General features: G+C 70.3%; 49 protein-coding genes, 2 tRNA genes and 1 riboswitch (2 of these 52 running past the window's edge). Of the genes, 27 read left to right on the forward strand and 24 right to left on the reverse strand.

What is annotated here, in order from left to right; translation table 11 throughout:
* The 4 genes from ACIBI5_RS41195 to ACIBI5_RS41210 all read right to left on the reverse strand — a co-directional run.
* Positions 1-689 carry the 5' portion of a hypothetical protein gene (locus ACIBI5_RS41195; RefSeq protein WP_397255202.1) on the reverse strand. It extends 364 nt beyond the left edge of the window, so 689 of the gene's 1,053 nt are visible here — the first part of the coding sequence; the start codon lies at positions 687-689; its stop codon lies beyond the left edge, outside the window.
* Positions 690-744: 55 nt separating this feature from the next.
* Positions 745-1,698 carry a coiled-coil domain-containing protein gene (locus ACIBI5_RS41200; protein WP_397255204.1) on the reverse strand — a complete coding sequence of 318 codons (954 nt, stop codon included), beginning with the start codon at positions 1,696-1,698 and terminating at the stop codon, positions 745-747.
* Positions 1,699-1,704: 6 nt separating this feature from the next.
* A riboswitch (cyclic di-AMP (ydaO/yuaA leader) is annotated at positions 1,705-1,842 on the reverse strand.
* A gap of 66 nt (positions 1,843-1,908) precedes the next feature.
* Entirely contained in the window at positions 1,909-2,970 is a 1,062-nt protein-coding gene (gene galT / locus ACIBI5_RS41205) for a galactose-1-phosphate uridylyltransferase (RefSeq protein WP_397255206.1), read from the reverse strand.
* The gene (locus ACIBI5_RS41210; protein ID WP_397255208.1) at positions 2,967-3,746 is read right to left on the reverse strand and encodes a DeoR/GlpR family DNA-binding transcription regulator; all 780 of its coding nucleotides are present in this window, start codon (positions 3,744-3,746) and stop codon (positions 2,967-2,969) included. The genes galT and ACIBI5_RS41210 overlap by 4 nt, the downstream gene beginning before the upstream one ends.
* 132 nt (positions 3,747-3,878) lie before the next feature.
* On the opposite strand from ACIBI5_RS41210, the gene ACIBI5_RS41215 reads away from it, so the two are divergent.
* On the forward strand, positions 3,879-3,956 hold the full coding sequence (locus tag ACIBI5_RS41215; protein WP_376773618.1) for a 50S ribosomal protein bL37: 78 nt from the start codon (positions 3,879-3,881) through the stop codon (positions 3,954-3,956).
* A gap of 3 nt (positions 3,957-3,959) precedes the next feature.
* Here the strand turns inward: ACIBI5_RS41215 and ACIBI5_RS41220 are convergent, their stop codons facing one another.
* The gene (locus tag ACIBI5_RS41220) at positions 3,960-5,237 is read right to left on the reverse strand and encodes a dihydrolipoyl dehydrogenase family protein (RefSeq protein ID WP_397255210.1); all 1,278 of its coding nucleotides are present in this window, start codon (positions 5,235-5,237) and stop codon (positions 3,960-3,962) included.
* 31 nt (positions 5,238-5,268) lie between these two features.
* The gene (locus ACIBI5_RS41225) at positions 5,269-6,573 is read right to left on the reverse strand and encodes a TrpB-like pyridoxal phosphate-dependent enzyme (RefSeq protein WP_397255212.1); all 1,305 of its coding nucleotides are present in this window, start codon (positions 6,571-6,573) and stop codon (positions 5,269-5,271) included.
* Positions 6,574-6,997: 424 nt separating this feature from the next.
* Here ACIBI5_RS41225 and ACIBI5_RS41230 point away from each other — a divergent pair, with 424 nt between their 5' ends.
* The 3 genes from ACIBI5_RS41230 (at position 6,998) to ACIBI5_RS41240 (ending at position 11,661) form a co-directional block, all read left to right on the forward strand.
* On the forward strand, positions 6,998-7,471 hold the full coding sequence (locus tag ACIBI5_RS41230; RefSeq protein ID WP_397255299.1) for a hypothetical protein: 474 nt from the start codon (positions 6,998-7,000) through the stop codon (positions 7,469-7,471).
* Positions 7,472-7,531: 60 nt separating this feature from the next.
* A complete protein-coding gene (locus tag ACIBI5_RS41235) occupies positions 7,532-7,939 on the forward strand; it encodes a hypothetical protein (RefSeq protein WP_397255214.1) in 408 nt (135 codons plus the stop codon).
* Between the two features lie 335 nt (positions 7,940-8,274).
* Positions 8,275-11,661, forward strand: a complete 3,387-nt coding sequence (locus ACIBI5_RS41240; RefSeq protein ID WP_397255216.1) for a protein kinase — start codon at positions 8,275-8,277, stop codon at positions 11,659-11,661.
* 4 nt (positions 11,662-11,665) lie between these two features.
* Here ACIBI5_RS41240 and ACIBI5_RS41245 read toward each other — a convergent pair whose 3' ends face one another.
* Together ACIBI5_RS41245 and ACIBI5_RS41250 are read right to left on the reverse strand one after the other, a co-directional pair.
* Entirely contained in the window at positions 11,666-12,733 is a 1,068-nt protein-coding gene (locus tag ACIBI5_RS41245; protein ID WP_397255218.1) for a tetratricopeptide repeat protein, read from the reverse strand.
* A gap of 175 nt (positions 12,734-12,908) precedes the next feature.
* Positions 12,909-13,523, reverse strand: coding sequence for a TetR/AcrR family transcriptional regulator (locus tag ACIBI5_RS41250; RefSeq protein WP_397255220.1), 615 nt, complete (start codon positions 13,521-13,523; stop codon positions 12,909-12,911).
* Positions 13,524-13,670: 147 nt separating this feature from the next.
* Here ACIBI5_RS41250 and ACIBI5_RS41255 point away from each other — a divergent pair, with 147 nt between their 5' ends.
* Positions 13,671-15,155: an MFS transporter gene (locus ACIBI5_RS41255; RefSeq protein ID WP_397255222.1), complete on the forward strand. Its 1,485-nt coding sequence runs from the start codon at positions 13,671-13,673 to the stop codon at positions 15,153-15,155.
* A 115-nt stretch (positions 15,156-15,270) separates the two neighbouring features.
* On the opposite strand, the gene ACIBI5_RS41260 is transcribed toward ACIBI5_RS41255, so the two are convergent.
* A complete protein-coding gene (locus tag ACIBI5_RS41260; RefSeq protein WP_397255224.1) occupies positions 15,271-15,870 on the reverse strand; it encodes a TetR/AcrR family transcriptional regulator in 600 nt (199 codons plus the stop codon).
* 96 nt (positions 15,871-15,966) lie between these two features.
* Here ACIBI5_RS41260 and ACIBI5_RS41265 point away from each other — a divergent pair, with 96 nt between their 5' ends.
* Complete coding sequence (locus ACIBI5_RS41265) at positions 15,967-17,457, forward strand: carboxylesterase/lipase family protein (RefSeq protein WP_397255226.1); 1,491 nt, start codon at positions 15,967-15,969, stop codon at positions 17,455-17,457.
* A gap of 122 nt (positions 17,458-17,579) precedes the next feature.
* On the forward strand, positions 17,580-17,942 hold the full coding sequence (locus tag ACIBI5_RS41270; RefSeq protein ID WP_397255228.1) for a nuclear transport factor 2 family protein: 363 nt from the start codon (positions 17,580-17,582) through the stop codon (positions 17,940-17,942).
* Between the two features lie 183 nt (positions 17,943-18,125).
* Here ACIBI5_RS41270 and ACIBI5_RS41275 read toward each other — a convergent pair whose 3' ends face one another.
* Positions 18,126-18,431 (reverse strand): DUF1330 domain-containing protein, encoded by a 306-nt coding sequence (locus ACIBI5_RS41275; RefSeq protein WP_397255230.1) that lies wholly within the window; start codon positions 18,429-18,431, stop codon positions 18,126-18,128.
* 176 nt (positions 18,432-18,607) lie between these two features.
* Between ACIBI5_RS41275 and ACIBI5_RS41280 the strand changes: the two genes are divergently transcribed.
* From ACIBI5_RS41280 to ACIBI5_RS41290, 3 genes are all read left to right on the forward strand, one after another.
* Positions 18,608-19,555 carry a LysR substrate-binding domain-containing protein gene (locus tag ACIBI5_RS41280; RefSeq protein ID WP_397255232.1) on the forward strand — a complete coding sequence of 316 codons (948 nt, stop codon included), beginning with the start codon at positions 18,608-18,610 and terminating at the stop codon, positions 19,553-19,555.
* Between the two features lie 15 nt (positions 19,556-19,570).
* Positions 19,571-23,005, forward strand: coding sequence for a hypothetical protein (locus ACIBI5_RS41285; protein ID WP_397255234.1), 3,435 nt, complete (start codon positions 19,571-19,573; stop codon positions 23,003-23,005).
* 196 nt (positions 23,006-23,201) lie between these two features.
* Positions 23,202-23,609 (forward strand): RICIN domain-containing protein, encoded by a 408-nt coding sequence (locus ACIBI5_RS41290; protein WP_397255236.1) that lies wholly within the window; start codon positions 23,202-23,204, stop codon positions 23,607-23,609.
* Between the two features lie 81 nt (positions 23,610-23,690).
* Here ACIBI5_RS41290 and ACIBI5_RS41295 read toward each other — a convergent pair whose 3' ends face one another.
* From ACIBI5_RS41295 to ACIBI5_RS41305, 3 genes are all read right to left on the reverse strand, one after another.
* Positions 23,691-25,619, reverse strand: coding sequence for a serine hydrolase (locus tag ACIBI5_RS41295; RefSeq protein ID WP_397255238.1), 1,929 nt, complete (start codon positions 25,617-25,619; stop codon positions 23,691-23,693).
* A 122-nt stretch (positions 25,620-25,741) separates the two neighbouring features.
* Positions 25,742-25,990 carry a hypothetical protein gene (locus ACIBI5_RS41300; protein ID WP_397255240.1) on the reverse strand — a complete coding sequence of 83 codons (249 nt, stop codon included), beginning with the start codon at positions 25,988-25,990 and terminating at the stop codon, positions 25,742-25,744.
* The gene (locus tag ACIBI5_RS41305; RefSeq protein WP_397255242.1) at positions 25,987-26,319 is read right to left on the reverse strand and encodes an ArsR/SmtB family transcription factor; all 333 of its coding nucleotides are present in this window, start codon (positions 26,317-26,319) and stop codon (positions 25,987-25,989) included. The genes ACIBI5_RS41300 and ACIBI5_RS41305 overlap by 4 nt, the downstream gene beginning before the upstream one ends.
* Before the next feature lie 225 nt (positions 26,320-26,544).
* Here ACIBI5_RS41305 and ACIBI5_RS41310 point away from each other — a divergent pair, with 225 nt between their 5' ends.
* From ACIBI5_RS41310 to ACIBI5_RS41320, 3 genes are all read left to right on the forward strand, one after another.
* Complete coding sequence (locus ACIBI5_RS41310; protein WP_397255244.1) at positions 26,545-27,855, forward strand: S41 family peptidase; 1,311 nt, start codon at positions 26,545-26,547, stop codon at positions 27,853-27,855.
* Positions 27,856-28,021: 166 nt separating this feature from the next.
* A complete protein-coding gene (locus tag ACIBI5_RS41315; protein ID WP_397255246.1) occupies positions 28,022-30,751 on the forward strand; it encodes an AAA family ATPase in 2,730 nt (909 codons plus the stop codon).
* Between the two features lie 120 nt (positions 30,752-30,871).
* Positions 30,872-31,240: a YciI family protein gene (locus tag ACIBI5_RS41320; RefSeq protein WP_397255248.1), complete on the forward strand. Its 369-nt coding sequence runs from the start codon at positions 30,872-30,874 to the stop codon at positions 31,238-31,240.
* Positions 31,241-31,401: 161 nt separating this feature from the next.
* Here the strand turns inward: ACIBI5_RS41320 and ACIBI5_RS41325 are convergent, their stop codons facing one another.
* The 4 genes from ACIBI5_RS41325 to ACIBI5_RS41340 form a co-directional block, all read right to left on the reverse strand.
* Positions 31,402-31,890 (reverse strand): nuclear transport factor 2 family protein, encoded by a 489-nt coding sequence (locus ACIBI5_RS41325; RefSeq protein ID WP_397255250.1) that lies wholly within the window; start codon positions 31,888-31,890, stop codon positions 31,402-31,404.
* A 144-nt stretch (positions 31,891-32,034) separates the two neighbouring features.
* On the reverse strand, positions 32,035-32,859 hold the full coding sequence (locus ACIBI5_RS41330; protein WP_397255252.1) for a DUF899 family protein: 825 nt from the start codon (positions 32,857-32,859) through the stop codon (positions 32,035-32,037).
* Positions 32,860-33,060: 201 nt separating this feature from the next.
* On the reverse strand, positions 33,061-34,326 hold the full coding sequence (locus ACIBI5_RS41335) for an MFS transporter (protein WP_397255254.1): 1,266 nt from the start codon (positions 34,324-34,326) through the stop codon (positions 33,061-33,063).
* 36 nt (positions 34,327-34,362) lie between these two features.
* A complete protein-coding gene (locus ACIBI5_RS41340) occupies positions 34,363-35,217 on the reverse strand; it encodes an alpha/beta fold hydrolase (protein WP_397255256.1) in 855 nt (284 codons plus the stop codon).
* Positions 35,218-35,269: 52 nt separating this feature from the next.
* Here ACIBI5_RS41340 and ACIBI5_RS41345 point away from each other — a divergent pair, with 52 nt between their 5' ends.
* Complete coding sequence (locus tag ACIBI5_RS41345; protein ID WP_397255258.1) at positions 35,270-35,893, forward strand: TetR/AcrR family transcriptional regulator; 624 nt, start codon at positions 35,270-35,272, stop codon at positions 35,891-35,893.
* 38 nt (positions 35,894-35,931) lie between these two features.
* Here the strand turns inward: ACIBI5_RS41345 and ACIBI5_RS41350 are convergent, their stop codons facing one another.
* Both ACIBI5_RS41350 and ACIBI5_RS41355 read right to left on the reverse strand, forming a co-directional pair.
* Entirely contained in the window at positions 35,932-36,786 is an 855-nt protein-coding gene (locus ACIBI5_RS41350; protein WP_397255260.1) for an alpha/beta hydrolase, read from the reverse strand.
* Positions 36,783-38,009 carry an amidohydrolase family protein gene (locus ACIBI5_RS41355; RefSeq protein WP_397255262.1) on the reverse strand — a complete coding sequence of 409 codons (1,227 nt, stop codon included), beginning with the start codon at positions 38,007-38,009 and terminating at the stop codon, positions 36,783-36,785. The genes ACIBI5_RS41350 and ACIBI5_RS41355 overlap by 4 nt, the downstream gene beginning before the upstream one ends.
* Before the next feature lie 95 nt (positions 38,010-38,104).
* Here ACIBI5_RS41355 and ACIBI5_RS41360 point away from each other — a divergent pair, with 95 nt between their 5' ends.
* The 4 genes from ACIBI5_RS41360 (at position 38,105) to ACIBI5_RS41375 (ending at position 44,935) form a co-directional block, all read left to right on the forward strand.
* Positions 38,105-38,713 carry a TetR/AcrR family transcriptional regulator gene (locus ACIBI5_RS41360; RefSeq protein WP_397255264.1) on the forward strand — a complete coding sequence of 203 codons (609 nt, stop codon included), beginning with the start codon at positions 38,105-38,107 and terminating at the stop codon, positions 38,711-38,713.
* A gap of 82 nt (positions 38,714-38,795) precedes the next feature.
* Positions 38,796-41,930 carry a hypothetical protein gene (locus ACIBI5_RS41365; RefSeq protein WP_397255266.1) on the forward strand — a complete coding sequence of 1,045 codons (3,135 nt, stop codon included), beginning with the start codon at positions 38,796-38,798 and terminating at the stop codon, positions 41,928-41,930.
* Between the two features lie 50 nt (positions 41,931-41,980).
* A complete protein-coding gene (locus ACIBI5_RS41370; RefSeq protein ID WP_397255268.1) occupies positions 41,981-44,299 on the forward strand; it encodes a hypothetical protein in 2,319 nt (772 codons plus the stop codon).
* A 72-nt stretch (positions 44,300-44,371) separates the two neighbouring features.
* Positions 44,372-44,935, forward strand: coding sequence for a hypothetical protein (locus ACIBI5_RS41375; protein WP_397255270.1), 564 nt, complete (start codon positions 44,372-44,374; stop codon positions 44,933-44,935).
* A gap of 14 nt (positions 44,936-44,949) precedes the next feature.
* Here ACIBI5_RS41375 and ACIBI5_RS41380 read toward each other — a convergent pair whose 3' ends face one another.
* Entirely contained in the window at positions 44,950-45,741 is a 792-nt protein-coding gene (locus tag ACIBI5_RS41380; RefSeq protein WP_397255272.1) for a helix-turn-helix domain-containing protein, read from the reverse strand.
* An 86-nt stretch (positions 45,742-45,827) separates the two neighbouring features.
* Between ACIBI5_RS41380 and ACIBI5_RS41385 the strand changes: the two genes are divergently transcribed.
* Positions 45,828-46,373 (forward strand): carboxymuconolactone decarboxylase family protein, encoded by a 546-nt coding sequence (locus ACIBI5_RS41385; protein WP_397255274.1) that lies wholly within the window; start codon positions 45,828-45,830, stop codon positions 46,371-46,373.
* 38 nt (positions 46,374-46,411) lie between these two features.
* Here the strand turns inward: ACIBI5_RS41385 and ACIBI5_RS41390 are convergent, their stop codons facing one another.
* The gene (locus tag ACIBI5_RS41390) at positions 46,412-47,284 is read right to left on the reverse strand and encodes an LLM class flavin-dependent oxidoreductase (protein ID WP_397255276.1); all 873 of its coding nucleotides are present in this window, start codon (positions 47,282-47,284) and stop codon (positions 46,412-46,414) included.
* Between the two features lie 57 nt (positions 47,285-47,341).
* On the opposite strand from ACIBI5_RS41390, the gene ACIBI5_RS41395 reads away from it, so the two are divergent.
* Positions 47,342-49,117 (forward strand): trypsin-like peptidase domain-containing protein, encoded by a 1,776-nt coding sequence (locus tag ACIBI5_RS41395; protein ID WP_397255278.1) that lies wholly within the window; start codon positions 47,342-47,344, stop codon positions 49,115-49,117.
* Here the strand turns inward: ACIBI5_RS41395 and ACIBI5_RS41400 are convergent.
* A complete protein-coding gene (locus tag ACIBI5_RS41400; protein WP_397255280.1) occupies positions 49,110-49,730 on the reverse strand; it encodes a uridine kinase in 621 nt (206 codons plus the stop codon). The genes ACIBI5_RS41395 and ACIBI5_RS41400 overlap by 8 nt on opposite strands.
* 100 nt (positions 49,731-49,830) lie before the next feature.
* A tRNA-Gly gene (locus tag ACIBI5_RS41405) sits at positions 49,831-49,904 on the reverse strand.
* 88 nt (positions 49,905-49,992) lie between these two features.
* On the opposite strand from ACIBI5_RS41405, the gene ACIBI5_RS41410 reads away from it, so the two are divergent.
* A tRNA-Pro gene (locus tag ACIBI5_RS41410) sits at positions 49,993-50,066 on the forward strand.
* Between the two features lie 70 nt (positions 50,067-50,136).
* Here ACIBI5_RS41410 and ACIBI5_RS41415 read toward each other — a convergent pair.
* The gene (locus ACIBI5_RS41415) at positions 50,137-50,604 is read right to left on the reverse strand and encodes an ATP-binding protein (RefSeq protein WP_397108005.1); all 468 of its coding nucleotides are present in this window, start codon (positions 50,602-50,604) and stop codon (positions 50,137-50,139) included.
* A gap of 228 nt (positions 50,605-50,832) precedes the next feature.
* Here ACIBI5_RS41415 and ACIBI5_RS41420 point away from each other — a divergent pair, with 228 nt between their 5' ends.
* The 6 genes from ACIBI5_RS41420 to ACIBI5_RS41445 form a co-directional block, all read left to right on the forward strand.
* Complete coding sequence (locus ACIBI5_RS41420) at positions 50,833-51,699, forward strand: helix-turn-helix domain-containing protein (protein WP_379627737.1); 867 nt, start codon at positions 50,833-50,835, stop codon at positions 51,697-51,699.
* A 167-nt stretch (positions 51,700-51,866) separates the two neighbouring features.
* Positions 51,867-53,249 carry a trigger factor gene (gene tig, locus ACIBI5_RS41425; protein ID WP_397255282.1) on the forward strand — a complete coding sequence of 461 codons (1,383 nt, stop codon included), beginning with the start codon at positions 51,867-51,869 and terminating at the stop codon, positions 53,247-53,249.
* A gap of 391 nt (positions 53,250-53,640) precedes the next feature.
* The gene (locus ACIBI5_RS41430) at positions 53,641-54,273 is read left to right on the forward strand and encodes a ClpP family protease (RefSeq protein WP_184976093.1); all 633 of its coding nucleotides are present in this window, start codon (positions 53,641-53,643) and stop codon (positions 54,271-54,273) included.
* Positions 54,274-54,284: 11 nt separating this feature from the next.
* Positions 54,285-54,908 carry an ATP-dependent Clp protease proteolytic subunit gene (locus ACIBI5_RS41435; protein WP_184976096.1) on the forward strand — a complete coding sequence of 208 codons (624 nt, stop codon included), beginning with the start codon at positions 54,285-54,287 and terminating at the stop codon, positions 54,906-54,908.
* A 183-nt stretch (positions 54,909-55,091) separates the two neighbouring features.
* Complete coding sequence (clpX, locus tag ACIBI5_RS41440) at positions 55,092-56,372, forward strand: ATP-dependent Clp protease ATP-binding subunit ClpX (protein ID WP_184976099.1); 1,281 nt, start codon at positions 55,092-55,094, stop codon at positions 56,370-56,372.
* A 92-nt stretch (positions 56,373-56,464) separates the two neighbouring features.
* On the forward strand, positions 56,465-56,643 hold the beginning of the coding sequence (locus ACIBI5_RS41445) for a valine--tRNA ligase (protein ID WP_397255285.1). It continues 2,386 nt past the right edge of the window; 179 of the gene's 2,565 nt are visible here — the first part of the coding sequence; it begins with the start codon at positions 56,465-56,467; its stop codon lies off the right edge, out of view.

The following is a 56,643-nucleotide window of genomic DNA, read 5'->3' on the forward strand; positions in this document are numbered from 1 at the left end:
GCGCGGTAGACCGGCGGGCGGTCGCGCCGCCAGATCGGGTACGGCGTGATGCTCGAGACGTCGACGTTCTTGTCGGCCGCCGACTCAAGGTGGTTGCCGGGGCCGCGCAGGGGTGTCGGCGGCCGCTTGCCGGGCGGGATCGCGCCGGACCCCGCTTTGGAGGCCGGCTTGCGCAGCAGCGCGGACGCGCGTCCGAACAGGCGCAGCGCGCTGCGTTCCAGCAGCTCGACCATCCGGCGGATGATCTCCCGCGCGGTCGTCCTGGCGCCGCCCACGACCGGACCCACGGCGGCGAGCGAGGCGCCGGCGGTGGGGCCAGAGGCCGCGACCAGCCGCGACAGGTGCAGGGCGAGCCGCATGAGCAGGACGATCAGCGCCACCTTCATGGCCAGCACGATCGTCGCGGAGATCTGTAACGCGCCGCCGATGAGCAGCGCGGCGGTGACCGCGTCGCCGGATCGTGCGGAGGTGTCGCGCCACTCGCCGTCGAACGCCCGGACGCCTTCGCCCTCGTTGCGCGCGGTGGTCTGGGCGGCGTGCGTGGCCGCGGTCGAGGAGACGCGCACCGCCGTCATCGCGAAGGAGATCCACTGGGTACCGGCCGCGTACAGCCGGTCCTCGTCGACGAGCGGCCACGAGACGACGATGTTGAGCAGCATGGCCAGTCCCGGCGGTGGCTGCAGCGCCACGGTGCCCCTCCTTGCCCGGTGATCACATCCGAGGGGTCACACTACTGGGGCGCACTCACTGCATGGAGATGTGCGGGTGGTCGAAGTGGTTCTCGGTGATGCTGCCGCGGTCGCTCATCGCCCGCCATCCCGATCCCATGTTGATGCGCTGCTTCCAGATGACGTACTTCACGCCGAAGCGGTTCTTGTTCTTGATTGCCCAGGCCGCGATCTGGTCGCCGAGCGCCTGGTTGGCGGCGGTGGGCATGGAGCCGCCGGTGCTCATCATGAAGTCGCAGGCCCGGCCGAGCGGGTGCTCGCCGCCGCCGCCCGAGCGGTAGCAGCCGACCTCGAAGGGCAGGTTGAAGGTCTTCTTGATCTCGTCGCGGATGATCCGCATCCGTGAGGTGATGTTGTCGGAGCCGGAGGGCAGCTCGGGGGCCCAGGAACCGTCGTTGCGCTTGCCGGTGCCGTACGGCATGAGGTCCTGGAGCTTGTCCTTGATGTCCTTGATGACGCCTTCGGCCTCGTCGCGCTCCTTGTCCACCTCATCCGCCTGCCCGGCGATCTGGGTGGTGAGCGCGGCGGCCGCGTCGGCGGCCTTCTTCTTCTCGTCGCGGGCGGCGGCGACGCCCGCGATGACCGCCTGCTCCTCGTCGGTGAGCTGCTCCAGTACGGCCGCGCCCGGCGCGTCAGGCGTGTACAGGAAGCCGGGCAGCGTGCCGCCGCTGCCCTGGTAGCGCAGCTGGGCGATCTCGGCCACCCGCCGCTCGGCCTCGACCAGGGCCGTCTCGGCGGTGGCCAGGCGCGCTTGGGCGGACTTCTCCGCCTCCTTCGCCTTGGCGAGGGCCACGCGCTTGCCGTTGTAACTCTCGATGAGCTTGTCCACCTGGGTGTTGAGCTTCTTCAGCTCGGCCCGCAGCTGCTTCTCGCTCGGCTTGGGCGCGGCGAGCGCGCTCGCCGGGGTGAGCGCCACAGCTGCGGCGGTGATGAGACCGATGGCCAGAGTCGCGGGGGACGCAACCGCCACGTGGGGGATTCCTCTCCATCTGCCGGCCGGGTTAGCTGACGGGTTCGGGCATGGAGATGCCCTACCACCGAAGTGGATTCACCCCAGGTGAGGCTGGGTCCCCGGCTCCCGGGCAACACGCCCGGGATTAGGCGGCAACGGCTGTGACAACCGGTGCGTGAGGGATATTAGTAGTAAATGGCGGGTAACGCGACTTCAAGTGGAAATCAATTAGTGATCTACCTGTGATCGAAGCAGGCGTGCGGCCTCCTCGGGCAGCACGTCGTTGACGAAGGCCCCCATCGCCGACTCCGACCCCGCCAGGTACTTGAGCTTGCCGGGCGCGCGCCTGATCGAGAACAGCTCCAGGTGCAGATGTCCCAGCTCACGCAGGTACCGCACCGGCGCCTGGTGCCAGGCCGAGATGTACGGCATGGCCACCCCGAAGATCCCGTCCAGCGCCCGCAGCACCGAGGTGTAGAGCGGCGCGAAGGCCGCCCGCTCCGCCTCGGTCAGCGCCGCGAGGTCCGGCACCTGCCGATGCGGGTAGACATGCACCTCGTACGGCCAGCGCGCCGCGGCCGGCACGAAGGCGGTCCACAACTCGTTGGCCGCCACGACCCGCTCCCCGGCCCGTTCGGCGGCCAGCACGTCCGCGAACAGCCCCGGCCGCCGCTGCGCCGCCGCGAGCTGCAGCTTGGTCCGCGGCGTCACGTAGGGGTAGGCGTAGATCTGCCCGTGCGGGTGGGGCAGCGTGATCCCGATCTCCTCGCCCCGGTTCTCGAAGACGAAGACCTGCTCCACGCCCTCGATCGCGGACAGCTCGGCGGTGCGGTCCGCCCACGCCTCCATGACCAGTTCGACCTGCGCGTCGGTCAGCCGTGAGAACGACGAGGAGTGCTCGGAGGTGAAGCACACCACCTCACACCGCCCCGCCCCCGGCCGCACCTCACTCAGGCCGCCCACATCGTGATAAGTCCCAAAATTTCCGCTGAAAGATGGGAAGCGGTTCTCGAACACCACCACGTCATAGTCGTGCGCCGGGATCTCCGAGGCCCGCGTGTCGGACGACGGGCACAACGGGCACTCGTCGGCGGGCGGCAGGAACGTCCGCGTCTGCCGGTGCCCCGCGATCGCGATCCACTCCTCGGTCAGCGGGTCGTAGCGCAGCTCCGAGGCGAGCGGCCGGGGGTCGAGCGGGCGCCGGTCCACCGCGCCGCGGTCGGCGTCGTCGCGCCGGTCGAAGTAGATCAGCTCTCGCCCGTCGGCCAGGTGGGTGATGGTGCGCTTCACTGCGTGCCCTCCGCGATGATCAGTTCCCCGACGCGCTCGGCCAGCTCGGCGCGCGCCTCGGCGGGCAGACCCTGGTCGCTGATGACGACGTCGGCCTCTGCCAGGTCGGCGATCGTGCTGATGCCGACGGTGTTCCACTTGGTGTGGTCGGCCGGCACGACCAGGCGGTGGGCGGCGGCCACCAGTTCCCGGTCGGTCTCCGACTCCAGCAGGTTCGGCGTGGTGAACCCGGCGCGCGCGCTCATCCCGTGCACGCCCAGGAACAGCGTGTCCACGTGCAGGCGGCGGATCGCGGCGACGGCGACGGGACCGACCAGCGCGTCGGAGGGCGTGCGGACGCCGCCGGTGAGCACCACCGTGCGGTCGGCGCGCGGGGCGCGGTGGAAGACGTCGGCGACCGGGACCGAGTTCGTGATGACGGTGAGGTCGGGCACCGAGACCAGGTGGTGGGCCAGCGCCCACGTGGTGGTGCCCGCCGACAAGGCGACCGCGGTGCCGGGCCCGACCAGCTCGGCGGCGCGGCGCGCGATCGACTCCTTCTCCTGCTGCTGGCGGGCGGACTTGGCGGTGAAGCCCGGCTCCTCCGTGGAGCCGGGGCCGAGCGTGGTCGCGCCGCCGTGCACCTTCTCCAGCAGGCCGCGCTCGGCCAGGGACTCCAGATCGCGCCGGACGGTCATGTCGGAGACGCCGAGCTCGCGCACGAGGTCGGCCACGCGGACGCCGCCGCTGGCCCGGACCCGTTCGAGGATCGTCTGTTGCCGCTGCTGTGCGAGCACGCGCTCTCCTTCCAACAAGTTCAAACAGATTATGACATGAACATGTTGAAGAATGTGAGGTCGCTTGCCGGGGGGCCTGGTGTGGGATACGCATGCCGTACCGGAAAAGGCCCGCTCAAAGGAGGACGACGGATGGCAAGGCGCGCCCGCAAGTCCCGAGCACGCAAGAAGAAGAAGGCCAACCACGGCAAGCGTCCCGCGTCGCGCTGACGGTCACCCGGCCGCGGTGAGCTCCTTCACGGCGGCCGAAACCGCCCGGTGGAACGTCGGGTAGGCGTAGATCATCTCGTCGAGCCTGGGGAGCGGGACACGGGCGTGCACCGCCAGCGTCAGCAGTCCCAGGACCTCGCCCCCGGGCGGCGCCGCCACGGTCGCGCCGACCAGGACACCGTCGGCGGCCACCAGCTTGACCAGCCCCTCGGCCTGGGCGATGTACCCGCGCGTGCCCAGATCGCCCATGGCGACGCGCACATCCAGGCCCCGCTCGCGGGCCTGCGCCTCGGTCAGGCCCACCGCGCCCACCTCGGGATCGGTGAAGGTCACCCGGGGCACGGCGTGGTACTCGGCCTCGTGCACGGGCTCGCCGAGGATCTCCTTGACCACGATGTTCGCCTGGTACATCGACATGTGCGTGAAAGCGCCCTTGCCTACCGCGTCGCCGATCGCCCAGACGCCCTCGGCCGCGCGCATCCGCGCGTCCACGGGAATCGCCCGCGCGCTCTCGTCGAGACCGATCGCGCCGACGCCCAGCGCCTTCAGATCCACCCGGCGGCCCGTCGCCACCAGCAGCCGCTCAGCCTCGGCGCCGCCGACCGTGAAACGGCCGTCCCCGTAGTCCACGCGCGCGACCTTGGCCGAGGTCCGCACGTCTATGCCGCGCCCGGCGAAGACCTTCTCCAGCAGCGCGCCGGCCTCCGGCTCTTCAAGGGCGATCAGCCGCTCGGCGGCCTCGACCACCGTCACCGCCACGCCGAACGTCCGGAACATCTGCGCCAGCTCGACCCCGATCGCGCCGCCGCCCAGCACGATGATCGACTCGGGCAGCTCGGCGTTCTCGATCGCCTGATGGTTGGTCCAGTACGGCGTGCCCGCCAGCCCCTCGATCGGCGGCACCGCCGCCTGCGAACCGGTCGCGATCACGATGCCGCGCGCCGCGCGCAGCACCTGGTCGCCGACGGTCACCTCGCCCGGCCCGGTGACGCGCCCGTGGCCCCTGAACAGGTGGCCGCCCTTGCCGGTGAAGCGGTCGGCGGCCACCTTGTCGTCCCAGGAGTCGGTGGCCTCGCGCACCCGGCGTACCAGCGCCGCCCACTCGCGCGAGGTCTCCGCCTCGTGGATCATGATCTTCGAGGGGATGCAGCCCCAGTAGGGGCACTCGCCGCCCACCAGGTTCGACTCGACGGCGGCCACGCGCAGCCCCGCCTCCGCCAGCCGGCCGGCCACGTCCTCGCCGCCCGGACCCATCCCCAGCACGATCACATCGACGTCCATGCTCAGTACATAACCAGCCCTGAGCCGGAGTTCACCCGGAATGTGGCAAATTCGCCAGCGCCTGGTCGACCCGCTCCTGCGGCAGCGCGTAGTCCTCCAGTTCGCCCGCCAGGTAGCGGTCGTAGGCGCCGAGGTCGAAGTGGCCGTGGCCGCACAGCGCGGTCAGCAGCACCTTCTCCTCGCCGCTCTCCTTACACCGCAGCGCCTCGGCGATCGTCTCGGCCAGCGCGTGCGTCGGCTCCGGCGCCGGCACGATCCCCTCCGTACGCGCGAAGCGCACACCGGCCTCGAAACACTCGCTCTGCGACCGGGTGACCGCCTCGAACAAGCCCAGCTCGTACATGTGCGACAGCAGCGGCGACATGCCGTGATAGCGCAGCCCGCCCGCGTGGATCGGATCCGGCACGAAGTCGTGGCCGAGCGTGTGCATCTTCAGCAGCGGCGTGAACCCGGCCGTGTCGCCGAAGTCGTAGGCGTAGCGGCCGCGGGTGAACGACGGGCACGCCTCCGGTTCCACCGCGCGGAAGGACGTCCGCGGGCTCTCGCGCATGAACGGGAAGGCCAGCCCGGCGAAGTTGGAGCCGCCGCCGGTGCAGCCGATGACCAGGTCCGGCATCTCCGGCATCTGCTTGAGAGCCTCCTCGCCGATGACCGTCTGGTGCAGCAGCACGTGGTTGAGCACCGAGCCCAGCGCGTACCGGGTGTCGGCCGCGGCCCCCGCCACCTCGACGGCCTCGCTGATCGCGATGCCCAGGCTGCCGGTGGAGCCGGGGTGCTCGGCCAGGATCTTGCTGCCCGCGCTCGTCAGCGGTGACGGGCTGGCGTGGACGGCGCCGCCGTACACGCGCATGAGAGAGCGGCGGTAGGGCTTCTGGTCATAGGAGGCGCGCACCATCCAGATCTCGCACTCCAGCCCGAACTGCGCGCACGCGAACGCCAGCGCCGACCCCCACTGCCCCGCCCCCGTCTCGGTCGTGAGCCTGCGCACACCCTCGCGCTTGTTGTAGTACGCCTGCGGCACGGCGGTGTTCGGCTTGTGCGAGCCGGCGGGGGAGACGCCCTCGTACTTGTAGTAGATGTGCGCCGGGGTGCCCAGCGCCTTCTCCAGCCGGTGCGCCCGGATCAGCGGCGTCGGCCGCCACAGCCGGTAGACGTCCAGCACCTCCTGCGGAATCTCGATGAACCGCTCCCCGCTCACCTCCTGGCCGATCAGCTCCATCGGGAACAACGGGGCCAGATCGTCGGGACCGACCGGCTGCCCGGTGGCGGGGTGGAGCGGCGGGGGAGGGGGCGTGGTGAGGTCGGGAACGATGTTGTACCAGTGGCTAGGGGTCATCACCCCAGTCTGCGACGGTCGGCCCCGTCGTTCCAGGGCCACCTGCTCCCGCTGACCGCCCTGGGGCCAGAAGACGAACGCGTCGATGCCGTGACCGACCGCCAGATCCGTCGCCCCCCCGTGAGGTCGGCCACCGTGTGCGGGCCGGCTGTCCGCCGTGGGGCGAACCGCGTCATCATGTCGAAGTGCAGCAGGTGGAAGTCTTCGAAAGCCCGCGTCCGTGTTGACGGGTCCGCCGGTTCCTCCTGGTCGGGCCGCACGAGATGGGCTCCCTTCGGTCAACGGTGAATACACCTTGTACTTGGCCGAACCTGGCGACGCATGACGGGATGCCGTTGACGCGGCCCGCCCGGCCGCCGGGGCCGGGACCCGCCGGTGGAGGATGGCTTTCGTGCTATCCCCTCGTTCGTCCGTACGCCGCCGGGTGAAGACCTTGGCGATCCTGGAGTTCGTCAACATTCCGCTGATCGCCGGGGTGCTGACGGGGGTCCTGGGCATGCCACTGACCACGGCCAACACGGCAGGGCTCGTGCTGGTTCTGATCGTTTTGGCTGAGGGCGGCGCGTACTGGTGGTTGAAGCTCGCCCAGCTCTCGTCGCGATCACCCGTTCCGGCGGGGATGGCGGTGTATCGCAGGTTGTCCCGGGTCAACGTCGGCTTGCTGGTGGCCGCGGCCGTCGTGGTGAGTGCCTGCTTGGCCGAAGGCGGTTCCGGCGCGCGGGTCTGGCCGGGGGCGGCGCTGTGGGTGTTCGCACTGCTGGAACACGTCAACTACTTCCACCTGCAACTGATGCACGACACTCGCGCCGACCTGGCCCACTTGATGAACACTCGTCGCCTTCGCCGCTCACATCTCGCTCTCGATCTGGCCCGCGCTTCCAGGAGGTCGGGGTGGTGAGCCCTCGATGATGTGGCGGGTTCGGGCGGCAGCGTTCCGAAAGCCGGCATCGTCACCGGCATGCGGTTCGACCTGGTCCCGGTGACCCGGCTGTACGGGGGCGGGCTGTTCTTCGACTCCGAACACGGTCCGGGGCTCGTGGAGGCGTACGTGGAGTGGACGGCCACCGTGCCCAAGGCGATGAACAGCTCCGTGGCACTGATCCCGTTTCCCGACCACCCGTCGGTGCCCGAGCCGATGCCCGGCCGCTACGTCTACCACGTACGCATCGCCTTCACCGGTCCCCTCGAGGACGGCGAACGCCTGGTTCGGCCACTGCGCCTAATCGGCCCGCGGATCATGGAGACGCTGTCGGAACCGCCGTACAGCCAGAGCTCCTCGATTCACGACGACCCGCCCGTGGCGATGTCGTGGGCCGCCGGTCATGACGTCACGGCTCACGCCTCACTTGCTGTGCAGTTCAGCTAGGGGCTCTGGCCGGTCCCGGAAGCGAAGGGACGCAGTCTTCGGCGGGTTGGACCGGCCCGAAACAGGTGGCCGGTTGTGGTCAGTGCGGCAGGCTGCCGGGGGCCGGACCGCGTGTGGCACCATCTGGCCGACCGGGCGGCTGAGCTGGGGTGACGGCGTGGTGGTGTGTCGCGTGGGTGGCTTCAGGGAAGCCGGAGCCCGGCGGCCGGGCCCGGGTCGGAAGGTGGCGGCCGGGCCTCTGGGCGGACCGGCTGTTGCCGGGGTCGCGGTGTTCATCCCAAGCGGCGTTTGTGTGCGTTCAGCGGGCTGCAAGGGTCCGGAGTTAGCGTGTGATCATGGACGATCCTGGGCGTCCCTACCAAGTCGGCGGATACTGGCTCGGGGCCAGGGTGGGCGCGGGCGGGCAGGCCGTGGTCTATGAAGGCTACGACGAGGACGGCAACAGGGTCGCGGTCAAGGTGCTGCGGCCTGACAGCGAGTTCGGGCGGGACCGGGAGGTCGCGGCGCTGGGGCGGGTGGCTTCCTTCTGTACGGCCCGCGTGCTGGCCCACGATCTCGACGCGGCCACGCCGTACCTGATCAGCGAGTTCGTGGATGGGCCGAGCCTGCGTCAGGCGGTGGGCGAGGGCGGGCCGTATGGCGGGGATGACCTGCACCGGCTCGCGACGGGGATCGCGACGGCGATGGCGGCGATCCACGCGGCCGGGGTGGTGCACCGCGATCTCAAGCCGGACAACGTGTTACTGGGGCCGGATGGGCCGCGGGTGATCGATTTCGGGATCGCGCGGGTGCTCGGCAAGTCGGCGACCAGCACGATGGGGGTGGCGGGTACGCCGCCGTACATGGCGCCCGAGGTGTTTCGGGGAGACAAGGCGGGGCCGGAGGCGGACGTCTACGCCTGGGGTGCGGTGATGGTGTTCGCGGCGACCGGCGGGCCGCCGTTCGCCGGACCGGCCGAGGCGGTCATTTACGCGCATCTGCATACCGAGCCCGACCTGTCGGGCGTCCCGGAGCGGCTGCGGGGCCTGGTGACGCGGGCGCTGGACAAGGATCCCGGGCGCCGGCCGAGCGCGGGCGGGCTGCTGATGGAGCTGATCGGCGGCAGCGGCCTGGAGCAGGGCAGCCAGGTGGCCACGGGAGTCAGGCCGCCCGACGGGCTGGCGGGTGGCCGGCCGCCGCTCGGGGAGTTGGCCGAGCGGGTGTATGCCGGGCTCGACGCGGAACGGCAGGCGCTCCTGGCGCAGATCCTGCTGCGGGGGGTGATGCCGGGAAGCACGGTGCGGGAAGTGGGGCCGGCCGAGCTGGAGGCGTTGGGGCCGGGCGTGGGAGAAGTGGTGGCGGCCCTGGTGGAGGCGGGAGTCGTCACCCGAGACGGTGGGCGGCTGGCGATGAGCCCGGCGTTGCTGCGGGCCTGGCCGCGACTGCGCGGCTGGGCGGCCGCGGAGGACATTTCGGGCTACCGGCTGGTCGGTGACGGTGCGGGGCGCTGGCAGGCGGACGGCCGGAGGCCCGGCGACCTGCTCCACGGCCACGACCTCGACCAGGCCTTACGCTGGGCCGCCACCCGCACCGGCAGGCTGGCTCCCACCGCCGTCGAACGGGAGTTCCTGGCCGCCGCGCAAGCGGCCGAAACCAGGCGCCAACGGCTCAGGCGTGCGCTCACCGCCGCGCTGGCCGTCCTGCTCATCGTGGCGGTGAGCGCCACCGCCGTGGCCGATCATCAGCGGCGGGAGGCCGACACCCAGCGGGCGACGGTCGCCCGCCAGCTCACCGAGGTGACCGCGCGGCACCTGGTCGCCGAGGCCGCCGAACTGCGGACGGTGGATCCGGCCCTAGGAATGGCCCTGTCGGCCGCGGCCTGGCAACTGGCGCCGCTGCCGGAAACCCGCGCCGGGCTCTACTCGGCGCACGCCCAGCTCGAACTCGCCCGGTTCGTGCCGCCGCCGGGTCAGATCGCCATCAGCCCCGACGGCGGCACGCTCGCCGTGCTCAACGGCCTGCGCGCCGAGCTGTGGGACCTGACCTCCGGCCGGCGGACGGCCGACATCGGCGACATGCCCGTCGCGGTCACCGCCATCGCGGTCGCCTCCGGAGGCCGGCTGCTGGCGGTGGCCGGGCTCGACGGGATCCGGTTGTGGCGCGACGGCCGGCCCGACGGCGGCGTGTTCGGCCCGCTCGGGATCTCCGACCCCCTGGGGCGAATGAAGTCGTGGCCGGGGATGATCGCTCCGCTGGAGTTCAGCCCGTCGGGCGGGGTGCTGATGGCCAAGGGCCTGGACTGGTTGCAGCTGTGGTCGGTGACCTCGCGTACGCGGATCGCCGTGCCCGGCGTGGCGCCGAACGCGGCCGTCGCCCCGGGAGATCGCCACGCGGCGCTGGCCGGCGTCGGAATCTTCGACCTCGAGAACGGCGCGAAGCTCGCCGGCCTGCCCCGGACCGGGTTCGACGGGCTGGCCTTCAGCCCCGACGGCGCCACCCTGGCGATCTCCGGCGGCCACGGCGTGCGCCTGCTGGACCGGGCGACGGGCCGGACGGAGCGGGGGACCTACCAGGCCGCCACCATCCCGGGGAGCGCCACCCGAGCGGCCTTCAGCCCGGACGGGCGCCACTTCGCCGTGGCCCACACAGGCGGCCGGATCGCCTTGTGGAAACGGGACCAGGTCAGGCCGGAGATGACCTACGACTCCGCCGACCCGGTGGACGATCTCTGGTTCACCCGGGCATCGGTGCTCCGCGTGGCCGGAGCCAGCGGCGCCGTAACCGATCTCGACCTGTCCCGCCACCTGCCGCGGCGGCGCGGCGAGGCGACGCCGAGCCCTGATGGCGCCCTCATGGCCGTGCGCCGGGTCGGCTCCGTCGAACTGCTCAGCACCGCCTCCGACCCGCCCGTCTCCGTGGGGCACCTGCCGGTTCGGCTCGGGGGACAGGACGGCTTCGCGTTCGGAGCGAGCGCCGACCGGCTGCTCACCGTCACCGGCGCGGGCCAGATCACGGTGTGGGACGTGCCCGGCCGCCGCAAGCTCACCTCGTTCACCGCGGCCGAGAGGTTCGGCATCGTGGGCCAGGTCGCGCTCAGCCGCGACGGCCGGCGTATCGCCGTGGCCGCCGACTCCGGCGGCTCCGCGGGGCTGAGCTCCACCACGGTCTACGACCTGACCGGCGAACGCATCATGCCCATTCCCACGCAGCATGGCCGCGGCGTCCTGTTCAGCCCCGACGGCGGCACCGTGATCACCCTCGGTCCTCAGCCCAAGCGCGTCACGCCGGCGACCTCTCAGTCCGAGCCGCTGGGCGGACAGAGGCTGACCGCGGCCGCCTTCAGCCCCGACGGCCGCACTCTGGTCGCGGCCACCGAGGCGGGCTGGCTCGTGCACTTCAGCACCCGCACCTGGCAACCCGTCGGCCTGCCCTACCCGTCCGGTGACCAGGTTCGCAGCCTCGTCTTCAGCGGCGACGGGCGCACGCTGGCCGTCTCCGGGCAGCGGGTGACGCTGTGGGAGGCCCGCACCCGCACCCGCCTGGGCACGGGCCTGGCCGGGAGGGAGAGCTCACAGGTGGCCTTCGCCGCCGGCGAGCTGATCACCGGCTGGGGACTGCGGATACCGCTGCGGACCGACGACCTGCTCAGGCAGGTGTGTCACCGGGCCGGCAGGCAGATCACGGCCGACGAATGGCACCGCTACGGCACAGGGGCCGCGGCGCCGCCCTGCCCGATGCCGTGATCACTCACAGCAGCCCGGTGAGCTGCCGCCGCGTTTCGGGGAGAAGTTCTGGAGCCGTGCGGCGGGCTTCGGACAGCGCCAGGCGGGCGGTTCGGCGGCCCTGTCGCGTCTGTCCTGCCGCGCTCAGCACGCGTGCGTGCGCGGTGAGCGCGACGACCCTTGCCGGGGCATGCACCAACGCGTCCTGCCGTGCCGCTGATCGAGTCAGCTCAACCATGGCCTCACTGGCCGACAACGCCTCGGCCGGATCCGTCGAGGACAGGATGCGCGCGCGGGTGCCGGTGACACGCGCATACAGGCTCAGATACTCGCCCGCGTAGACCCTGAACAGCTTCTCGCAGCACTCGACCGCCTCCTGCGCCGCGGCGAGCGCCTCCTCCTGCCGACCGGCCGCCCGCTCACAGGCGGCGATGGTGTCCAGGACGCCGGCCAGGGAAGGCAGGTAGCTGTAGTCGTCACGCGCACCGATCCCCTCCAACACCGCCAGGGCCTCCTGGCCGATCCGTGCGGCCTCCTCGTGCCGGCCGGCGGCGCTGAGCAGGCGGACCTGGGCAGCCAGGGCAACGGCCACGTCACGATGGAAGTCGGGACCACCACGCCACTCGCCCAGACCTTCCCTGCGGATCCGCACCGCCTCGGCCGCCAGATCGAGCGCCTCCAGCGGCCGTCCCGCCAGGGCGAGCATGCTGCAGTGCTCGTCGAGGGCCTGGCCGTACCCCTTGAGACGGGTACGCCGGTCGGTGCCCAGCAAGGCACGGAACTGCTCGACACGCTCGCCGCTCACCGCCAGGGCCTGCTCCAGCCGGCCCGCCAGGAACAGCACCGCCGCGTACCGGGCCAGCGCGAGCACGAACTGCTCCCGCTCGTCCGGAAGCCGGGTGCGCAAGAGATCGACCGTGGCGGCGAGTCGCCGTACGCGCCTGTGCTTGACGAGCTTCGGCAGCAACCAGCCCGTCAAGACGACCAAGGCGAGCAGTAACGCGGTCGGCCAGCCCGGCCACACCAGGAAGGCGACCAGCGCGGCAACGGCCACGAGGCCCTGCACGGCCAGAACCGCACAAGATCGCATCATGAGGTTCAGTGTGGCGAGCGCGGCCCCGACAGTCGAGCCACCTCCTGCCCGCTACATGACCCGCCGGCTTTCGCGCCAACGGCGGAGCCGAGGAGAGAGAAGGCTGCGGTGTGCTCACCCCCACGACGCCGCGTGGGACCCCTCCTCGGCAACAGGCCCCGGCGCGGGGTGAGCCTCAGGGCTGGGGCGCGACTCCGCTGCCGAGGGCGTCGAACAGGCGCTCCAGCCGGGCGCGGTGGTCGTCCGCGACGGTGTCGGCCGCTTCTCCGGCGATCAGGCGCCGGGCGGTCTCCACCAGCACCGTGGAGTAGCCGGCCACGAAGAAGGCGGCGAGCAGCGGGGCGTCGCCGTCGAAGGCCGGGTCGCGGTCGAGCTCGCCGGCGAGCGTCTGCTGGAGATCGAATGCGATCTCTCTGGCGCGGGCGACCAGCGCCGGCGAGGCCACGACGGTCCGGAAGAAGGGGAGGGACCCGTCCTTGAGCCCGGACAGGGCATGCCGTTCCTCAAGAAGACCGAACGCCATGTCGCGCAGGGACTGGAGCACTCCGGCGTCCGGGGCACGCTCGCGTACCGCCGCGCGCAGGAGCTCGACGGCGTCGACCTGGCGGTCCAGCAGGAGGTCTTCCTTGCGCGGGAAGTGCTTGAAGACCGTCACGGCCGAGACCCCGGCCTCCCGCGCGACCTCGGTGACCGTGACCGTGTCGAATCCGCGTTCCAGGAACAGCCGGGTCGCGACCTCCGAAATCTTCGCGCGCGTCCGCGGTCCGCCTCGCGCACTGGTCCTGGGCATCCCGACCTCACTTCCTTGTGCAACTTAACTTAGTTGCATAACCTAGTCGCATGTCCTTCGAACAGACCCCTGTCATGTGTCATTGTCACCGGACCGGGCTCCAGCGGGCCGCGCGCCACCGCGATCACGACGTGAGGGGAGTCCGCCATGAATGAGCCGGGTGCGGGCGGGCCCGGTCGTGGTCCCCGATCGCTGCGGGAGGCGTGGGTCGCGCTGGCGGGGCTGTCGGCGGTGTTCCTCTTCGAGATGCTGGACAACTCCATCCTGAACGTCGCGCTGCCCGTGATCGGCCGCGACCTGCACGCCTCGGCCACCGCGTTGCAGTGGGTGACCGGCGCCTACGCGGTCGTGTTCGGCGGACTGATGCTCGCCTTCGGCGCGGTCGCCGACCGGTTCGGCCGGCGGCGGATCATGCTGATCGGGCTCGTCCTGCTCGGCGTGGCGAGCCTGGCGACCGCCGTGGTCACCACTCCCGCGCAGCTGATCGCCGTCCGGGCGACGATGGGGGTCGCCGCCGCGATGACCACCCCGGGGTCGATGGCGCTGGCGTTCCGGCTGTTCGACGAGGACGGCCTGCGCGTGCGCGCGCTGACCCTCATCTCGACCGTCGGCCTGGTCGGGCTCGCGATCGGCCCGACCGCGGGCGGCATGGTGCTGGCGGTCGCGCCGTGGCAGGTCCTGCTGCTGGTGAACGTGCCGATCGCCGCGCTCGCCTTCTTCTGCGTGCGGTACGGCATCGCCGCCGACGACCCGGCCGGGCTCCACCACGACCCCCTCGACGTCCCCGGGATGCTGCTGGGCACGGCGGCGATCGTGCTCACGCTCCTCGCGCCGACGCTGTTCGTGGACCAGGGCGCCGGCTCCTGGGCGCCCTGGGCGGTGACCGCCGGGGCCGCCGCGTCGGTGACCTGCTTCGTCCTGCGCGAACGCCTGGCCCGCCACCCGCTGCTCGACCTGAAGCTCCTCGCCCTGCCCCTGGTCTCCAGCGGCCTGGCCTACAAGGCCGCCACCGGTCTGGCGACCGCCGGGCTCACCTACCTGGTGACGCTGCAACTGCAGCTCGACTGGGGCTGGCCCCCCGCACTGGCCGCCCTCGGGATGCTGCCGCAGGTCGTCGTCCTCATCGCGGGCAGCCCGTTCGTCAACCCGTTCGTACGGCGCGTCGGCCTGGACCGGGCCGCGTGGATCAGCGCCGCGGCGGTCGTGTCCGGACTCGCCGTCCACGGCCTGCTCGGCCGGTTCGGCTACCCGTGGGTCGCGCTCGCGCTCGTCCTCGTGGCGGCCGGGATGCGCGTGGTCGGCGTCGTCGCCGGGCTCAACGTGGTCCGCGGCCTGCCCGGCAACCGCACCACCATCGGCACCGCGCTCGTCGACACCGCAAGCCAGGTCGCCACCGGTACCGGCATCGCCGTCACCGGCACCATCCTCGCCCTCCTGTTCACCGGCGACCTCACCGCGTCCCCCTGGGGCCCGCGGCAGACCGCCGAGTTCCACCAGGCCGTCACCATCGCCGGCCTTACCCTCACCCTCGTCGCGGCGGCCCTCGTCGGCTGGGGGTTCGTCCGCACCCGACGCGCCGCCGGCGTCCGGGCGGCCACTCCCGTCAACGACACCGTCCCCCAGGACGCCTGACACATCGACCACGATTCCGCCTGCCCGACGACCGGGTCGTGATCCTCGGCGCGCTCCATTCCGTGCCCTCATCCGTGACCGACTCCCCACCTGCCCCCCTGGCCGGGGGGCCAGGTCACGTACTCCTGAACAGCCGGTCCAGGTGCACGTCGATCGCGGCGAGCGCGTCCTTGGGCTCGATCACGTCGAGTTCGATCAGGGAGGTGAAGCCGGTGAGGGCGAGGAGCAGGTTGGTCTCGGTCGCCGGGTCGCGGCCGGGGTCGATGTGCCCGTCGGCGATCGCCTGGCGGACCAACCGCTCGACGAGGTCCCGCCCCTGGACGAGGCCGCGCCGCGCCTGCTCGTGCACGGCCTCGTCGTGCAGCGCCTCCAGGGCGTAGGCGGCGCTCATCCGGCTGGTCGCGCGGGCGTCGGCATGCAGGGGGAGCATTTCCGCGAGCGTCAGTCGCAGCACGTCACGGGGGTGCGGGCGGTCACCGAGCTTTTCCAGCCCCTGGTGTACGCGCGCCGCGGTCCGCTCGGAGGCGAAGTCCATGGCGAAGGAGAGCATGGCGGTACGGGAGGCGAAGTAGTGCTGCAGCTGCCCGAGTGACATGCCCGCCTCCTGCGCCACCACGCGCATCGTCAGCTGTGTGACGCCGCGCTGCTCCACCACCCGCCACAGTGCGCGGGCGATCGCTTCGCGGCGTCCGCGGTGATCCACCTGTTTCGGCATCGCCGGCTCCTCGCTCGTACCCCCGACTGATTCAATACAGTTGACATAATACACCTGACCCGTAATGTTGGGGTCCACTCGAGGGAAGGAATCGTCATGTCCGAGCAGCCGAAGGTACGGACCACGGAAGGCGTGGTGCAGGGGCTCAGACGGCAGGGGCACGCGGTGTTCCGCGGCATCCCCTACGCCCAGCCCCCGGTCGGAGCGCTCCGCTTCGCCGCGCCCGCGCCGCCCCACCGCTGGGAGGGGACGAGGCAGGCGGTCGAGTTCGGCCCCGTGGTGCCGCTGTCCCTGCCGATCGAGGTGCCCCCGCAAGGTCCCGACTGGCTGACGCTCAACGTCGGCACTCCGGATCCCGGCGCGGCCGGGCTGCCGGTGCTGGTGTGGATCCCCGTGGGCGGCTACCTCTCGGCGGCGTCGAGCGACCCGATGTTCGACCCGGCAGCGCTGGCCGAGGCGGGAATCGTCGTGGTGACCATCAACTGCCGCGTGGGAGCGGAGGGATTCGCGTTCCTCGACGACGTGCCGCCCAACCGCGGATTCCTCGACCAGATCGCGGCGCTGGAATGGGTGCAGCGCAACATCGCCGCCTTCGGAGGTGACCCCGGCCAGGTCACCGTGGCCGGGGTGTCCGCCGGGGCGGGGTCGGTCGCCGCCCTCCTGACGATGAAGTCCGCGCGCGGACTGTTCCGGCGGGCCATGGCCCACTCGGTGCCGGGGCTGTACAGCACCCCCGCGCTGGCACGGCGGGTCACCGCCACGTTCGCGGACCGGGTCGGCGCCGCGGCCCCCACCGCCGAGGCCCTGCGCGACATCGACCCATGGCGCCTGGCCGCCGAGCTCACCTCCTTCAACGCCGGCCTTCACGCGTACCGGGAGAGCTGGGGACGCCTCACGGAGGCCGGCACCGCGCTGTGCCCCGTCGTCGACGGCGAGGTTCTCACGGAAACGCCCTGGCCCGCGCTGACCGGCGCGCGCGCGAGCGGGACCGAACTGCTCGTCGGCCACGCCCGGGACGAATTCCGGTTCTTCAGCGTCATGAGCGGCCGGTACGGCACCTTCACCGAGGAGGACGCCCACGCGGCCCTGGAACTGCTCGCCCCGCGGCCGGACGGCGCGCGGGCCTACCGTGCCGCGTTCCCGCAGGCAGGCCCGGAGGAGCTGGTGGAGACGGTGTACTCCGACGCCCTCTTCCGCATGCCGTCACAGAAGCTGGCCGAGGCGAACACCGCGGCCGGCGGCACCTCGTACCTGTTCGAACTGTGCTGGGTCGCCCCGGCCCTCGGCGGCATCCTGGGCGCCTGCCACAGCCTCGACGTGCCCCTGGCGTTCGGCACGCTGGACAGCCCCGTCGGCGCCCAGCTCATCGGCGAGGAGCCCACTCCCGAGGCCGTCGCGCTCTCCCGCGAACTCCAGGAGGTATGGGTCCGCTTCGTCACCACCGGCGACGCGGGCTGGCCGGCCCACCGGCCCGGCGAACACCTCACCCGCGTCCTGGATACCGAGTCGAAGACTCTGCCCTACCCCGAGCAGGCATCGCGCCAGATCTGGGAAGGCCACGCCCCCGCCCCCTTCGATCTCTCGTAATCGTCCGGCTCGGCTCCCACGACCGCGACGCCGCCCCTCACCGACGATCGGAGTCCCCGTGGGGATCAGCCGAGCGTGAACGTCCTGGCGCGGAATCGGCGCAGGCTGGGAGGGTGGACCTCATGATGGAGGACTTGCGGGACGCCGAGCGCCGGCTCCAGGCCGCTCAGCTGGCTGGAGATGTCGAGGCGCTGGATCGGCTGCTGGACGATCGGCTGATCTTCACCTTCGGCGGGAACGTTGCGACCAAGGCGGACGACCTGGAGCTGCACCGCACCCGGGCGCAGGTGGTGACGAAGGTGGCCGAGGAGGAGTTGACCGTGCTCGCCGATGGGCACACCGGGGTGACGTGGTTTCTCGGCACCATCGAAGGGACCGTCAACGGCGCGCCGTTCGCGGCCAGGATGCGCTACACCCGTACGTGGCTGTACGGCGAGCCGCACGGCTGGCGAATCATCGCCGTGCACGCCGGCACGACCGATTGACACAGCCGACACGTTGCCCGACGACCGGCGGCCAGATGGTCGCCGGCGAGGCTCGACCATCCCGGCAAGATCAAGACCTGGATCTTGGTACCCCGGCTCCGGCCTGCGCACGAACGGATCGAAGCCGGAGGGATCGGTGCCGACATCGGGCGCGGGATACTCGGCGATGGCTGGGACCGCCGGTCAGCCGATGCCTTCGATGATGCGGAAGTCGCGCTGGAAGCCGTCGGGGAGGGCCACCAGCGCCTTCTGGTACGCCTCGCTCTCGTATGCCGCGACGGCCTGTTCAAAGCTGTCGAACTCGATCAGAACGACGCGCTGCGTGATCCCGGCCTCGTGGGCGACGACTCGACCGCCACGGGACGGGAGCAAGGCCAGGTTGCGCCCGCCCCCTGCCTGGACAGCCTGACCGGCCAGCCTGTCGTAGGCGGTCAGCCTCTCAAGGTCGGTGTTGGCGGGGTAGACACTGACCCAGTAGCCCTTGGCCATGCAAACCTCCTGTGTTGGGCCGGACGCGTCCGACTTCGAATGGACACTCAGATCGATCGATCCCGGCGACGGGTTCCATCGTCATATGCGCAGGTTAGGGCTTGATGTGCGGCCGAGGGAAAGATCGGCACGGGCTAGACTCAGAACGGATCGTTATCAATCGGCAGGGAGGGCACGTGGCGCCGGATACGGTCAGCCTGCGCTACTTCCTGGTGCTGGCACAGGAGCTGAACTTCACCCGCGCGGCCGCACGGATCGGCATCGCGCAGCCCGCACTCAGCGCCCGGATGCGCCGATTGGAGGCGGAACTCGGTACGGCCCTGCTGGTCCGCAACACGCGTAGCGTCGTGTTGACCACGGCCGGTGCGGCCTTGGCGGAGTCCGCGCCACCGGCGCTGGCGGCGCTGGACCGGGCATGGGACGCCGCCCGGAGCGCGGCGGCCGGTGAACTGGGCACGCTGCGCATCGGATACAGCCTCAGCGCCGGGTCCGAGACGGTACCGGCCCTGGTGGACAGGCTGATTCGCGGCAACAGCGGACTCGAGGTCGGCGCGGTCCCGATGGCGACACCGGAGATCACCCCCGCGGTCGCCGACGGCCGCATCGATGCCGGGATCACCCGCGGTGAACAGCCGGGCCGTGACGTGCGCCGGTTCCTGCTGCGGCGTATGCGCGTCGGGGTCCAGCTGGCGGAGCACCATCCGCTGGCCGAACACCCGGAGATCGAGATCGCCGACGCGGCCGCGTACCCGCTGCGACTCCCGGACCGGGAGGCCAACCCCGTGATCCACGATCAGCTGTCCGCACTGTTCCGAGACACCCGACCACACCCCCGATTCCACACGCCCGCGGTCTCTTTCGACATGTCTCAGCGCGACCTGCGCGACGGGATCACCCTCGCCCCGGCCGGAGAAGCCGCGGCCACGGCACAACCGCCCGGTCTCACCTGGCGACCGCTGCGGGGCGCGCCCAGCCTGACGATTCACCTGGTCCTCCCACGCGAGCAGTCGCCGCTACACCGCCGCCTCCGTGCCGTCGCCACAACCCTGGCGCACGAGCTGCACTGGCTTGCCGATGGTCCCGGGCGCGCCGCCGGGACGGGGTGTTACGGTCCGCCCGGCTGACGCGACTATGTGGGTATGAGGCTGCGGGCCGGGCTGTGGTGGGTGGCGTCGGTGGTGATGCCGGTCGCCGTCGCCGTGGCGGGTAACCAGATACTCAACGACGGCGTCTGGAGCGGGCCCTGGATCGCCATCGCCATGGGGCTGGCAGGGGCCGGTGCCGTGGTGGCGCGGCGGGTGAGCCGGCCGCCGCCGGCGCCGACGACGCTGGACGCGGTGGCGACCCGGCTGGCCGGGGAGGTGCGCAGGCAGTGGACGGCCGAGGCGGCCCGGCGGCACGTGCACCCGGTGCCTTTGCAGGTGCGCTGGTCGAGCACCGGACGGCCGGTCGCGGCTGGACGGGAACTGGTGATCGACGACGACAGCGGCGCGAGCTGGGAGTTGCTGCCACTGACGGGGACGGCGCGGGAGACGGTGGCCGCCTTTCGCGCACTGCCGCATCGGCAGCTGGTCGTGCTGGGCGAGCCGGGGGCGGGCAAGAGCGTGCTGGCGATGCTGCTCACCCTGGGCCTGCTGAAGGAGGCCGCGGCGGGCGGGACCGTGCCGGTGCTGCTCCCGATCTCCTCGTGGAACCCCGCGCTGGAGTCGGTCGAGGAGTTCGTGATCCGGCGCCTGGATGAGGACTACGACCTTCTGACCGTACGGGGCGGCGACGGCCCGGCCTGGGCGCGTGAGCTGGTCGAGGCGGGCCGGGTGCTGCCGGTGCTCGACGGGCTGGACGAGTTGCCGGTGGCGGCGTACGTACGGGCGGTGCGGGAACTGGACCTGCTGGCCGCGGCCGGCAGGCCGCTGGTCCTCACCTGCAGGGGCGAGGAGTACGAGCAGGCGATCACGGCCGGCGGCCCGGTGCTGTCCATGGCGGCGGTCGTCGAGATCGAGCCGGTGGGCGTCGAGGAGGCCATCGCCTTCCTGTCCCATCCGGCTCCATCCCGCGCCCGCTGGCAGCGGGTGTTCGAGCACCTGCGCGCGCAGCCCGACGGGGTGCTGGCCACGGTGTTGTCCACGCCCTTCATGGTCTGGCTGGCCCGCGCCGCCTTTCAGGCCACGAGCACCGATCCCGACCGGCTGATCGCGATGACCGACCGGAGCGAGATCGCGGCCACGCTCATGGACGGGTTCGTCGCCGCCGAATACCGAAGCCGCCCGGGACGTCGCCGGAGCCGCAACCGGCCGGAGCACGCGGCGCGCTGGCTGGGGCGGCTGGCGTACCAGCTGCGAGAGACCCGCCTGCGCGACTGGTGGTGGTGGCAGCTGACGGTCAGTCCCACTCCCAAATACCCCAATCTCGCCGAGACCGGGCGGGCGATGGTGGCCATGCTCGTGGCCGGGGCGGGCCTGGTGGCAGCGGTGGGCGGTTTCGCCGGTCTGCGGGCGGCGCTGGCGGGGTGTCTGGCGATCGGGTTCGCCGCCGCCCGGACGTTCCGCCCGCTATGGCCGGACACGTACCCGCCGTACGTACGGTGGCGCTATCGCACGGCGCGGACCGAGCGGGCCCGCAGGCGAAGGCGCGCGGCCGGGTTCGGGATCGTGTTCGGCCTGGCCGCGGGGTTCGTGGCGGACGCGTGGGCGGCGGCCTTGATCGCCGTTCCCGCCGCCACGCTGGCCACCGTCGTGCTGCCGTGGACGGCCGCGCGTACCGAACACCCCACACCACGGCTGACCTTCCGCGCCAACCACCGCAACGCCGTCCTGGCCGCCGTCCGGCACGCGCTGATCGGCGGCCCGGCCTTCGCGCTCGGGGCCCTGGTGACGGGACCGCTCGGACAGGTGGCCGCCGTGTCGGGAATCGCGGCACTGGTGTACGCGGGCGCCGCGGGCCTCGCCGCCGGATGGTGGACCTGGACCAGGTTCCGGATCATCCACCTGTTCCTGGCGGCCTGCGGCAAGCTGCCCTGGCGGTTGTGGGCCTTCGTCGAGGACGCGCACCAGCGCCAGATGCTGCGCCAGGCCGGATCCGCCTGGCAGTTCCGGCACGCCCTGCTCCAGGACCATCTCGCCGACGCCTCCCACCTCGATCACCTGCGCGGCCGCGCCAAACTGGGAGGCCCGCGGGCCCGGCTGGAGCTGGCGCGACTCCTGGGCGCGCGGGGCCACATCGACGAACTACGCGCCCGCACGGACCAAGGTGACCGCTTCGCCCGCGGTTTCCTGGTCGACCTCTTGCGAAGACAGGGCAAGATCGGCGAGGCCACTGCCATCCTGCGGAAGCACGCCGACGCGGGCGACGACTACGCCGCCGCCGATCTGGTCCCGCTGCTGGCCGAACAAGGACTCGTGTCCGAGTTACGCGCCAGAGCCGAGGCCGGGGACTGGAACGCACGCCGTGAGCTGGTGAAACTTCTGGAGGCTCAGGGCCGGCTCGACGAGTTGCGGATCCTGGGCGATGCCGGTGATCGGGACGCCGCCTGGGCGCTCGCCAAACTACTGGCCGAGCAGGGGCGGCACGAGGAACTCCGCACGCGCGCCGAGGCAGGCGACGGGGGCGCCGTCGCCGCCTTGGCGAGGCTGCTGGCGGAGCAGGGCCGGGTCGAGGAGTTACGCGCCCTGTCCGAGGCCGGTTGGCGCATGGTCGATCGCCTGCTGGCCAAGACGCTGGCCGCGCAGGACCGCGTCGACGAGGCCGTCACCGTTCTGCGGGCCCGCGCCGACGACGGCGATCGCCAAGCGGCCGACCAGCTGATCGACATGCTGATGGAACGGGGCCGGATTCAGACGCTGATGCCGATCCTGGAGGACTACGCGGAGCCGAGAGGCGCGATGGCCAACGCCACCACGGCCGAACGGCTGGTCGCACTGGGACACGTCGAAGAGGCGATCACGTTCCTGGACGCCCGTGTCGCCCCTTCCAGCGCCGACGCCCAGCACGTGACCGGGCACCTGGCCAACCTGCTCGCCGCCCACGGACGCCTGGATGAGGCGATCGACCTCCTGCGGACCCGTTTCGACTCCTTGTACGGCCCCAACGCGGACCAGCAGGTGGCCCGCCTGCTCGCCGAGCACGGACGCCTCGACGAGCTGAAGGCGGAGTCCGACGCGGGAAACTGGAGCGCCACGACCAGGCTGATCGATCTGATGATCGAGGGGGGACAGGCCGGGGACGCCATCGACTTCCTGCAAGAGGTCGTCGCCGCGAGAGGCGGCAGCGCACACGCGGGTGGCCCGGTGGACCGGCTGGTCAAACTGCTGATCGGTGCCGAACGTCTGGATGAGGCGCTGGGGCTGCTGCGCAGGCGGGCCGATGCCGACGACTGGTACGCCTCCAAGGAGCTCGCCCGGCTCCTGGGCGTCGAGGGCAACGTCGAGGAACTGCGGGCACGTGCCGCGGCGGGAGACGCGTCCGCCGCGTCCGAGCTGGCCAGGGTTCTGGACGAGCAGGGGCTGACGCATGAGTTGCGGGCGCGGGCCGACGCCGGAGACCCGTACGCGGCCCAGCGCCTTGGTCGTTTGCCCTGAATGGCGACAACCTTCGCCAGGGCGTGCATCCTGTTATTGGCAGAGCACGCAGGCAGTTCATTTCGGGCCTCCTCATCGAAGGGGATCAGCGATGTTCCGGCTCCGGCTGGCAATGACCGTCCTGGCAGCGCCCCTGCTTCTCCTCGGCAGCGTGGCAAGCGCGTCAGCGAGTCCAAGCAGTGAAGGTTTCAGCGCCGTGTATCCTCCCGGCACCCCCGGACCGTTCAAGATCGCCAACCATGAGGAGCTGGGGTTGTGCCTTGACACCACCGGCAACCTCGGTGGGGACGTCTACCTGGGCCGTTGCCACAGCGCAGACCCCGGGCAGAGGTGGGGCTGGTGGAACGGCGGGTGGCTCATCCACCTCCCCAGCAGCTACTGCCTGGCCGCTGTCACCACGGGCACCGGCGTCCGCCTGGCCGAGCTGCAGCGCTGCATCGATCATCGCATCCAGCATTGGACGCACCAGAACTTCTTCATTCGCACCACGAGTACGGGCAGCATCGAGTGCCTGAGTCCCGCTATCGCTGTGGAGGGGGCACACGTGACGCCCGGAACCTGCGTCGCCACTCCCTCGCAACGGTGGAACGTGACCTACTGGTAGCAGCAGGTCACCTGCCCGAACCATCGCGTCGATCGATCTGTCCGCAGACGGTACGGCGTGGCCTCGACGCCGGCGGCCGGGTCAGCCGATCAGGTTGTAGGCGGCGACCACACTCAGGTAGGCGAGCGCGGCGAGGGCGACGGCGGTGTGGTGGATGCGTCCGACCGGGCTCCACCAGCCCTTGAACCAGGCGAGCGTGGTGGTCGCCAGCGTCGTGGCGGTCGCGGCCGCGGCGAGCAGGGGCAGGGTGGTGATGGCCGTGAACAGCGGGCTGCCGCCGAGGAAGAAGTCGGCCTGGTTGGCGTCGAAGTCGGCGAACATCGCCGCGAGGGATCCGGCGGAGGCCGTGACGAGCGCCGCCGTGATCCAGCCCGGCAGCCCGGCCAGGCGCGGCGCGCCGGTCGCGCCTCGTCCCTGGGGCGCGAGGCGGCGGCGGGTGGAGCGTACGGCGCGGGTGAGGGGCCAGGCCACCACTGACAGCAGCAGGACGGTCAGGCTGACGCCGAGCATGCCGAGATGCAGGGTGGGCGATTGGTACCAGGCCAGGCGTTCGAGGGGCCCGACCGGGTTCTCCGTGGCCAGGAGGCCGTCTTCGCGGAACCGGATCGTCCGGTAGCCGTTCTTCTCGCGGAACAGGCCGGGGGCGATCTGCGTCCATTGCCGGCTCTCGGTGGGGCCGTGCGCGACCGCGCCGGTGGTGGTCAGGGTGCCGTCGCCGGCGGCGCTCACCGTCACCACGCCGGTGAGCGAGCTGAGCTTGCCGAGATCGGTCATGTCGGCGGCCAGGGCCGTACGGTAACTGCCGGTGAACCGGGTGACGTCGGGCAGCGGGCCCGGCGCGCCGGGCTCCGGGGCGGGGGCCGGGGCGAAGCGGTCGGCGAAGGCGTTGACCAGGGACCAGGCGGAGTCGGGTCCGCCCTTGCCGGTGCCGTTGAAGGAGGCGTAAACGCCCATGTGCCGCTCGGGGATCAGCGCCATGATCGCGAAGTATCCGGGGATGTTGCCGCGGTGGACGAGCAGGCGCCGGCCGTTCCTGGTGTACTCCTGGAAGCCGTATCCCTGCCCGGCCGTGCCCTCGGCGTTGCCGAAGTGGCGGCTCTGCATGAGGCGGACGCTGTCCGGCTTGAGTATCGTGCCGCCGCCGGTCAGCTGGGCCAGCATGAAGGCGGCCATGTCGGTGGCGGTGGAGCGGAATCCGGCGCCGTGCGGTGGCATGTGCCCGTACTTGGTGCCTTCTGCCCGGATCTGGCGACCGTCCTGCAAGCGGTAGCCGGGTGCCAGCGCCCGGGCGATGTGGCCCGGCTCGGGCTGAGCCATGGAGGAGTGCGTCATGCCGAGCGGGCGGAAGATGTTCTCCTGTACGTACTGGTGGAAGGGCATGCCCGAACGGACCTCGACCAGGTAGCCGGCCAGGCCCATCCCGTAGTTGGAGTAGACGGCCCTGGCGCCGGGCGGGCGGATCCGGGGTGGCTGGTGGTCGGCGAGGTGGTCGCCGAGCCGGTGAACGTCCTGGGCCGTGGCCGCGCCGGTGCCGAAGTCGCCGCCGGCGAACCCGGCGGTGTGGGTCAGGAGGTTGGCCATGGTGACGGGCCGGCCCGGATAGGCGTCGTCGATCTTGAATGCGGTGAGGTACTGGTTGACGTCCGCCTTCAGGTCGATCCGGCCTCGTTCGACGAGCTGCATGACCGCGGTGGCGGTGATCAGCTTGGCCACTGAGGCGGGGGCGAAGACGGTCTGCCCGGCGTCCACGGGACGGCCGGTCTCCACCTCGGCGACGCCGTAGCCCTGGGCGAACACCTGGCGGCCGCCCGCCACGACGGCGATCGCCCCGCCGGGGATCTGGTGCTCCTTCAGCTGCCGGAGCATGGAGGCGTCGGCGAACCGCCGTACGGACTGGGCGGGGTCGGCGACCGTCGCGGCGGCGGGCGCGCTCACCATGAGGAGCGGAACGGCGACGCCAAGTGAAGAGATCAGGGCACGCCGGCGAGAGGGTTTGCGTTGGAGCAGCATGAGCTGCTCTCCTTTCTGTGGGAGCACGTACGCGTCAAAGGCACGCCGTCACGGCGTGGTCGTGCGGTTCCGCGGTCCGGGGGTGAGTTGCCGCTCGCCCCCGGACTTCTGTCTCAGGTTCGTCAGTCGACGCTGCGCAGGATCGTCTCCATCGCGGCGACTCTCTCCGTCAGCTCGCCAAGCCTGGCCTGCACCTCACTCTGCTGCTGTACGGCCCGCTCGGCCATGTCGCGATACCTGGCCATCTCGGCCGTCAGCACCTCGGTGCGGTGCCGCTCGAACCGGAAGTAGAACGCCAGGCACGCCGTGATGGCGCTGAACAGAATCAGTACGACCACGATGGGGATCACGATGGAACCGATGTCGATCACTGCGGGGTCTCCTGCACCTGGTGGGGTCCTTCCTCGTCGTCCGCGCGCAGAGCCGCGAGAACGGTGTCGATCGTCAGGGTGAGCTCGAAGGGCAGCAGCTCGATGTACTTCATCGCCTTGCCGTCGGCCGACAGCTCCAGCTGCCCCTCGATCAGCTTCGCCTTCTCCAGCCGCTCCAGATGCATGTAGAGCAGCGCACGGGACATCCCGATCCGGCGAGCCAGCTCGCTGACATGGACGCGACCACCGGCCAGCTCGGCCAGGATCCGCAACCGCAGAGGGTGCCCGACCGCGCTGAGCAGGCTGAGCAACTCTTCGCTGGTCGACATGTCGTCCTTAGAAAGATCCAATCTTGCACCTGTTAGTCGAATCTTACAGGTGCAAGTGCAGGCGTCAACCGCTGGCGCAGGCGACCGGTCGCCGATGCCGCACGAGATCGGCCTGGTCGCGTTCGTCCTCGGCCACCAGGCGACGTTCGTACCCGGACCGGGGTTTCACCGGCGTAACGGATCCGTTCACGACCGTGAAACCGGCTTCAGGCCACGCTGGCGGCCATGATCAGAGCCATCTGCGCGGCCGTCCTGGTGACGGCCTGCTCCCTGTCCGCGCCCGCCCCGGCCGGGGGTTGCGCCCCCGCCACCGCGCCACCTTCGGAATCGGCGCCGCCGACCTCGGTGAACACGCTCCGGCAGGCATACCTCTGCGTGCTGGACCACTACTACAGCGGTCCGGCCATGGATCCGAAGGCACTGCTGAAGAGCGCCTTCGCCGCCTACACCCAGGACCTGATGCGGCGCGACGCCGATCGGAGCGACCTCCAGCTGCCCGAGCTGACCGGGAACCGCGACACCGACTGGGCCGCCTTCGCGAAAGTCCTCGGCGCCGGTGACGTGTCCGCGCTGCGCGCCGCGATCACCGCGATGGTCGCCGGACTGCACGACAACCACGCCCGCTGGGTCAGGCCAGCTCCACCATCGGAGGACAAGCCGATCGGAACGGGCATCGTGGGCATATCTGCCCAGCAGGGCCGGCAACTCGACCCGGCGGCCAAGCCGCCCTTGTTCATCACCAGCGTCCTGCCCGGCAGCCCCGCCGCCAAGGCCGGCATCAGACCTGGTGACATCATCGTCAAGGCCAACGGCGTGCCCGCGTTCATCGGGAACACCGTGAACCAGAGCATCGTCGAAGCGTTCGCCACCAATCCGGTGAAGCTCACGCTCAAGCGCCCCACGACGGGACGGACCCGCACCCTCGACCTCGGGGAGGGGCCCATCACGAGGCGGCCTCCGGCGGTGACGTCGACGACGCTTCCCGGCGGCGCCGTCCACGTCCAGCTGCCCGGCTTCTTCGAAGGCGCCGCCGACCAGGTCATCGCCAAGCTGCGGGGCAAGCCGGAAGCGGTGGTCCTCGATCTGCGCGGCAACGGCGGCGGGTCACCCCGCGAGGTGACGCGGCTGCTCGGCGCGTTCGCACACGGCAAGATCACCAGCTACTTCTGCCCGTTCAAGGGCGACTGCGTGCCCAACCGGACCGACGACACCGTCCCGCTGCTCGGCTCGCGCCTCATCGTCCTCACCGACCGGGGATGTGCCTCGGCCTGCGAGGACTTCAGCGCGGCCGTCAAGGACAACAACCTGGGCACCCTCATCGGAACCCGCACCGCCGGAGCCGTCTCCGGCCCCGCCGAAGGCTATCGCCTCAACGACGGCAGCATCCTGCTGCTGCCCAAGGTCCGGCACCTCGGGCCCGCGCGTGAAACCATCGACACGATCGGCGTGCCGGTCGACCACTACGCCCCCATGACCGCCCTCGACCTGGCCACCGGGCGCGATCCGGGCGTGGCCAAGGCACTGACGCTCCTTTGACGCCTCTTCCGAGCCGCGGGGCGACTCCTCGCGATGACGCCCCCGGGGACGAGCACACGCAGGTGACCGCCTTCGTGGACTACGCTCATGACACGCCGCCTCGTCTGCAACACCCCCCGCCCCGACACATCCGTACACGCGGCAGCGGCTTGGCTAGGAGCAACACATGTCACTGGTGGGCAGGGAGGGCGAGCAAGCGCGCATTCACCGCCTGCTGGCGAATGCGCGCGACGAACGCAGCGGCGTCCTGGGGCTACGGGGCGCGGCGGGTATCGGGAAGTCGGTTCTTCTCGAGCACGCTGTGTCGATCGCCGAAGAGGGCGGCATGCGCGTGGTCCGCGTAGCGGGGGTCGAGTCCGACTCCGAGCTGGCGTACGGCGGCCTGCACCACCTGTTGTTTCCTCACGTGGATCGGCTGGACGCCCTGCCCGCTCCCCAGGCCAGGGCACTGCGTTGCGCCTTCGGCCTGTCGGAGGGAGACGAGGCCAACCGGTTCCTGATCTCCGCCGGCACCCTGTCGTTGCTCGCCGATCTGGCCGAGAAGGCCCCGCTGCTGTGCGTGATCGATGACCTGCAATGGCTCGACCAGGGTTCGGTGGAGGCGCTGCTGTTCGCTGCCCGCCGCTTCGTGGCCGATCCGATCGCGATGCTGTTCGCGCTGCGCGATACGGCGATGCCGTTCGACATCGCGGGCGTCGAGGTCGTGGACCTGCCCGGCCTCGCCGCGCCCGATGCCGCCCGGCTGCTCGACGAGCACGCACCGGAACTCATCGAGCCGGTGCGTACCCGGGTCCTCGCGGAGTCCGGCGGCAATCCTCTGGCGATCATCGAGCTCGGGTCGTCGCGGCTCGCGGCGGACGATGCCGATCCGGCCGAGCAGGTCGGCCCGCTGCCGGTGACCCGCCGCGTACAGGAGACATTCCGTCACCAGATCGCGGGGCTTCCCGAGCCCGCCCAGCGCGCGCTTCTGGTGGCGGCGGCCGACCTGGCGGCGCCTCTCGCGACGATCCTGCACGTGATCGAATCCCTCGGCGGCACCGCCGGCGACCTGGAGCCCGCCGAACGCGACCGGCTCGTCTGGATCGACAGCCGGATCACGTTCCGCCACCCCTTGGTACGGGCGGCGGCCTATCAGGACGCGCCGCTGCACCGGCGGATCGAGGTACATCGCGCGTACGCCGAGGCGCTGCGCGGGGACGCCGATGCCGACCGCCGGGCCTGGCACCTCGCCGCCGCCACCATCACCCCCGACGAGGCCGTGGCCGCCGAACTGGAGGACGCGGCGGAGCGGGCCTGGCACCGGGGCGGCGCGATGGCGGTGTGCGCCGCCTACGATCGCGCCGGTCGGCTCAGTGCCGACCGGGAGCTGAAGGCCCGGCGTATCGCCCGGGCCAGCCAGGCCGCGTTCGACGCCGGCAAGGCCGACCGCGCCGCCCGGCTGGCGGCCGAGGCGCTCTCGCTCACCACCGACCCCGGCATCCGGGCGACGGCCATCTATACCCGTGGCGCGGTGGAGTACGAACGCACCTCGCCGCGGGCCGATGCGGAGCTGACGCTCGAGGCCGCCGCGTTGGTGCGCGACAGCGATCCGGAGCGCGCCGTGCTCACCCTCTACGAGGCTGTGCACGCGGCCCGGCACGGAGCGGCGCACGACCTCCTGGAGCGTGCGGCGGATCTGATGCGCGGGTTCACCCCGCCGGAGCACTGGGCACCCGTGGTCGCCGCCCTTCTCGGGTGGGCGGAGCTCTTCGCCGGACGCCCGGAGCAGGCCGTCGGCCCGATGCGCGCTCTCCACGCCGCCACCCGCGGCGCCGGGAACGACCTGACGCACCAGATCACGACCGGGTTCGGCGGGCTCATGATCGCCGACGACGACAGCGTCGTCACCGGTACGGAGGACATGCTGGCCGAGGTGCGGGCCAACGGGGCGCTGGGGTGGGTCCCGTACACCCTGAACGTGCTCGCGGTGGCGCGGCTGTTGCGCGGCGAGTTCGCGGACGCCCGCGCGTGTGTGGCGGAGGGCGTGTCCGTGAGCGACGAGCTCGGGAACACGACCGAGAGCCTGGCGCACCGGTCGGTGGAGGTGTGGCTCCACGCCGTATCGGGTGACGAGGCACGCTGCCGGGCCCTTGCCGAGGAGGTGCTCCCGCGGGCCCGAGCCCGGCACCGGGTCAACGCCGAGATCGCGGCCTGGGGTCTGGGCATGCTCGACCTTTCCGCCCGGCGGTTCGGGGAAGCGTACGACCGGCTCGAGCTGGTGTCCCGGGGACCGGCGAGCCGCGACCTCCTGGTCCGGGCGGTGCCGGATCTGGTGGAAGCGGCCGTACGCGGCGGCATGCCGGATCGCGCCCACGGACCGCTGGCGGCGTTCCGCCACTGGGCCGAGCACGTCGACCGCCCGGTCGCCACCGGGCTCGAGCTACGCTGCCGGGCCTTGCTGGCCGGCGACGGCGACGCCGAGGCGCTGTACACCGGGGCACTGCGGCTCCACGAGGGGCACGGCGGCCCCTACGAGCACGCCCGTACCCAGCTGGTCTACGGGGAATGGCTGCGCCGCCGGCGCCGCCGTACCGAGGCCCGCGCCCATCTCGCGGCGGCGGTGTCCGCGTTCGAGCGCCTCGGCGCGCCGCTCTGGGCCGAGCGTGCGCGCGGCGAGCTGGCAGCCTTCGGTGAGCGGGGCGACGAGCCGCAGCGCAGCGGCCCCCTCACCCTGCTCACACCCCAGGAATTGCAGGTTGTACGGCTGGCCGCCACCGGCCACACCAACAAAGAGATCGCCGCACAGCTGTTCCTCAGCCCGCGGACCGTCGGCCACCACCTCTACAAGGCGTATCCGAAACTCGGCGTCACCGGCCGCGCCGAGCTGACCGGCCTCGTCCAGCCGCAGCACCGGTAAGTAACGTCAGTCATCGGCTTCCCCGACATCGGTCACGATGACCGATGCGTCACGGGGGAGCCCCCGCATAGCGTTCACACCGTGGCCATCGGCCGTAACGCCAATGACGAGGAGACGACAATGACGCAGTACTTTCTGAGCCTCCCCCACGACTCCGCCGAGGAGCCGACGATGGAGGGCATGGACCCTGCGGAGTTGCAGCAGATGATCGCGGAGGTCGATGCGTTCAACACCGCCCTTCAGGAGGCGGGTGCGTTCGTGTCCGCCGGAGGCCTGCAGCCGCCGTCCAGCGCGACCACGGTGGACTACTCCGGCGACAGCCCCGTACTCACGCGAGGCCCCTTCGTGGAGGCCAAGGAGTATCTCGGCGGCTTCTGGATCATCGAGGCCGAAAACGACGACGTCGCGATCGAATGGACCAAGCAGGCCTCGCGGGCGCTGCGCAGCAGGATCGAGGTGCGTGCCCTCCAGGAGGCGCCCCCCGCCTGACGACCCGTCGACGCCGGGACGCCGCACGCTGACGATGAGCAGCGGTCACCAACCTGGGCCTGGACCGGCGCCGCATGATGCGCGCGGTCGGCGTCGTCGCCGCGCTCACCGTGGTCCGCTGCCTGCCCGGTAACCGGACCACCATCGGCACCGCGCTTGGGCTATCGGGCTTCTTCCGCGGAGGGGGTGTTCGCGGCCTCTGGGCTTTCCCAGGTCACATGAGGCGAACCCGTCAGCGCAGTGGTGTCGAGGTATTGGGGCTCCAGGACGCGCTCGGTGAACTTCCAGCCATCCGGGGTGCGCCGGTAGCGGTCGTGGAAGAAGCCGTACATGACGACCGACCTGCCGTCGCGCTGGCGACCGATCTCGAAGATGGATTCCCGGCCGGTCGCGATGTCGCCATCGAAGTGGATCGTGCCCGGATGCACGTTCTGCACCCAGAACTCCCACGCATCCTGCAGCCGTTCGATACCGGCCCGGATCTCCTTCCGGCCGATGAACTCGACATTGGCCGGGGGGATCCGCCACACCGCGTCTCCGGTGAACAGCGACGCGAAACGGTCGTAGTCGCCGATCATCGCCGCGTCGGCGTGTTCGCCCCGCAGCGCCTCGATCTCGACCCGGTCGGCGATGATCTGCAGATCTCTCATCGGTTACCTCTCTCCTGCGAACGCGATGACCGCCCACGGTGATCTTCTTCCCGCGGTGGCGGCTACAGATCATCGACGAATGAGTCCGGAGCGTCGGGACGCCCCGGCGAACGTGATGGGGCTCACATTCGTGCCAGGCCACCATTAGTGACAGTTGCGAGGCGTGGGCGCCGGTCCGGTCTCCGCGGTTCCGAGGTCGTCGGAGTGTCCGGCGTGGATTCGCGGCCACTGGGCGGTGGGACGTCCGTTGGCCCGCATGTGTGCCGACTCCCTGTCGACCTGCGGTTGCGGCCAGCCGGAGGGCGAGTCCTCCCAGGGCTCCTGGCGCCCGTACACGGTGAGGTCCATGAGCGTGTAGCTGTAGTCCATGGCCTCCACGCCGCGCCGCGACGTCCAGTAGGTCTCGAAGACGCGGTCGCCCTCCCGCACGTAGCACACGAGGTGCATCAGGCCGAGTTCGCGGCCGACGAGGAGCGCGTCAAGGGACGGCTGTGCCGAGTACCACGGCATGTCCCAGCCCATGAAGTCGCGATAGCGGACGCTTTCGTCGTAGGACGCCTGGGCGTCGGCCGGGCCGAACGCGGTGTTGCGGCCCTGGCTGAACACCGCGTAGGTGATGTCACGGGAGTGCAGGTAGGACAGTTCGCCGACCTGGCTGAGGAACAACGTGCAGCCCTCGCACTGCTCGGGCGCGGGCCGGCCGGGCCACCACATGAAGTAGTAGGCGATGAGCTGCCGACGTCCTTCGAACGCGCCCAGCAGGGTCACCGGCCCCTTCGGCCCGATCAGCTCAAGGCCGGCATCCACTTCCACCATGGGCAGGCGCCGGCGGGCCGCCGCGATCGCGTCACCTTCGCGGGTGTGGGCCTTCTCCCGAACCCGCAGCGCATCTATGCCGGCCTGCCAGGTGTCCCGGTCGACGACCGGCGGCAGGGCAGAGATGCCGTTGTTCTTCGCGTCATCGTTCATGATCGTCTCCTGGATGCGGTCGTGACCGTGCGTGGCGCCTCCCCGGGAGATCGAACCGAACCCTCAGTCCATCGTCCCCAGGAGGCCCAGAAAAGGAAACCTTGGAGCTGCGCCGCCGTGGTCGGTGAGCAGGGTGGCCGGCGGGACGAGTCCGGTCGAGGCGGCGCGACATGCCTGCACCAAGGCGGACGCGGGGGACCGTCACCGCGTGGCTCTTCGCGTCTCGGTGCCGTCGGGATCGGAGTCGGAGGTGTGCTCGCGCAGCGCTCTTGGCAGCGCGAAAGCGACGAGCACGGTGGCCAGCAGGCCGCCGCCACCCGCGATGAGAAGTGTCGCCGGTGCGGAAGTGGCGTCCAGCAGGAACCCGCCCGCCAGGTAGGACAGCGCGGCGGCTACTCCGATCGCTCCGTAGAGGTTGCCGAAGACTCTGCCGAGCATTCCTTGGGGGACCAGGCGCTGCAGCATGGTGTTGGTGGCCACGTCCATCGCCGCGATACCGAATCCGCGGACGAACTGGGTCATGAACGCGGCGGCGACGGCCCAGGCCAGCCCCGTGAGGAGGTTGCCGGCGCTGTTCACCGCGAAGCCGGCCAGCAGCAGGGTCACCAGGGATGTTCGAGCGCTGTAGCGGGCCGTCAGGGCGTATCCGAAGAGCAGGCCGATGCCGACGGCGCCGAGAAGCAGGCCGACCGCCGACTGGCCGGCCGCGAAGGATTCGGTGGCCAGGAGGACCAGAGCGACATCGTCCACTCCGTTGAAGGCCACGATGGCGCAGAAGCCCAGGGCGATGACCCGGACCACCTTGGCTGACCTGATGTAGCCGAGCCCGGACTTCGCGTCCCCCAGGAGCGAGGTCTTCGTTCCCTCCGGGGAGGGCGCGGGGGGAAGCGAGCGCAGCGTGAGCAGGACTGCGCCGGCGAGCAGGAAGGAGACGGCGTCGACCAGGAGCACGCCCCGTATTCCGACGAAGGGGAAGAGCGCGGCTGCGGCCAGCGGTCCGAGCGCCTCGGCCGTGTTGGTGCCGAAGCCCAGCGTGGCGTTGGCGGTCTCCAGATCCTTGTCCCGGACCAGCCCGGGTATCGCCGCGCGGGAGGCGGGCAGGAACACCTGTCCCGCGATCGCGCGCAGCCCGACCAGCACCAGCAGCAGGGGAAGCGGCGGCAACGACAGAGCGATGAGCAGGAGCACCATGCCCTGAGCCAGCTCACATGCGATCATCACCCGCTTGAGGTCGAAGCGGTCGCTGATCGCGCCGGCGATCGGGCTGAGCAGTGAGGGAACGAAGTCGCCGACGAGCAGCAGAAGCGACACCGCGATCGCCTGCCCCGTGGTCTCGGCGACGTGGAGCATCAGCGCGACGAGGCTGAGCGCGTCACCGCCTACCGAGACGACCCGTGCCGACCACAGCGAGCGAAATCCCGCATTGTCGCGTAAGAGCCGTAAACCGCTCGCCTTGCTTGGGGACATGGTCTCTTTCTCCTCGGCGAGTGAGCGGTCTGGTCATCAGTCCTGTGCCGATCGGGCCGATGACAGGGCGAGGATGTGCTCGGCGAGCACCTCTGGGGCGTCGAGGTGCACGAAGGTCCGTACGCCAGGGATCTCGACGAGTGAGGCGTCGCGAAACGCGCGTTGCAGACGCCGGCCGAGTGCGGGCTTGAAGGCACGGTCGGCGGCGCCCCAGACGATCCGCACCGGTCCCGTGAAGTCCTTCAGGCGGGTGGAGACGTCGAGCAGGTCCTTCGGATCGACGGCTCGCAGGAATCGCACCGCGTCCCGGCGGATCTTCTCGCTCCGCAGGCTCGGCTCGATCCATGCCCTGGTTTGGACTGGATCCAGCTTGTTGGCGAGCAGACCGAGCCCGAGGGGTGAGTGGCGGAAGGCCCGTAACCGCATCGGCTGCATGTTGAGGCGCATCCGGAGCTCGCCGCGGAGGAGACGGAAGACGATGTTGTAGGGGAAGGGCGGGAAGGTGTCGAAGGCGTCGCAGTTCGTGAGTACGAGCCCGCCGATCCGGCCGGCGTCGATGTCGAGCAGGAACTGACTCAGCGCGCCGCCCGTGTCGTTGCCCACCAGCGTGACGTCGCGCAGGTCGAGGGCCTCGAGGAAGGCCAGGATCTGCCGGGCGACGCCGCGCGGAGACTGGTCGGCGTCGGCTCGCAGGGGTGTGCGATGGGCTCCGAGCGGCCAGTCGGGCGCGTAGGAACGGATGCCTTGCTCGGCGAGGTGGTCGGCGACGCCGGACCAGACCGAGCCGTCGACGAGGAACGCGTGGACGAAGACCACCGGAGGTGCGGTCGAGTTCGCCGGGCCCGCGACGCGATAGCTGACGGAGCCCTGTGGCAGGTCGATCGTTGTCATGGGACTATCCTCAGATAGATACAACCTGTATGTAAACTTAGGAACAGACTGTATGCAAGTTTCTCGCCGCACGCAAGCAGACCGCACGGCCGCGACGCGGACCGCCCTGATCGCCGCCGGCAGGAGGCTGTTCGCCGAGCATGGATTCGCCGGAGTCGGCACGGAGACGATCGTCAGCGAGGCGGGCGTGAGCCGGGGCGCGCTCTATCACCAGTTCGGCGACAAGACCGAGCTGTTCGCCGCGGTACTCACGGAGGTCGAGGGCGAGATCACCAAGCGGCTCGCCGCCGAGATGTTCGCCGACGCGGACGCTCCCGGTGACTTCGTTTCGTTGATGATGCGCAGCGCCGAAGGCTGGCTCGAAGCCTGCCAACAGCCCGACGTGCAGCGGATCGTACTGCTCGACGGGCCGTCGGTGCTGGGCTGGGTGCGCTGGCGCGCCATCTGCCAGGCCAATGTGCTGGGGTTGATCGAGCAAGTCCTCGCCCAAGGGGTACGCGACGGTGTGCTTCTGCCGCTCCCGGTCCGGCCCCTCGCGCACCTTCTGCTGGCGGTGGCGGACGAAGCGGCGCTCTACGTCGGTGCCGCCCCCGAACCGGACGCCGCTCGGCGTGACATGGTGGCCATCATCCGCCCACTCATCGAGGCGCTCACCCAAGCGTTCCAGAAGACCTGAGACGACCGGGGTCGTCGATGCGGCCGAGTCGTTCGCGCTTACAGGGAGCGGCAGGTTCTGAGGTAGCTGAGGAACGAGGCCTGCAGGCCGGTTACGTGTGTTTCGTGCAGGATCGCGCTGGTGACGGCCACGTCGCGTGTGGTGAGGCGGTGGAGGAGGGTGGCTGTGTTCTTGGTGATGCTTTGGTAGATGGCCAGATCTCCGAGGAGTTCTTGGTCGTTGAAGGTCACGTGGAGTTGGGCGGCACGCGGGCGGTCGCCCATCTCGTTGAGCTGGGTGAAGATCTGGCTGTCCGTGCCGGCGATGCCGGGACTGCCCGCTCCGATGCTTTCGAAGAGCGTGTTGCCGGTGAGCCAGGTGTAGAGGCTGAAGAGGCCGCCGTAGGAGTAGCCGAACAGGCCGTGGCCGCTGGTGGCTGTGCCGTAGTCGTGTTCGATGCGTGGGTGCAGTTCCGCGGTGAGGAAGCTCAGGAAGGCGTCGGCGCGGGTGTCACGGAGTTCGGCGAGGTAGGCGTCGGCTTCCTCACGTGTCGTCGCGCCCGCTCGGAAGCCCTTCTCCACGGCGTCGACGAACTCTTGGGCGATGGGTTCTCCGGGTGGCACGAGGTCTCGGTTGCGCAGCCGTGCCCAGTGCTGTGCCTGCTCGCCCGCGTAGCCGACGCTGACCTGGATGTAGGGCTGGATGCGTTGCATAGGGTCCATCTGGGTGACGATGAGGGGAGCCGTCATGCCCACGGCCCAGTTGCCGTCGAGCACGTATACGACAGGCGCCCGCGTCGTGGCGGGGTCGTATCGCGGTGGCGTGGTGACCCAGAGGCCGTAGTCGTGCCCGCCGCCGGAACGCATCTCGAAGTAGTCGGTGTCGGCGAGGCAGCCCTGCCACATGGCGCTCATCGCAGGTCCTTCACGACGCGTCCGGCCTGGATGACGACGATGGCGTTGGCGGGGTCGGCGAAGAGCTTCGGGTCTTCGTACGGCCTGCCGTTCCAGAGCACGAGGTCTGCCTGCATGCCGGGGGCGATGACCCCCACCTGGCCGGACAGGCCGAGGATCTCGGCGTTGGTCTTCGTGGCGGCCACGAGGGCGTCCATCGGCGTCTCGAGCTGCGCGCGCAACCTGAGTTCTTCGCCTCGGCGGTCCTGCGCCGGGCCGATGAGATCGGAGCCCAGCCCGACCCGCACTCCGGCCTCCTTGGCGACGGCGAGCGCCCGCGTCATCCGCTCGCGGACCCCCGTCACCCGGTCGCGAGCCGACTCGCCGAGGCCGGCTTCAGCGGGGTCGCGCAGCAACTGCTCGACTACGGCGAACGTGGGCACCAGGGCGACCCCGCGCGTGGCCATCAGGGTGGCCGTGGACTCGTCGAGGTCGGTGCCGTGCTCGACGCAGCGCGCCCCGGCCTCGACCGCGTTGCGGATGCCGTCGTTGTTGTGGGCGTGAACGGTCACATAGGTGCCGCGTGCCGCGGCTTCCTGGACGGCGACGGCGATCTCTTCCACGGTGAACTGGGTGTCGCTCAGCCGGTCGTGGGCGCCGACCACTCCGCCGGTCACGCAGAGCTTCAGGAAGGAGGCTCCGCGGCGGAAGGCCTCGCGCACGTTGCCTCGCAGCTCGTCCGCGTTGCCCGACATCATGGACAGGGCGCACAGGCCCGGGAGGTGGTGGCTGTTCCACAGTTCGGTGGGTTCCCAGTCGGCTCCGTAGTAGCCGTGTCCGCCGGTCTGGCACTGCACTGGTCCGCATGACAGGACGCGCGGTCCTCTGACCTTGCCCTTCGCGATCGTGGTGACGACGCCGCCGTCGATTCCGCCGGTGTCCCGGACGGTGGTGAATCCGGCGTCGAGCGTCGCGCCGGCGGTGGCGAAGATGTCGGCCGCGATCTCGGCGGCACTCAGCTGAAACGAGAACTGCGGCTGGATCGGGCTGGACAGGCCCAGGTGAACGTGGGCGTCGATCAGGCCGGGCGTCATCGTCAGTCCGCCGGCGTCGAGGCGCTCGCCGTGTGCGCTGGGGGCGCCAAGCTGGGTGATCCGCCCGTCTTCGACGGTGACGGTGGCGTCGACGGGGTCGCGACCCGACCCGTCGGCGACCGTCGCGCCGGCTATCTGAAACCGTCCCACGAATCGTTTCCCTCCGCTGTTGCGAGCCGGCTGCGACCATGTGTGCGGCTACATGGCACCGCCAACCGTTCTTTTCCAATGGATAAACTGTGGGAGTGATCCTGTCAAGCACGGAACGCAAAGGCGACGCACGCGAACGTCTCCTGGCCCGGCTTCTCGACGCCTTCGGCGAGGACCTGCCCTCACCGGAGGTGTCGCTGCGTGAGATCGCCGCCCGGACCGAGACCAGCCACGCCCTCCTGCGCTACCACTTCGGGTCGCTGCCGGGCGTCTTGGCCGCCATGCTCAAGGCGCAGCGAACCCGTGACAACGAGGCGCTCTTCGAGACCGCCCGGCAGGGCACCTTCGACGACCTCGTCAAGGCCATCTGGCGGACCTACACCCGCCCGGAACAGCTGTCGCGCCTGCGTGGCTTCTTCCACGTCGTAGGGCTGGCCGCGTACAGACCAGAGGACTTCGGCGAGTTCATCGACTCGCTCGACGACCTGACCAGGATGCTGGCCTCGCTCGCGGAACGCGAAGGCCTCGACGCCAAGCAAGCGCTGACCACGGCCACCGTCACCACGGCCGCGATGCGCGGCCTGCTCCTGCAGCAAGTCCTGACTCCAACGGCCCAGCCGGAAGACGCCATCGCCCTGATCCTGCGCATGCGCGAGGGCCGATCCGAGCCACGAGCAGGGAGCCGCCGGCCAGCCACCACATGAGCCCACTCGACGCCCGCTTCACCGCTGGTCGCGTACCTGTATCACGAGCGGTCGCGGGCGCCTCCTCCCCATCATGGAGAACTTGTTCAGATTCATCCTGGTGCGCCCTGCCATCGAGCAGGATCCGTCGAGCATCTCGCTGGGGCAGCGGTCGGACTACCAGCAGGCCCTGCGGGCCGCGGTCGAGACCGGGGCGGGACGGCTGGGCATCGAGCAGGCGTCCGAGGCCTTCGTCGCCTCGCCCTCCTTCGTGGGGGAAGTCGGCGCGACCCCGCTGGGAGCACAGCTCGACCGGCTCGCCGACCGGATCGACGCGCTGGAGCGCGAGAAGCGGGCGACCCGCGACATCGTGACCGCGGCGATCAGGAACGTGTTCGGACAGCAGCCACGCGAGGTCGTGGCGGGAGCACCGTACAAGGACACGGTCAGGCGGCTGCGAGACAGCCTGATCGCGATCAAGGTGCTGCAGCGGTTCCACGCGCTGCCCATCGAGCGGCTGACCCGGCAGTTGCGCACCGCCGAGCTGATAGCCGAGCTCGTCGGCGGCGCCTCCGCTCCCGGGGGCGATTCCCAGCCGGACGCCGCCGACGACCGAGGCGGTCCCGACCCTTCGCCACCGGGGAACGACGAGGCGCTACGGCGTAAGCGGCGGCGTTCCCTCGCCCTCCCCATCGACCTCGGCCTGACCTCGCGACTGTCCACCCGCGACACCGAGCAGCAGATGCGCGAACAGCGAGAGGCTCAGCTGAATCAGCGCGCCGCCGAGATCGAGGAACTGCTGGGCGTCCACCAGACCCTGCGTACCGCGATGTCTGAGCTGTCCGCGCTGGAATCGGCCAGCTTCCGTGTATCCGATCGCGTCCCGGACGCCGCGGCGCCGCCGCCGGACGCCGTACGCCTCTCCAACGCCGCGACCCTGGCGGCCGCCTACACCGGAGACCTGCGCCGGCGCCAGCTCAGGGAGGACCCGGTCATCGGGGAGGCCGCCCCGGGCACCGGCATCGATCTGCCGTTCGCCACGCTCGCTCAGACCCTGGTCAGCGCGCAGGGCGTCGTCCTGCCCGGGCGTGCGGCCTTCACGGCTCCCGACCTGTCCGAGATCGGGTTCGTCCTGAGGCCCTCCGCCGCGGAGCGGCTGTCCGAGCCCACCCGCGCCGCCCTGTCGGATCGCGGCCTCGACCTGGCCGCCATGCCGCTCGACCGGCTGACCCACCGGCTCGAAACCGACCTGGCCGGTACGGTTGCCCGGCTCGAAGCGGTGGCCGGCCACCCGGTGCGTAAATCCTTCGTCCGCTTCGGCGACGCGCTGATCTCGATCGAGACGCCGCTGACCAAGGGATGGGGCGAGGTCGGCACCGGTGGCGTGGTGACCTTCCCGGCGCCGACGCCGATGGACGGCAGCGTCCCGGCGACCAAGGGCGATGTGGCCCCCGCGGGCGTCGCCGACCTGCTCCTGGTCAAGCAGCAGCTGACCGGGTACGAGGCGGCCGACGTCGCCCACGTCGAGAACGTCCTGCGCGGGGAGCGCAAGGTACGCGAGCACACCAGGCGCGAGGAGAGCGAGGTGATCACCTTCACCGAACGCGAGACCGTCACCAGCGAGGAACACGAGCTGGAGACGACCGACCGCTTCGAGATGACGAGAGAGACCAGCCAGACCATCAAGGAGGACCTCGCGCTCAAGGCCGGCCTGAGCATCTCCGGCAGCTATGGCCCGACCGTGGAGTTCTCGGCCAGCGCCGAAGGGTCGGCCACCCGTAGCAAGGAGGAGGCCACCAAGGCCGCCACCACCTTCTCCCAGGACGTCACCGAGCGCAGCTCGCGCAAGATCGCCGAACGGGTGCTGCAACGCACCACGGTCAGGACGACGACCGAGACCATCGAGAAGAACACCCACGAGCTCGACAACCTGAAGGGCGCCGGGCACATCTCAGGCGTCTACCAGTGGGTCAACAAGGTCTACCGGGCACAGATCTTCAACTACGGCGTGCGCGCGATGTTCGACTTCATGATCCCGGAGCCCGCTGCCTTCCTGATCAAGGTGCTCGACCAGGCACACACCAGCTCGGTGACGCTGACCAAGCCGTCCGACTTCACGCTCCTGCCCGCGCAGCTCAACGAGAGCAACTACGGCTTCTGGGTCCGGGTGTGCGGGGCCACCGACGTCGCACCGCCGCCCGAGCTCTACCGGACCAAGTCCGCCGACTTCAAGGCGGGAGGCGGCGACAGCAAAACCAACTACCACCATTCCGCGCAGATCGCCATCGATGACGGCTACCGCGCCGTGTTCGGCAGCGTGGCCACCGTACGGAACATCTGGGAGGCCGACCACAGCGTGGACGTCGCGCTGGGGCGGCGCACCCAGCGGCTGAGCGGCGGCACGTGGCTGTGGACGACCTCGCTCGACGACGAGCGCGACTCGATCCCGCTGGCGATCGACTCCTTCCACTGCTCGCAGGTGGCGGTGGCGGTGGAGGTCAAGTGCCAGCGCACCGACCGGGCGATGGAGAAGTGGCGGCTGGAGACGCACGCCAAGCTGCAGACCGCGCACCAGGCCAAGGTCGCCGACTACGAGGAGAAGCTCGCGGCGCTCAAGATCCAGGCGGGCGTGGCGATCCGCGGCCGCAACCCCGCGGCCAACCAGCTCACGATCCGCAAGGAGCTGCAGAAGAACTGCGTCAGCATCCTCACCGACCAGCACTTCGACCTGTTCGACGCGGTCGTGGACTCACCCGTGAACGGCCTGCCGCAGATCGATGTGGCCGAGGCCGCGGTGGAGGGCGCCTATGTCCGCTTCTTCGAGCAGGCCTTCGAGTGGGAGCACATGTCCTGGGTGAGCTATCCGTACTTCTGGGGCAGCAAGGACCAGTGGGACGAGCGGCTCGGCTACGACGATCCCGACCCGGCCTTCACCGAGTTCCTCCAGTCCGGATACTGCCGGGTCACCGTACCGGCCAGACCCGGCTTCGAGGGCGCGATCGACCACTTCCTGACCTTCGGCGAGATCTGGAACGGCGGGCCGCTGCCCTCCATCTCCAGCCCGCTCTACCTGCCGATCGCCGACGAGCTCGCCGAGCGGCTGGGCCGGCCGGGAACCGAGGTGCCCCAGGGCGAGCCATGGAAGGTGCTCGTACCCACCAACCTGGTCAAGCTGCGCGCCGACGACAAGCTGCCCCGGTGGAAGCTCGACGCCAACGGCGAGTGGGTCGAGGCCTGATGGGCGACATTTCGCGACATCGAGACATATTCCTCTTCACCCGGGACGCATTGCCACCAGGACTCCTGGAACGCTCCCGGCTCACCGCGGCCGACCTGACCTACCTGGAGCTCGGCAACTACCTGACCGACGTCTCCCAGTTCCGCGACCCGGTGAGCTACCTCTTCGCCAAGCAACGCGTCTGGCGCGAGAAGATCATCCCGAAGGCGGCCGACTCGACGAAGGTCCAGCTCCTGCGCGGCCTCGGCGCCCTCAGCAGCCTCGCGGTCCTCGGCGCGACCCAGAAGCTGAAGGACCTCACCTCCGGAACCGCCGCCGACCTCACCTCGTACGGCGGAGCCGCCGCAGCCGGAGTCCTGGCCATCCTGGCGTCGTTGCCGACCGACGTGCTGGCCGCGCTGGGCGGCGCGGACGACTGGATCGACGAGATGCTGGGCACCCCGCTCGAACGAACGCCGGGCGACCCCAAGGCGCGGGAGGAAAAGCACTACGGCAAGGTCGGCATGTTCTTCCGCCACTTCATCGAGGGCGTGACGCACCTGCTGTTCGCCCAGGACGTCCGGGAACGGGTGAAGGGCGGCTGGGGAAGCATCACGCCGATCCCCGCAGAACGGGTGACGGAGGTCTTCGGCACCTCCTTCACCCAGTACTACCCGCACGAGCACACCGACCAGCCGCCCTACGTGTGGGATGCCGGCAAACGCCCCCAGTACCCCTCCCTGTACGGCCCGAGCCGCCGCCAGAGAACCCTGAAGGACCCCGACATCGGCGTCATGAACGCCGTCGACACGCACTACGTTCAGTACCTGGCGGAGGGCCTGGAAGACGTCGAGCAGGCCTGGCGCGCCCTGAAGCCCGCCGACACCTCGGGCCGCCAGGAACTGCTCGTCCGCATGGGCAAACTGCTGCACGGGATCGAGGACTGGTTCTTCCACTCCAACGTCGTCGAACTCCTCCGGCTGCGCGCCCACACCCCGCCCCAAGGCGCCGCAGAGTCCGACGAGGACTTCCTGCGCAGGTTCGTGACACAGCTGTCCGCCACCGACCCCGAGTTCGCCGCCGACCAGCGACGGCTGCGCCGCAAGCTCTACCGGCGGCTCCGCTTCCCCGCGTACGAGCGCGGCACCAAGACCGAGAGCGCCGGACGGCTCAGCAGGCAGACCATGTCCGCGCCCTCGCTCCGGCACGCCTACCCCGCCTTTCCCTCCCAGCAGGACACCTCCCACACCCTGATGCACGCCCTGGAGAACCTTGAGCACAAGCTGCGCCTCGCCACGGACAGGCTGACCCGCCCCGCCGCCGGATCCCTCCCGCGAGGCGGGGGACTGCCCGGCTACGTGCTGTGCGTGGCGCGAAAACTGTTCGAAGCGCGTGACGGCACCGGCCGCGCGCTCCTCGAACAGAAGGCGGCCGAACGCGGCGTCGGCATCACCGAGGTGCTGGCCGCCGTGGCCGGATCCGGCCCGCAGCGAGCGCGGGCCGAGCTCGTCATCGTGGACGTGCTGCGCGAATGGGTGCCGCTGTTCCTCACTCTCCTGGACGAGAGCGAGCGCATGCGCCTGGCCGCCGGCATCGCCCCGCGCTCCTGGCCGCCGGAGCCCGGCAGCGACCCCCCGCCACGTGCCAAGGACGCGAAGACCGAACTCGACCTGCAGCTCGAACGCCACGAAGCCGCACTCGAACCCCGCACCACCGACGACGAGCGCGTCGAGAACAACTACGAACGCGCGATCCGCTACCTGACCGACTGCGGCTTCCTGAACAGCCGCGGCCGGGACGCGCTCACGACCGCCTTCAAGATCGACGCGGAAACCCAGAAGAAGCTGCCGGGCGCGCCCGGCGCCGGAGGGTTTCTCCTGCAGTTCGCCATCGAGCTGCAGGAAGCGCTCGACGCCGGAGAAGCGGCCGCCCAGCGGCTCGACCAGGACGAGCGCAGGGTGTTCGACCAGCGCTCGGACAACGGCGCCTTCAACGAGATCGTCGGCTCACACTCCCTCATGTCCAAGGACACCCTGACCTCGATCCCGTTCTTCGACGACACGCGCGTCCTGGCGAGTGTCGCGTCGTCCGCCGTGCTGATCATCATGCTCCAGCAGGTCGGCGCCCCGGCCCACGGCCTGGACTGGACCCGGATCCTGCACCACTTCATCCGCTACCCCCCGGCCGGCATCGGCTGGGAACGCCAGGCCATCGCCCTGTTCCATCAGAACAACCGCCAGATCCCGAAATTTGCCGACCTTCCGGAGCTGGCCGGGCTCACCCGATCCGCCACGCGCCCGGCCGCCCCTCGGGAGAGGCGCAAGCGACAGGAACTGGAGGAGCACTACATCCGCCTCGAAGCCGAACTCGCCGGCTACCGCCACCCGTGAAAGGCACGGGCTGGCCTCACGAGCCGGAGGCGCTTAGCGTGATCGTCAACCGCGCTCGATCCGGAGGCGTCCATGGACATTACGGTCTGGCTGAGCGGCCTGATGGCCCTCGCCGGAGTGGGGTTGGGCGGCCTGCTGTCGTCCAGGGCGCAGGATCGGGCCTGGAAGCGCGAGGAACGACGACGCTGGCAGGACGCGCGCCGCGCGAGGTATGGGGAGTTCGTGGCCGCGGTCAGGGAGTATCGGTCGTACGTGTCCGGGCCGGACACCGCGGTGGAGGTGTGGACGCACCCGGACGGGAAGCGTCTCATCCCCGCTCTGGGCCCAGGGGGCGCTGAACATCAGACGAAGATGGAGGCGGCCTTCACCGCGGTCCAGCTGGTGGCGCGAGACCAGGAGACGGTGAACAAGGCGCATCTCCTCGCCGGCATCGCGCGCCGTGTGGCCGTCGCCCGCGTCGTCCACGGTCCGGGCAAGGTGCCGAGCGATCTGGATGAGAGCCTGTTCACCGCGGAGCGCGATTTCCTCAACTCCGCGCGCCGCGACCTGGGCCTCCCCGATATGGGCGAATTTCCCTTCCCTGAGGTCCTCACCGACATCGACGACACCCTGAGACAGGCGTACCGCCACCCATAGGGATGCCCTGCGAATCACCGGCCGTCGGCGCTCCAGCGTTCGGCGCTCTCGTCGTCCGAGGGGAAGAACGCCTCGATGCGGAGTTCCTGCGCCGTGACGTCGACCGGGGTGCCGACGGTGGAGACGACCGAAAAGAACCGCACGACTCCGCCGCCGAGCCGGAAGTGCACGTCGACGACCGGAATGGGAGCCGGCATCGCCCGCGGCGCCGCGATGAGCGCCTCGACCTCGGTACGCGACCGCAGCTCCCGCACCAGCTCGGCGGTAGCCAGGTCGAGCACCCCGCCCACCGCCTCGCGCCGCGCGCGTTCGAGCAGGGCGGGCACGACCTGGTCCCAGTTGGCGACGGCGTCGCGGATCGGGCCGGGTTCGATGATCAGCCGCAGCACGTTGGCGTCCTCGGGGATCGGCGCGGGCGCGAAGAGCGTCCCGAACAGGCGCGCCGCACCCTGGTTGGCGCGCACCAGGTTCCAGCCGCGATCCAGCACGACGGCGGGCAGCGGGTCGTGCCGGTCGAGCATCTGGCCGACGGCGGCCGCGACCTGCCGCAGCGCCGTGTCGTCGAGCCCACTGTGCGCGAAGAGCGGAGCGAACCCGGCCGCCAGGAGCATCCCGTTGCGGTCGCGCAGCGGGACGTCCAGCGCGCCCGCCAGCCTGAGCACCATCTCCCGGCTCGGATTCGAGCGGCCGGTCTCCAGGAAACTCATGTGCCGCGGGGTCGTCATCGCGGCCGAGGCGAGATCGAGCTGGCTCATCGCGCGTACCCGACGCCAGTAGCGCACCAGGGTGCCGAAGGACGACTCCATGGGCCGACCCTACGGCCGGCGGGCGCGCGCGGCCCTTCCCCGCGAGGGAATGGCGACCGGACTCCCGCCCGGAGGAAGGTTCACCCATGAACCTTCCGATCCTCACTCCCGAGACCGCTCCGGCCGAGTCCCGGCCGATCCTCGACGGCATCGAGGCCGACCTCGGCTTCGTCCCCAACCTCGCCGCCACGATCGCGGCAAGCCCCACTCTCCTGGCGGGCTTCGACGGGCTGCGCCGCGCCGTCGGCGACGGCTCCTTCGACCCGGTACGCCGGGAGGTCGCCGGGGTCGCGGTAGGCGTCGCCGTGGGCAACGCCTACGGCGTCGCCTTCCACTCGACCGTGCTGAGCCACTTGGGCGTCGGTCAGGACGACATCGAGGCGATGCGGCGCGGCGCCGAACCGCGCGAGGAGGTCCACGCCGCCGTCTACGCCTTCGCCAGGGCCTTGGTGATCGACCGCGGCGCCGTACAGGAAGCGGTCGTACGGCGGGCCACGGCCGCCGGGCTCGGACCGGCCGACCTGCTGCAGGTGGTCACCGAGTGCGCGTTCGCCACGCTGGTCGGCCTGGTCGACAACCTCGCCGGACGGGTCGAGCTGGACAAGCCCCTGCTCCCGCAGGCCTGGAAGTAGGTTCTGGGAGCACCTCCGTGCCGCTGACGACCCTCCCGTCAGCCCTGTCGTTCCAGGGCCACCTGCTCACGAACCGCGGGCACCACCTGCTCGGCGAAGCGCGTGAGCTGCTCCCGCTGATCGCCCTCCGGCCAGAAGACGAACGCGTCGATGCCGTGACCGACCGCCAGATCCGTCAGCTCGTCCACCCACTGCGAGACCGGCCCCTTGAGAAACCCCTCCGCCGCGCCGCCGGTAATGGTCCCGCCCGCGTTGTAGACACGCCGGATGCCGGAGGGTTCGCGCCCCGCCGCCCGCGCCGCCTCGTCGACGCGGGCGCTCATCTCGGGCAGTCGGTCCGGCGTCGCCCACCCCGACGACGGCACCCACCCGTCGGCCAGCCGCCCCGTCAGCGCGAGCGCCTTCGGCCCGCCCGAACCCACCCAGATGCCGATGTCGTGCGCGGGCACAGGTCCCGTCTGGGCGCCGCGCAGGTGGTAGTGCTCGCCTTCGAAGCGCTGGCTGCGCTCGCCGCTCCAGACGGCCCTGATCACCGTGATCGCCTCCTCCAGCGCGCCGAGCGCCTGCTTGGGTGTACGGCGCTGCCCGCCGTACGCCTCGATCGCGTCCCAGAAGGACCCGGCCCCAAGCCCGAGCTCCACCCGGCCGCCGCTCAGCAGGTCGAGGCTCGCCGCCGCCTTGGCCAGCACGGCGGGGTGGCGCAACGGCAGGTTCGCCACGTCGGGGAAGACCGTGATCCGCTCCGTCTTGGCCGCGATGACGCTGAGCAGGGTCCAGGTGTCCACGTACCGGCGCTGGTAGGGATGGTCCTGCACGCCGATCAGGTCGAGGCCGAGCCGGTCGGCGAGCTGCGCGTACTCAATGAGGGGATCGGCGCTGTTCGGCACCAGGAAATACCCGAAGTCCGTCATGACTCTGAGTATGGGACTACTCATGCGCCCGGCCGGGGGCGGGCTCACCGTGGCCTCATGGACGCCATGTCACAGACCCGGGCAGCGGCGGCGCGATACGCGAGCAAGCGGGATGACCGCGCGCGCATCCAGCGCCGCCGGGAGCAGACCGGGCAACGCATCGTGGACGACGCCGACCAGGTGACCGCCAGGGCAGAGCGGCTCGTCCAGCGCGGAACCGTCTCCGTCGCCACCGTGGAACGCCTCTCGGAGCAGAGCCCCGACCGCCTGCTCGAACGCATCGTCGGCGTCTCCGCCGACTTCCAGCCCGCCAACTTCCTGGCCAGGGGAGCGCGGGCCATCACCTCCGTGGGCCGCATCACCCAGGGCTCCAACGGCCGTGCCATCCCCGTCGGGACGGGTTTCCTGGTCGCCCCCTCGCTGCTGCTCACCAACAACCACGTGCTGCCCGACCAGGACAGCGCGGGCGAGGCCGAGGTCGAGTTCGGCGCCGAGATGAGCATCGACAACGACCCGCCCGCCTGGACCCGCTTCCGCCTCGACCCGTCGGCGGCGTTCGTCACCGACGAGGACCTCGACTACACGCTCGTCCGCGTCGTCCCCGCCGCCGACGGCAGGAGCGCCGGCGACCTGTACGGCTGGAACCGCCTGATGGCCCGCCAGGGCAAGATCGTCACCGGCGAGCCGGTCAACCTCGTCGGCCACCCCAACGGCCGGCTCAAGGAGATCACCATCCGCCGCAACGAGCTGACCATGCAGCTCGACCACTTCCTCCACTACAGCGCCGACACCGAACCGGGCAGCTCCGGCTCCCCGGTCTTCAACGACCAGTGGGAGGTCGTCGCCCTCCACCACTCCGGCGTCCCCGGCGAGGACGGCGCCTGGATCGCCAACGAGGGCATCCGCGTCAGCTCCATCCTGTCCGGCCTGCCCGCCGGCCTGCTGTCCGAGCTGGGCGCCGCCCCGCCCGCCGCGGAGTCGATAGCGCCGGTACGGCAGGCCGGCGCGCCGGCCCGCCCCTCCGCCTTCGGTGGCACCCGCCACCTCGTCTTCCTCCACGGCCGGGGCCAGACGGGCCGAGACCCCCAGACCATGCGCCGCGAGTGGATCGCCGGACTCAACAAGGGCCTCACCCTCGCCGGCCTGCCGACCGTGGAACCCGCAGACGTGTGGTTCCCCTTCTACGGCGACACCCTCACCGAGCCGAGGGAATCCTTGACCCCCGCCGCCCCGACCACCCGCGTCGTCTACGAGCAGCTCATCGGCGAGGCCGCCGCGCTCGCCGGCCGCCCCGCCGACGGCCGCCGCGAGGGCCTGCTGACCGGCGTCCAGGGCGCCCTGTCCTGGCTGGCCTCCGCCACGAACCTCGACCACCTCCTGATCGCCGCCGTCTTCCGCGACGTGGCCGCCTATCTCGACGACTCCTCGGTACGGCAGGCCGTACTGGCCAGCGTCGAACGCACCCTGCCGTCCTCCGGCCAGGTGGTCCTCGTCGCCCACAGCCTCGGCACCGTCGTCGCCATGGACCTGCTCACCCGCCTGCCCGCCGCGCTGGAGGTCCCGCTCCTGGTGACCCTGGGCAGCCCGCTGGGCCTGGACGCCGTCCAGGGACGCCTGCTGTCGGGCGGCCCGCACCGCCCCGACCGGGTCGGCCAGTGGCTCAACGTCTGGTCCCAGTCGGACCCGGTGAGCATCGGCTGCCCGCTGGAGGACGACTGGAAGGGGCAGGTGGACGAACGCGCCGTCGACAACCCGCTCCAACGCTCGCACGACGTGGCCGAGTACCTGTCCCACCCGCACGTGGCCAGAGCCCTGCTACGTCACCTCACGTAGGGCCCTCTTCGAGCAAGGCAGGATGCCGCAGGTCGTCCACCTTGACCGCGACGTCCGCCGCCCGCACCGGAGCGACCTCCCGCTCGTACCGCTCATAGGCGGGCAGCCGCCACCGCTCCTCCACGGCGGTGCGCCGTTCCAGCGCCGCCGCCGACATCCACAGATGCACGCTCAGCTCGGCCGCCAGCCCCCGGCCGAGCAGCAGCGTCCCGTCCAGCACCACCACCCCGCCCGGGCCCACGTTCTGGTATGGCACGCGAAACGCCCGGTCGGCGACGCTGTCCCAGAGCCGGGGGAGCACCTGGCCGGAGCCGTTGAAGACCTCCCTGGCGATGGCCTTCACATCCAGCCAGTCGTCGTAGAAGGCGTCGGGGTCGGTCCTGCCGTATTCGAGCCGGAGCGAGGCGGGCCGCAGAAAGTCCCAGGCCGACACCCTGACCACCGGCCGCCCCAGCACACGAAGCGGCTCCGCCAGCGCGTCGGCGTAGCCGTCCGGCCGGGCGGCGGGCGCCCCGTCCACGATCACCCGCGCGGGCGCGTCCCGGGGCAACTCCCCGATGCGCTGAACCAGCTCCTCGACCAGCGATTCCGGCGAAATCGGTCGCACCCCCATGCCACGACCCTAGTGGCCGCGCCCGCCGGCTCCCGAGCCCTCGATCCCGCCCGAGGTCCGGAACGGCGAAAAGGCCGGGCTGGGCCCGGCCTTTCGCAGGTGGAGCGGACGACGGGAATCGAACCCGCGTAGCTAGTTTGGAAGACTAGGGCTCTACCATTGAGCTACGTCCGCGCGAGCCGGTCCAAGTCTGGTCTAGACTTCATCCGGCGTCAGGGCGTAAGCGTACCGGAGTCTCGGGGAGCTTGCGCACCGGGCGCGGCGGGGCGTGGCGCAGCTTGGTAGCGCGCTTGCTTTGGGAGCAAGAAGTCGCAGGTTCAAATCCTGTCGCCCCGACTTGCGGGAAACAGCACGAAGGCCGCTCACCGGAAACGGGAGCGGCCTTCGTCAGGATGTGAACCAGGGATCAGGGTTCGGTGCGAAACAGGGCCCAGACGGCCTTGCCGCCCCTGGCCAGCGGGTCCCAGCCCCAGCACTGGCTGTAGGTCTCGACGATGTAGAGGCCGCGGCCGTTCTCCGAGATGAAGTCGGGCTCCTTGCGGGTGGGCACCTCGTCGCTCGGGTCGGCCACCGCCAGCAGTACGTGGGGGGCGACACGCATCAGCAGCAGGGTGAGCCCGGTGTGGCCGCGGGTGTAGCGGACGGCGTTGGTGACGAGTTCGGAGACCACCAGCGCGGCGTCGTCGCTCAGTTCGGCCAGTCCCCAGTTGTGCAGGGTGTCGCGGGTGACGTCACGCGCGGTCTTGACCGAATCGGCCTGAAAGGGGAGCGGACACGAGGTGGTGTACGGATGGGCCCGGCTGAGCAGGCTGTCGAAGCCGACCTCGCGTGTGATCTGCAGGCAGTCGGCAGTGGCCAGGGGGTCCTCCACCATCCCGCCGCTACCTCCCGCTTGCCCATCGGTTAGTGCATGTTTGGCCCAATATGCACTAGGCCATCATGGGTCACGACGCGCGTAGCTGCAAGACCCAAATGCACGTGCATGTGCAATGTGCAACCGCATGGGCGCTTCGGCCGGATATGCCGAACCGGACACCGGGTTGAGACCTTGTCATACCCGGCGGAGGGATGTCACTGTGTGTCCGGACGTATTGGAGGCAGTGTGACGCAGAACCAGCCGGGTTCCGGACCTACGGCGCTGCGCATCCTCCTCGGCTCCCAGCTCCGCAGGCTGAGGGAGGGCAAAGGCGTCACGCGCGAGGAGGCCGGCCACCTGATCAGGGGCTCGGAATCCAAGATCAGCCGGATGGAGCTCGGCCGCGTCGGCTTCAAGGAGCGCGACGTGGCCGACCTGCTGACCCTGTACGGCGTCAGCGACAACCAGGCCCGTGCCGCCGTCCTCGACCTCGTGAGCACGGCCAACGAGCCCGGCTGGTGGCACCGCTTCAACGACATCCTGCCCTCGTGGTTCCAGGCGTACGTCGGGCTGGAGGAGGCCGCCGAGCGCATCAGGACGTACGAGGTGCAGTTCGTCCCGGGGCTGCTGCAGACGAAGGAATACGCCAAGGCGGTGGTCACCGCCGGTTCGGCCGGCATCAGCGCCGAGGAGATCTCCCGCCGCGTCGACGTGCGGCTCGAACGGCAGCGCGTCCTCGACCGCCCCGACGGCCCGGTCTTCTGGGCGGTGATCGACGAGGCGGCGCTGCGCCGTCCCATCGGCGGCGCCGAGGTCATGCGGGCCCAGCTGGAGCACCTCATCGAGCAGATGCGCCAGCCCAACATCACCGTCCAGGTGATGCCCTTCGACTTCGGCGGGCACAGCGCCGAGGGCGGCGCGTTCAGCATCCTGCGCTTCCCCGACCGCGAGCTGCCCGACGTGGTCTACGTGGAACAACTCGCCAGCGCCCTCTACCTCGACAAGCGAGAGGACGTCGACCGCTACACCGAGGTCATGGAGCGCCTGTGCGCCGTCAGCACCACCCCGGACGAGACGGTGGAGCTGCTGCGTACGATCGCCGACGAGTTCTGAGCGCCGTCGCGTCGTTGTTGGGTACGCATCTGCCCTAGACTGGCCAACGGCGTTGGATCCCGCCGTAGCGGAGCATGCCCGGCGCCGCTCATGTGGGCGCGGCGCGTGAGCCGTACCGAATGGACGCGCCCGCGCATCACTCGAAGCTTGATCAAGGAGACCACCCCGTGAAGACCGCTGTCGAGGAGCTCAGCCCGACCAGGGTGAAGCTCACTGTCGAGGTGCCGTTCGAAGAGCTGCGCCCGAGCCTGGATGCGGCATACAAGAAGGTCGCGCAGCAGGTCCGCGTGCCCGGCTTCCGTCCTGGCAAGGTGCCGGCCCGCATCATCGAGCAGCGCTTCGGCCGCGCGGTGGTGCTGGAGGAGACCCTCAACGACGCGGTGCCCAAGCTCTACGGCCAGGCTGTCGACGAGGTCGACGTCTTCCCGGTCAGCCAGCCCGACATCGAGGTCACGAAGATCGAGGACGGCGAGCAGATCGAGTTCACCGCCGAGGTCGACATCCGCCCCAACTTCGACGTCCCCGACTACGCGGGCACCGAGGTCACCGTCGACGCGGCCACGGTCTCCGACGAGGACATCGACGGGCAGCTCGACGGCCTGCGCCAGCGCTTCGCGACGCTGACCGGCGTCGAGCGCGCGGCCGCCGACGGCGACTTCGTCGTCATGGACCTGCGCGCCGAGATCGACGGCAACAACATCGAGGAGCAGCAGGCCAACGAGGTCTCCTACGAGGTCGGCGCCGGCTCCGTGCTCCAGGGCCTCGACGAGGCGCTCGTGGGCATGTCCGCGGGCGAGGAGAAGACCTTCGGCACCGAGCTGGTCGGCGGCGACAACGCCGGCGAGCAGGCTGACGTGATCATCACCGTCAAGTCGGTCAAGGAGAAGGTGCTGCCCGAGCTCGACGACGAGTTCGCGCAGCTCGCCAGCGAGTTCGACACGCTGGAGGAGCTCAAGGACAGCATCCGCGAGACCGCCCGCCGCAACAAGCTGGTCGACCAGGTCGTCCAGGCGCGCGAGAACGCCCTCGACGCCCTGCTGGAGAAGATCGACATCCCGATCCCCGACAGCGCGCTCAAGGCCGAGGTCGACTCCCGCAAGCACAACCTCGACCACCAGATCGCCGAGTCCGGCCTCAGCCGCGACGCCTTCTTCCGTCTGTACCAGACGACGGAGGAGGAGCGCTTCGCCGAGTTCGACTCCAACTCCGCGAAGGCCATCAAGACCGGCTTCGTCCTCGACAAGATCGTCAAGGCGGAGGAGCTGGGCGTCTCCGAGCAGGAGCTGACCAACTTCGTCGTCCGCCGCGCCATGCAGATGGGCGTCCAGCCCAACCAGCTGGCCCAGCACCTCGCCGACAACGACCAGCTGACGCTGGCCATGGTCGAGATCGTCCGCGACAAGGCCAAGGCCGTCGTGGGTGACGCCGCCAAGATCGTCGACTCCGAGGGCGCCGAGATCGACCTCAAGGCCATCTACACCGAGATCAACGGTGAAGAGGTCGTCGAGGAGCCGGCCGACGCGCCGGTCGAGGAGAAGGCCGACGCCTGATCCCAAGGCTCACGAAAGCCCCCAGCCGTCATGGTTGGGGGCTTTCGCCGTTCCGGGCCCGCGGGGCGGCCCGGAGGGACGCAGGAGGGCGCCGGGCGGCGGGAGGGTGGACGGTGGGCTCGGCGCCCTTCGGGCGGGCTCAGGGTGGGGCACGGAGACCGGTCAAGAGTGCGTCGTAACGGCGGGAACCACGTCTGACGTGAGAAGCGCCCGCAGATCGGGAGCAACTTAGCTGAAGTGGGCGGCGCTGAGCCGGCTGCGCCGTAAAGTATGGGCATCCAACCACCTGCGCCGACAGCGAACAGGTGGGGAGACGGGGCATGACCGCTAGCCGGGGCGCGTTAAGGTCACAAGCAAAGCCAATCGTTACGACGCATCGGAAGGTGAAGCTGTGACCAGCCCGCCGACCTTCAATCAGCCCGAGTCGCGAGGCCGTGAGAACGGCTCGTCCTTCCGGCTTGAGGACCAGCTTTACCAGCGCCTGCTGCGTGAGCGCATCATTGTGCTTGGGCAGGAGGTCAACGACGAGATCGCCAACCGCATTTGTGCGGAGCTCCTGTTGCTCGCGGCCGACGACCCGGACCGCGACATCTGGCTCTACATCAACTCGCCTGGCGGCTCGGTGACCGCCGGTATGGCGATATACGACATGATGGAGTATGTGCCGAACGACGTCGCGACGGTGGCGATGGGCCTGGCCGCTTCCATGGGCCAGTTCCTGCTGTCGGCCGGCGCCAGGGGCAAGCGCTACGCGCTGCCGCACGCGCGCATCATGATGCACCAGCCTTCCGGTGGCATCGGCGGCACCGCCGCCGACATCGCCATCCAGGCGGAGCAGATGCTCTATGTGAAGAAGACGCTGGCCGAGCGGATCGCCGCGCACACCGGCCAGACGCTGGAGCAGATCGAGTCCGACTCCGACCGAGACCGGTGGTTCACGGCCGAGGAGGCCAAGGACTACGGCTTCATCGACCAGGTCGTGCGCAACGCACGGCAGGTGCCCTCCGCGGGCGCCGTCTCCTAGGGGGAGCTGAAGTGAACATCCAGAGCCGCTACGTTCTCCCCTCCTTCGTCGAGCGCACCTCTTACGGCGTGAAGGAGATGAACCCGTACAACAAGCTCTTCGAGGACAGGATCATCTTCCTCGGCGTGCAGATCGACGACGCGTCGGCCAATGACGTCATGGCCCAGTTGCTGACGCTGGAGTCGCTTGACCCCGACCGGGACATCAGCATCTACATCAACTCGCCGGGTGGCTCCTTCACCGCGATGACGGCGATTTACGACACGATGCAGTACGTCCGGCCGGAGATCTCGACCATCTGCCTCGGTCAGGCCGCCTCGGCCGCCGCGGTGTTGCTCGCGGGCGGCACGCCGGGCAAGCGCCTGGCGCTGCCCAACGCGCGCATCCTGATCCACCAGCCCTCCACCGAGGGCGGCGGCCAGGCCAGCGACATCGAGGTCCAGGCCCGCGAGATCCTTCGCATGCGCACTCTCCTCGAGGAGATGGTGGCGAAGCACTCCGGCAAGGAGCCCGCCGAGGTCCGCCGCGACATTGAACGCGACAAAATTCTCAACGCGGAAGAGGCAAAGGCGTATGGTCTGATCGATGACATCATCCCGACCAGGAAGAAGCGGGCACAGGCCGTAGCTTCCTGATGTGATGTGAGGCACCGGAGCGCTGCCCAATAGGGCACGTTCCGGTGCGACTCGCCGCTAGGGGGCTCACTGAGGGCCCAGAAGACGGTAACGTCGAAACCTGAGCGGTTCGGCCAAGTCCGGAGGAAGTCCGGAAACACTGCTCTTGGGAGCAGGGCGGTCCCACGCAAAGGAGTATCTGGGGTGGCACGCATCGGCGACGGGGGAGACCTGCTGAAGTGCTCTTTCTGCGGGAAGAGCCAGAAGCAAGTCAAGAAGCTCATCGCCGGTCCCGGCGTATACATCTGCGATGAGTGCATCGATCTCTGCAACGAGATCATCGAGGAGGAGCTCTCCGAGTCCTCCGAACTCAAGTGGGACAATCTGCCGAAGCCGAGGGAGATCTACGAGTTCCTCGACGCCTACGTCATCGGTCAGGACCAGGCGAAGAAGGCCCTCTCGGTGGCGGTCTACAACCACTACAAGCGGGTGCAGTCCGGCGACCGCGGCAGAGACGAGGGCATAGAGCTCTCGAAGTCCAACATCCTGCTGCTCGGGCCCACGGGCTCCGGCAAGACCCTGCTGGCGCAGACGTTGGCCAAGATGCTCAACGTGCCGTTCGCCATCGCCGACGCCACCGCGCTGACCGAGGCGGGTTATGTCGGCGAGGACGTCGAGAACATCCTGCTCAAGCTGATCCAGGCCGCTGACTACGACGTCAAGAAGGCCGAGACCGGCATCATCTACATCGACGAGGTCGACAAGATCGCCCGCAAGAGCGAAAATCCGTCGATCACCCGCGACGTCTCCGGTGAGGGCGTGCAGCAGGCGCTGCTGAAGATACTGGAGGGGACCACAGCCTCGGTTCCTCCGCAGGGCGGCCGCAAGCACCCGCACCAGGAGTTCATCCAGATCGACACCACCAACGTGCTGTTCATCTGCGGTGGCGCCTTCGCCGGCCTCGAGAAGATCATCGAGTCGCGCATCGGCAAGAAGGGCATCGGCTTCAACGCCATCATCCGCTCGAAGGAAGAGGTCGACACCGTCGACATCTTCGGCGACGTGATGCCCGAGGACCTGCTGAAGTTCGGCATGATCCCCGAGTTCGTCGGCCGCCTGCCGGTCATCACCAGCGTGCACAACCTCGACCGCGAGGCGCTCATCCAGATCCTCACCGAGCCGCGCAACGCGCTGGTGAAGCAGTACCGCAAGCTGTTCGAGATCGACGGCGTCGAGCTGGAGTTCACCGACGACGCGCTGGAGGCCATCGCCGACCAGGCGATCCTGCGCGGCACCGGTGCCCGAGGCCTGCGCGCGATCCTCGAAGAGGTCCTGCTGTCGGTCATGTACGAAGTGCCCTCCCGCCAGGACGTCGCCCGGGTGGTCATCACCCGCGAGTCCGTGCTGGAGCACGCGATCCCGACGCTGGTCCCGCGTGACCAGCTCGCCAAGCAGCAGCGTCCGCCGCGCGAGAAGTCGGCCTAGCTCTTTCAAGCACGACGAAGCGCCCCGCCGGTCGGTGGGGCGCTTCTCCATGTGGAGACGATCCCGTCAACGGCGGCACTAAACTTGGCCGCGTGACAACGCCAGAGCTGCCTACCCAGTACACCCCGGCCGACGTCGAGACCCGGAGCTACTCACGCTGGGAATCCGAAGGCTACTTCCGCGCCGATCCGGGCAGCTCCCGCGAGCCGTACTCCATCGTCCTGCCCCCGCCGAACGTGACCGGCGTGCTGCACATCGGCCACGCGCTCGA

Source organism: Nonomuraea sp. NPDC050540 (assembly GCF_044457485.1).
Taxonomy (GTDB): Bacteria; Actinomycetota; Actinomycetes; order Streptosporangiales; family Streptosporangiaceae; genus Nonomuraea.

Bases quoted from the DNA above. Each gene is read 5' to 3' on its own strand.
- ACIBI5_RS41215 (WP_376773618.1), top strand. From the start codon at position 3,879: ATGGCAAGGCGCGCCCGCAAGTCCCGAGCACGCAAGAAGAAGAAGGCC.
- ACIBI5_RS41220 (WP_397255210.1), bottom strand. From the start codon at position 5,237: ATGGACGTCGATGTGATCGTGCTGGGGATGGGTCCGGGCGGCGAGGAC.
- ACIBI5_RS41225 (WP_397255212.1), bottom strand. From the start codon at position 6,573: ATGACCCCTAGCCACTGGTACAACATCGTTCCCGACCTCACCACGCCC.
- ACIBI5_RS41235 (WP_397255214.1), top strand. From the start codon at position 7,532: ATGCGGTTCGACCTGGTCCCGGTGACCCGGCTGTACGGGGGCGGGCTG.
- ACIBI5_RS41240 (WP_397255216.1), top strand. From the start codon at position 8,275: ATGGACGATCCTGGGCGTCCCTACCAAGTCGGCGGATACTGGCTCGGG.
- ACIBI5_RS41245 (WP_397255218.1), bottom strand. From the start codon at position 12,733: ATGATGCGATCTTGTGCGGTTCTGGCCGTGCAGGGCCTCGTGGCCGTT.
- ACIBI5_RS41250 (WP_397255220.1), bottom strand. From the start codon at position 13,523: ATGCCCAGGACCAGTGCGCGAGGCGGACCGCGGACGCGCGCGAAGATT.
- ACIBI5_RS41255 (WP_397255222.1), top strand. From the start codon at position 13,671: ATGAATGAGCCGGGTGCGGGCGGGCCCGGTCGTGGTCCCCGATCGCTG.
- ACIBI5_RS41260 (WP_397255224.1), bottom strand. From the start codon at position 15,870: ATGCCGAAACAGGTGGATCACCGCGGACGCCGCGAAGCGATCGCCCGC.
- ACIBI5_RS41265 (WP_397255226.1), top strand. From the start codon at position 15,967: ATGTCCGAGCAGCCGAAGGTACGGACCACGGAAGGCGTGGTGCAGGGG.
- ACIBI5_RS41270 (WP_397255228.1), top strand. From the start codon at position 17,580: ATGATGGAGGACTTGCGGGACGCCGAGCGCCGGCTCCAGGCCGCTCAG.
- ACIBI5_RS41275 (WP_397255230.1), bottom strand. From the start codon at position 18,431: ATGGCCAAGGGCTACTGGGTCAGTGTCTACCCCGCCAACACCGACCTT.
- ACIBI5_RS41285 (WP_397255234.1), top strand. From the start codon at position 19,571: ATGAGGCTGCGGGCCGGGCTGTGGTGGGTGGCGTCGGTGGTGATGCCG.
- ACIBI5_RS41295 (WP_397255238.1), bottom strand. From the start codon at position 25,619: ATGCTGCTCCAACGCAAACCCTCTCGCCGGCGTGCCCTGATCTCTTCA.
- ACIBI5_RS41305 (WP_397255242.1), bottom strand. From the start codon at position 26,319: ATGTCGACCAGCGAAGAGTTGCTCAGCCTGCTCAGCGCGGTCGGGCAC.
- ACIBI5_RS41310 (WP_397255244.1), top strand. From the start codon at position 26,545: ATGATCAGAGCCATCTGCGCGGCCGTCCTGGTGACGGCCTGCTCCCTG.
- ACIBI5_RS41315 (WP_397255246.1), top strand. From the start codon at position 28,022: ATGTCACTGGTGGGCAGGGAGGGCGAGCAAGCGCGCATTCACCGCCTG.
- ACIBI5_RS41320 (WP_397255248.1), top strand. From the start codon at position 30,872: ATGACGCAGTACTTTCTGAGCCTCCCCCACGACTCCGCCGAGGAGCCG.
- ACIBI5_RS41325 (WP_397255250.1), bottom strand. From the start codon at position 31,890: ATGAGAGATCTGCAGATCATCGCCGACCGGGTCGAGATCGAGGCGCTG.
- ACIBI5_RS41330 (WP_397255252.1), bottom strand. From the start codon at position 32,859: ATGAACGATGACGCGAAGAACAACGGCATCTCTGCCCTGCCGCCGGTC.
- ACIBI5_RS41335 (WP_397255254.1), bottom strand. From the start codon at position 34,326: ATGTCCCCAAGCAAGGCGAGCGGTTTACGGCTCTTACGCGACAATGCG.
- ACIBI5_RS41340 (WP_397255256.1), bottom strand. From the start codon at position 35,217: ATGACAACGATCGACCTGCCACAGGGCTCCGTCAGCTATCGCGTCGCG.
- ACIBI5_RS41345 (WP_397255258.1), top strand. From the start codon at position 35,270: ATGCAAGTTTCTCGCCGCACGCAAGCAGACCGCACGGCCGCGACGCGG.
- ACIBI5_RS41350 (WP_397255260.1), bottom strand. From the start codon at position 36,786: ATGAGCGCCATGTGGCAGGGCTGCCTCGCCGACACCGACTACTTCGAG.
- ACIBI5_RS41375 (WP_397255270.1), top strand. From the start codon at position 44,372: ATGGACATTACGGTCTGGCTGAGCGGCCTGATGGCCCTCGCCGGAGTG.
- ACIBI5_RS41380 (WP_397255272.1), bottom strand. From the start codon at position 45,741: ATGGAGTCGTCCTTCGGCACCCTGGTGCGCTACTGGCGTCGGGTACGC.
- ACIBI5_RS41385 (WP_397255274.1), top strand. From the start codon at position 45,828: ATGAACCTTCCGATCCTCACTCCCGAGACCGCTCCGGCCGAGTCCCGG.
- ACIBI5_RS41390 (WP_397255276.1), bottom strand. From the start codon at position 47,284: ATGACGGACTTCGGGTATTTCCTGGTGCCGAACAGCGCCGATCCCCTC.
- ACIBI5_RS41395 (WP_397255278.1), top strand. From the start codon at position 47,342: ATGGACGCCATGTCACAGACCCGGGCAGCGGCGGCGCGATACGCGAGC.
- ACIBI5_RS41400 (WP_397255280.1), bottom strand. From the start codon at position 49,730: ATGGGGGTGCGACCGATTTCGCCGGAATCGCTGGTCGAGGAGCTGGTT.
- ACIBI5_RS41415 (WP_397108005.1), bottom strand. From the start codon at position 50,604: ATGGTGGAGGACCCCCTGGCCACTGCCGACTGCCTGCAGATCACACGC.